The sequence below is a fragment of the Psychrobacter submarinus genome, from assembly GCF_904846685.1.
GTDB classification, from domain to species: domain Bacteria; phylum Pseudomonadota; class Gammaproteobacteria; order Pseudomonadales; family Moraxellaceae; genus Psychrobacter; species Psychrobacter submarinus.
Genome location: NZ_CAJHBQ010000002.1, coordinates 519,045 through 576,715 on the forward strand (window position 1 = coordinate 519,045; position 57,671 = coordinate 576,715).

At 44.0% G+C, this 57,671-nt stretch carries 50 protein-coding genes and 1 pseudogene (2 of these 51 cut by a window edge); 27 read left to right on the forward strand and 24 right to left on the reverse strand.

Annotated features, from left to right (window positions below; genetic code table 11):
• Positions 1–908, reverse strand: the 5' portion of a protein-coding gene (locus JMY03_RS08360; protein WP_265089632.1) for a solute carrier family 23 protein. 412 nt of this gene lie to the left of the window's left edge; the window shows 908 of its 1,320 coding nt (coding positions 1–908); its start codon is at positions 906–908; its stop codon lies off the left edge, out of view.
• A 628-nt stretch (positions 909–1,536) separates the two neighbouring features.
• Between JMY03_RS08360 and JMY03_RS08365 the strand changes: the two genes are divergently transcribed.
• Positions 1,537–2,970 carry an L-serine ammonia-lyase gene (locus tag JMY03_RS08365; protein ID WP_201602900.1) on the forward strand — a complete coding sequence of 478 codons (1,434 nt, stop codon included), beginning with the start codon at positions 1,537–1,539 and terminating at the stop codon, positions 2,968–2,970.
• A gap of 161 nt (positions 2,971–3,131) precedes the next feature.
• On the opposite strand, the gene JMY03_RS08370 is transcribed toward JMY03_RS08365, so the two are convergent.
• The 3 genes from JMY03_RS08370 to xthA form a co-directional block, all read right to left on the reverse strand.
• On the reverse strand, positions 3,132–3,530 hold the full coding sequence (locus tag JMY03_RS08370) for a DUF4377 domain-containing protein (protein WP_025646915.1): 399 nt from the start codon (positions 3,528–3,530) through the stop codon (positions 3,132–3,134).
• Positions 3,531–3,816: 286 nt separating this feature from the next.
• The gene (gene argJ, locus JMY03_RS08375; RefSeq protein ID WP_201602903.1) at positions 3,817–5,052 is read right to left on the reverse strand and encodes a bifunctional glutamate N-acetyltransferase/amino-acid acetyltransferase ArgJ; all 1,236 of its coding nucleotides are present in this window, start codon (positions 5,050–5,052) and stop codon (positions 3,817–3,819) included.
• Positions 5,053–5,133: 81 nt separating this feature from the next.
• Positions 5,134–5,955, reverse strand: coding sequence for an exodeoxyribonuclease III (xthA, locus tag JMY03_RS08380; protein WP_201602906.1), 822 nt, complete (start codon positions 5,953–5,955; stop codon positions 5,134–5,136).
• A gap of 369 nt (positions 5,956–6,324) precedes the next feature.
• Here xthA and JMY03_RS08385 point away from each other — a divergent pair, with 369 nt between their 5' ends.
• The 4 genes from JMY03_RS08385 (at position 6,325) to JMY03_RS08400 (ending at position 11,895) form a co-directional block, all read left to right on the forward strand.
• On the forward strand, positions 6,325–6,927 hold the full coding sequence (locus JMY03_RS08385; protein ID WP_201602909.1) for a hotdog domain-containing protein: 603 nt from the start codon (positions 6,325–6,327) through the stop codon (positions 6,925–6,927).
• Between the two features lie 370 nt (positions 6,928–7,297).
• The gene (locus JMY03_RS08390; RefSeq protein ID WP_201602912.1) at positions 7,298–8,995 is read left to right on the forward strand and encodes an AMP-binding protein; all 1,698 of its coding nucleotides are present in this window, start codon (positions 7,298–7,300) and stop codon (positions 8,993–8,995) included.
• A 627-nt stretch (positions 8,996–9,622) separates the two neighbouring features.
• Positions 9,623–11,320 (forward strand): AMP-binding protein, encoded by a 1,698-nt coding sequence (locus tag JMY03_RS08395; RefSeq protein WP_201602915.1) that lies wholly within the window; start codon positions 9,623–9,625, stop codon positions 11,318–11,320.
• 218 nt (positions 11,321–11,538) lie between these two features.
• The gene (locus JMY03_RS08400) at positions 11,539–11,895 is read left to right on the forward strand and encodes an AMP-binding protein (RefSeq protein ID WP_227675560.1); all 357 of its coding nucleotides are present in this window, start codon (positions 11,539–11,541) and stop codon (positions 11,893–11,895) included.
• A gap of 112 nt (positions 11,896–12,007) precedes the next feature.
• Here JMY03_RS08400 and JMY03_RS08405 read toward each other — a convergent pair whose 3' ends face one another.
• Positions 12,008–12,664: an IS1595 family transposase gene (locus JMY03_RS08405; protein ID WP_201602918.1), complete on the reverse strand. Its 657-nt coding sequence runs from the start codon at positions 12,662–12,664 to the stop codon at positions 12,008–12,010.
• Between the two features lie 45 nt (positions 12,665–12,709).
• Between JMY03_RS08405 and JMY03_RS08410 the strand changes: the two genes are divergently transcribed.
• The 5 genes and pseudogenes from JMY03_RS08410 (at position 12,710) to JMY03_RS13295 (ending at position 14,777) form a co-directional block, all read left to right on the forward strand.
• Positions 12,710–13,018: an AMP-binding enzyme gene (locus JMY03_RS08410; protein ID WP_201602921.1), complete on the forward strand. Its 309-nt coding sequence runs from the start codon at positions 12,710–12,712 to the stop codon at positions 13,016–13,018.
• A 142-nt stretch (positions 13,019–13,160) separates the two neighbouring features.
• Positions 13,161–13,775: pseudogene (locus tag JMY03_RS13430) on the forward strand (IS607 family transposase).
• 119 nt (positions 13,776–13,894) lie between these two features.
• Positions 13,895–14,107 (forward strand): hypothetical protein, encoded by a 213-nt coding sequence (locus JMY03_RS13145; protein WP_227675561.1) that lies wholly within the window; start codon positions 13,895–13,897, stop codon positions 14,105–14,107.
• Complete coding sequence (locus tag JMY03_RS13150) at positions 14,094–14,258, forward strand: hypothetical protein (RefSeq protein ID WP_227675562.1); 165 nt, start codon at positions 14,094–14,096, stop codon at positions 14,256–14,258. The genes JMY03_RS13145 and JMY03_RS13150 overlap by 14 nt, the downstream gene beginning before the upstream one ends.
• Positions 14,259–14,651: 393 nt before the next feature.
• Complete coding sequence (locus JMY03_RS13295; protein WP_265089622.1) at positions 14,652–14,777, forward strand: hypothetical protein; 126 nt, start codon at positions 14,652–14,654, stop codon at positions 14,775–14,777.
• Positions 14,778–15,209: 432 nt separating this feature from the next.
• Here JMY03_RS13295 and JMY03_RS08420 read toward each other — a convergent pair whose 3' ends face one another.
• The 5 genes from JMY03_RS08420 to sohB form a co-directional block, all read right to left on the reverse strand.
• Positions 15,210–16,079: an SDR family oxidoreductase gene (locus tag JMY03_RS08420; protein WP_201602924.1), complete on the reverse strand. Its 870-nt coding sequence runs from the start codon at positions 16,077–16,079 to the stop codon at positions 15,210–15,212.
• A 160-nt stretch (positions 16,080–16,239) separates the two neighbouring features.
• The gene (locus tag JMY03_RS08425) at positions 16,240–17,019 is read right to left on the reverse strand and encodes a histidine phosphatase family protein (RefSeq protein WP_201602927.1); all 780 of its coding nucleotides are present in this window, start codon (positions 17,017–17,019) and stop codon (positions 16,240–16,242) included.
• A gap of 63 nt (positions 17,020–17,082) precedes the next feature.
• Positions 17,083–18,363: a phosphotransferase family protein gene (locus JMY03_RS08430; RefSeq protein ID WP_201602931.1), complete on the reverse strand. Its 1,281-nt coding sequence runs from the start codon at positions 18,361–18,363 to the stop codon at positions 17,083–17,085.
• A gap of 231 nt (positions 18,364–18,594) precedes the next feature.
• Complete coding sequence (locus tag JMY03_RS08435; protein WP_201603290.1) at positions 18,595–19,842, reverse strand: acyl-CoA dehydrogenase family protein; 1,248 nt, start codon at positions 19,840–19,842, stop codon at positions 18,595–18,597.
• A 329-nt stretch (positions 19,843–20,171) separates the two neighbouring features.
• A complete protein-coding gene (gene sohB, locus JMY03_RS08440) occupies positions 20,172–21,158 on the reverse strand; it encodes a protease SohB (RefSeq protein ID WP_025646904.1) in 987 nt (328 codons plus the stop codon).
• A gap of 419 nt (positions 21,159–21,577) precedes the next feature.
• On the opposite strand from sohB, the gene aspS reads away from it, so the two are divergent.
• The 6 genes from aspS (at position 21,578) to JMY03_RS08470 (ending at position 28,547) form a co-directional block, all read left to right on the forward strand.
• Positions 21,578–23,437, forward strand: a complete 1,860-nt coding sequence (gene aspS / locus JMY03_RS08445) for an aspartate--tRNA ligase (protein ID WP_201558622.1) — start codon at positions 21,578–21,580, stop codon at positions 23,435–23,437.
• A gap of 40 nt (positions 23,438–23,477) precedes the next feature.
• Positions 23,478–24,404, forward strand: a complete 927-nt coding sequence (locus JMY03_RS08450; protein WP_201602933.1) for a lysophospholipid acyltransferase family protein — start codon at positions 23,478–23,480, stop codon at positions 24,402–24,404.
• Between the two features lie 170 nt (positions 24,405–24,574).
• Positions 24,575–25,291, forward strand: coding sequence for a glycosyltransferase (locus JMY03_RS08455; protein WP_390880195.1), 717 nt, complete (start codon positions 24,575–24,577; stop codon positions 25,289–25,291).
• A gap of 16 nt (positions 25,292–25,307) precedes the next feature.
• Complete coding sequence (locus tag JMY03_RS08460) at positions 25,308–26,306, forward strand: Stealth CR1 domain-containing protein (RefSeq protein WP_201603292.1); 999 nt, start codon at positions 25,308–25,310, stop codon at positions 26,304–26,306.
• A gap of 55 nt (positions 26,307–26,361) precedes the next feature.
• A complete protein-coding gene (locus tag JMY03_RS08465; protein ID WP_201602937.1) occupies positions 26,362–27,528 on the forward strand; it encodes a nucleotide sugar dehydrogenase in 1,167 nt (388 codons plus the stop codon).
• Complete coding sequence (locus JMY03_RS08470; RefSeq protein ID WP_201602939.1) at positions 27,528–28,547, forward strand: NAD-dependent epimerase; 1,020 nt, start codon at positions 27,528–27,530, stop codon at positions 28,545–28,547. The genes JMY03_RS08465 and JMY03_RS08470 overlap by 1 nt, the downstream gene beginning before the upstream one ends.
• A gap of 20 nt (positions 28,548–28,567) precedes the next feature.
• Here the strand turns inward: JMY03_RS08470 and JMY03_RS08475 are convergent, their stop codons facing one another.
• The 5 genes from JMY03_RS08475 to glnE all read right to left on the reverse strand — a co-directional run bounded on the left by JMY03_RS08475 (position 28,568) and on the right by glnE (position 35,981).
• Complete coding sequence (locus JMY03_RS08475) at positions 28,568–29,665, reverse strand: glycosyltransferase (RefSeq protein ID WP_227675563.1); 1,098 nt, start codon at positions 29,663–29,665, stop codon at positions 28,568–28,570.
• Between the two features lie 225 nt (positions 29,666–29,890).
• Positions 29,891–30,988, reverse strand: coding sequence for a glycosyltransferase (locus JMY03_RS08480; RefSeq protein ID WP_201602941.1), 1,098 nt, complete (start codon positions 30,986–30,988; stop codon positions 29,891–29,893).
• Between the two features lie 65 nt (positions 30,989–31,053).
• A complete protein-coding gene (locus JMY03_RS08485; protein WP_201602944.1) occupies positions 31,054–31,890 on the reverse strand; it encodes a glycosyl transferase in 837 nt (278 codons plus the stop codon).
• Between the two features lie 105 nt (positions 31,891–31,995).
• On the reverse strand, positions 31,996–32,925 hold the full coding sequence (locus tag JMY03_RS08490) for a branched-chain amino acid transaminase (RefSeq protein WP_201602947.1): 930 nt from the start codon (positions 32,923–32,925) through the stop codon (positions 31,996–31,998).
• Between the two features lie 197 nt (positions 32,926–33,122).
• Positions 33,123–35,981, reverse strand: coding sequence for a bifunctional [glutamate--ammonia ligase]-adenylyl-L-tyrosine phosphorylase/[glutamate--ammonia-ligase] adenylyltransferase (glnE, locus tag JMY03_RS08495; RefSeq protein ID WP_201603296.1), 2,859 nt, complete (start codon positions 35,979–35,981; stop codon positions 33,123–33,125).
• 202 nt (positions 35,982–36,183) lie between these two features.
• Here glnE and tusD point away from each other — a divergent pair, with 202 nt between their 5' ends.
• The 4 genes from tusD (at position 36,184) to JMY03_RS08515 (ending at position 37,726) form a co-directional block, all read left to right on the forward strand.
• The gene (gene tusD, locus JMY03_RS08500) at positions 36,184–36,585 is read left to right on the forward strand and encodes a sulfurtransferase complex subunit TusD (protein WP_201602950.1); all 402 of its coding nucleotides are present in this window, start codon (positions 36,184–36,186) and stop codon (positions 36,583–36,585) included.
• A gap of 9 nt (positions 36,586–36,594) precedes the next feature.
• A complete protein-coding gene (locus tag JMY03_RS08505) occupies positions 36,595–36,918 on the forward strand; it encodes a hypothetical protein (RefSeq protein ID WP_201602952.1) in 324 nt (107 codons plus the stop codon).
• Positions 36,919–37,055: 137 nt separating this feature from the next.
• A complete protein-coding gene (locus JMY03_RS08510; protein WP_025646892.1) occupies positions 37,056–37,385 on the forward strand; it encodes a hypothetical protein in 330 nt (109 codons plus the stop codon).
• A 32-nt stretch (positions 37,386–37,417) separates the two neighbouring features.
• Positions 37,418–37,726, forward strand: coding sequence for a TusE/DsrC/DsvC family sulfur relay protein (locus JMY03_RS08515; protein ID WP_201603298.1), 309 nt, complete (start codon positions 37,418–37,420; stop codon positions 37,724–37,726).
• Between the two features lie 65 nt (positions 37,727–37,791).
• Here JMY03_RS08515 and JMY03_RS08520 read toward each other — a convergent pair whose 3' ends face one another.
• Positions 37,792–38,340, reverse strand: a complete 549-nt coding sequence (locus JMY03_RS08520) for a tRNA (cytidine(34)-2'-O)-methyltransferase (RefSeq protein WP_201602954.1) — start codon at positions 38,338–38,340, stop codon at positions 37,792–37,794.
• A gap of 395 nt (positions 38,341–38,735) precedes the next feature.
• On the opposite strand from JMY03_RS08520, the gene JMY03_RS08525 reads away from it, so the two are divergent.
• On the forward strand, positions 38,736–38,876 hold the full coding sequence (locus tag JMY03_RS08525) for an entericidin A/B family lipoprotein (RefSeq protein ID WP_025646889.1): 141 nt from the start codon (positions 38,736–38,738) through the stop codon (positions 38,874–38,876).
• Between the two features lie 91 nt (positions 38,877–38,967).
• On the opposite strand, the gene hemW is transcribed toward JMY03_RS08525, so the two are convergent.
• Complete coding sequence (gene hemW, locus JMY03_RS08530) at positions 38,968–40,293, reverse strand: radical SAM family heme chaperone HemW (RefSeq protein WP_201603301.1); 1,326 nt, start codon at positions 40,291–40,293, stop codon at positions 38,968–38,970.
• A 582-nt stretch (positions 40,294–40,875) separates the two neighbouring features.
• On the opposite strand from hemW, the gene JMY03_RS08535 reads away from it, so the two are divergent.
• The 4 genes from JMY03_RS08535 (at position 40,876) to accC (ending at position 45,167) form a co-directional block, all read left to right on the forward strand.
• Entirely contained in the window at positions 40,876–41,349 is a 474-nt protein-coding gene (locus JMY03_RS08535) for an EVE domain-containing protein (protein ID WP_025646887.1), read from the forward strand.
• 311 nt (positions 41,350–41,660) lie between these two features.
• Positions 41,661–43,031, forward strand: a complete 1,371-nt coding sequence (locus JMY03_RS08540; protein ID WP_201602956.1) for an MATE family efflux transporter — start codon at positions 41,661–41,663, stop codon at positions 43,029–43,031.
• Positions 43,032–43,339: 308 nt separating this feature from the next.
• Complete coding sequence (gene accB, locus JMY03_RS08545; RefSeq protein ID WP_201602958.1) at positions 43,340–43,768, forward strand: acetyl-CoA carboxylase biotin carboxyl carrier protein; 429 nt, start codon at positions 43,340–43,342, stop codon at positions 43,766–43,768.
• Positions 43,769–43,814: 46 nt separating this feature from the next.
• Positions 43,815–45,167 (forward strand): acetyl-CoA carboxylase biotin carboxylase subunit, encoded by a 1,353-nt coding sequence (gene accC / locus JMY03_RS08550; protein ID WP_025646884.1) that lies wholly within the window; start codon positions 43,815–43,817, stop codon positions 45,165–45,167.
• A gap of 110 nt (positions 45,168–45,277) precedes the next feature.
• Here accC and JMY03_RS08555 read toward each other — a convergent pair whose 3' ends face one another.
• Entirely contained in the window at positions 45,278–45,895 is a 618-nt protein-coding gene (locus JMY03_RS08555; protein ID WP_201602960.1) for a hypothetical protein, read from the reverse strand.
• A gap of 394 nt (positions 45,896–46,289) precedes the next feature.
• The gene (gene leuA, locus JMY03_RS08560; RefSeq protein ID WP_201602962.1) at positions 46,290–48,038 is read right to left on the reverse strand and encodes a 2-isopropylmalate synthase; all 1,749 of its coding nucleotides are present in this window, start codon (positions 48,036–48,038) and stop codon (positions 46,290–46,292) included.
• Positions 48,039–48,352: 314 nt separating this feature from the next.
• Between leuA and JMY03_RS08565 the strand changes: the two genes are divergently transcribed.
• Complete coding sequence (locus tag JMY03_RS08565; protein ID WP_390880198.1) at positions 48,353–48,832, forward strand: Lrp/AsnC family transcriptional regulator; 480 nt, start codon at positions 48,353–48,355, stop codon at positions 48,830–48,832.
• Between the two features lie 21 nt (positions 48,833–48,853).
• Here the strand turns inward: JMY03_RS08565 and JMY03_RS08570 are convergent, their stop codons facing one another.
• The 5 genes from JMY03_RS08570 to JMY03_RS08590 all read right to left on the reverse strand — a co-directional run bounded on the left by JMY03_RS08570 (position 48,854) and on the right by JMY03_RS08590 (position 55,448).
• A complete protein-coding gene (locus JMY03_RS08570) occupies positions 48,854–50,107 on the reverse strand; it encodes a YbfB/YjiJ family MFS transporter (RefSeq protein WP_201602967.1) in 1,254 nt (417 codons plus the stop codon).
• 217 nt (positions 50,108–50,324) lie between these two features.
• The gene (locus JMY03_RS08575) at positions 50,325–51,653 is read right to left on the reverse strand and encodes an ABC1 kinase family protein (protein ID WP_201602969.1); all 1,329 of its coding nucleotides are present in this window, start codon (positions 51,651–51,653) and stop codon (positions 50,325–50,327) included.
• A 430-nt stretch (positions 51,654–52,083) separates the two neighbouring features.
• A complete protein-coding gene (locus JMY03_RS08580; protein WP_201602971.1) occupies positions 52,084–52,884 on the reverse strand; it encodes a HesA/MoeB/ThiF family protein in 801 nt (266 codons plus the stop codon).
• Between the two features lie 8 nt (positions 52,885–52,892).
• The gene (gene prmC, locus JMY03_RS08585; RefSeq protein ID WP_201602973.1) at positions 52,893–53,771 is read right to left on the reverse strand and encodes a peptide chain release factor N(5)-glutamine methyltransferase; all 879 of its coding nucleotides are present in this window, start codon (positions 53,769–53,771) and stop codon (positions 52,893–52,895) included.
• 48 nt (positions 53,772–53,819) lie between these two features.
• Positions 53,820–55,448 (reverse strand): AmpG family muropeptide MFS transporter, encoded by a 1,629-nt coding sequence (locus JMY03_RS08590; RefSeq protein ID WP_201602975.1) that lies wholly within the window; start codon positions 55,446–55,448, stop codon positions 53,820–53,822.
• A 764-nt stretch (positions 55,449–56,212) separates the two neighbouring features.
• Between JMY03_RS08590 and katG the strand changes: the two genes are divergently transcribed.
• On the forward strand, positions 56,213–57,671 hold the 5' portion of the coding sequence (katG, locus tag JMY03_RS08595; protein ID WP_201603303.1) for a catalase/peroxidase HPI. It continues 734 nt past the right edge of the window; only the first 1,459 of its 2,193 coding nucleotides appear in the window; it begins with the start codon at positions 56,213–56,215; its stop codon lies off the right edge, out of view.

Genomic DNA, 57,671 nt, shown 5'->3' on the forward strand with positions numbered 1-57,671 from the left:
GTGGTTGCTAAGCCATCAGCAAGAAATGCCCGGCCCATATAAGGCGTCACTCGCGCTTTGGTCATGCCCTCCACCGCTTTAAAATGACCCAAGTTTTCGGCGACTAAAATAAAAGCCACCGGTGCAATCAAGACAATAGCGCTCATCTCAAAGCGCGGCGTATGAATGCTAGGCAGACCAAACCATGAGGCTGCAGCGACAGTCGTAAAATCAATCGGTGTGCCGTAGCCCATCACGTTAGTAACGATGTAATAGATGACATAAGATAAAATCAGGCCAACTAGTAATAGTAGGCGGCGCAGCATACCGCGCGTAAATACCGCCACGCCACTAATGAGCAGTACTGTCAATGCTGCCATCCAAGCGTCAAACTGATTGGCCGAGACGCCTTGAATAGTGACTGGCGCTAAATTTAGACCGATAATCATCACGATAGCGCCGGTGACGATAGGCGGCATCAAGCTCTCTATCCAGCCCGTACCGGTCTTCATCACCAGTAAGCCTACGAGCGCATAAATGATACCGCAGGCCATGATACCGCCCAAGGCCACATCCAAACCGCTATTGAAACCGGTGCCTGCGTAAGCGGTTACTGCTATGACAGGACCAATAAAAGCGAAGCTTGAGCCCAAATAGCTCGGCATCCGGCCACCGGTAATCACAAAGAACATGATGGTACAGATGCCTGACATCAAGATAGCTAGATTGGCGTCAAACCCCATTAATAAAGGTGCCAATACTGTCGCGCCAAACATCGCAAAAGTATGCTGAATACCTAGCAAAATGCTCTTTGATGGTGACAAATATTCATTGATTCCTACTGGGTTACGATCTAAGTCGCCTTGGAACGGACGCCAAGTGGGAAACCATTTGCCATTATCGAAGTCTGGATGATGCGGTATCGTCATAGCATTAGTCTCAATACCTGCAGCCTCTAGTGCATTATGTTCCGATGAGGTTTGCGTCGGTTGTTCTGAAGGGGGTGTCATGCGCGTTTCCTATTTGACCCAACTGCGTTGATTTACTTAAAAAGAAAGATATGGCTTCATTATTGAAAGGTGTTAAGCCCTGTTGACTAGTCATATTAATGATAAATGACATTAATAATAATTAGTTAAACATCGATAGCGAAAGTCTTGCTTTTTTTCGTTAGTCACGTCGATTGATATATGTTCTACTGAGTTGATAATTGGACGCTTTTGGCTTAGAGTTTAGACTCTAAGCCGTTTATTTTATTACAGGATGTTACAGCTGTGTTAGTGCTCAGCATAATAACGGAATTTTATAGCAAAAAAAAGCGCTTATTAGACCCTTTGATATACTGTCTGATTTTCGAGCACTCCCTTATGAAATGGATATTCTGAGACAACAACCCTCAAGTTGTATCCTTGTCTATATTCAAGTATCTATGTTCAAGTATCTATGTTCAAAGCAGCATAATTCTTAATCCTTAAGCAACCTAATATGTGCCTGTCAAATAGACGCTGTCTACTGACAAGCTATCGGCTTTATATTTAACCTTTAGAGTATTTACTTATGATTAGTGTTTTTGATTTATTTAAAATTGGTGTCGGCCCTTCAAGCTCACATACTGTGGGCCCTATGGTAGCCGCTAATTTATTTTTATCCGCACTGCGTAAACAGACTAAGCTTGACACAATAAAAAGTATTGAAATCGATCTTTTTGGCTCTTTAGCCGCTACCGGCAAAGGACACGCGACTGATACCGCTATCTTGCTTGGGTTGCTCGGTCATGCTCCTAGCACCATAGACACCCGGCTTACCAGCCAATATCTGCTACCTATATTTTCAGATAAGACCCTTAATATCGCAGGCGAGCATGAGATTGCTTTTGATGTAGATCATCATATTCACTGGTATAGTGATACGGTGCTGCCTTATCATCCCAACGCGATGACAATTAGTGCGCGCTTAGCTGACGATAGCCGCTACCAACAAACCTACTATTCCGTCGGGGGCGGTTTTGTAATCAATGAAGAGGACGCCACCAACCCTGATGACGATCATGCGACGCCGACGATAGAAGAGCTCCCCTATCCGTTCAATAGCGCCTCAGAGTTACTTGAGCGCTGCCAAAAGAACGGCTTGAGTATCAGTGAGTTGGTGCTAGCGAACGAGTGCCATTATCGTGATAAAGAGGAGGTTCTTGCATACTTAGACTCTATATGGGACTCAATGCAAGACTGCGTAGCCAGAGGCTATCAAAGTAGTGGTATTTTGCCTGGAGGTCTCGATGTCAAACGCCGAGCCCAAGCCCTATATTTACAGCTGTGCGCTGAAAAAGACCGCCCTAGTGCCAAAACAGATAAACTCGCGGCGATGGATTGGATCGATTTATACGCTTTAGCCGTCAACGAAGAGAACGCTAATGGCGGTAATGTCGTGACCGCTCCGACTAACGGCGCAGCAGGTATTATCCCAGCTGTCATGCATTACTACCGTGATTTTCTATCTAGCTATAGCTTGGATGGCGCGCGCAAGTTTTTACTCAATGCCACAGCTATTGGAAGCCTTATTAAACAAAACGCTTCTATCTCAGGCGCTGAAGTCGGCTGCCAAGGCGAAGTTGGCTCTGCTTGCGCGATGGCGGCATCAGCTTTGGCCGAGATATTAGGCGGCGATCCTGCCAAATGCCTCAATGCTGCTGAGATCGGTATTGAGCATAACCTAGGTCTGACTTGCGACCCTATTGGCGGCCTTGTGCAAGTGCCTTGTATCGAGCGCAATGCTATGGGCGCGGTAAAGGCGGTGAATGCGGCGCGCCTTGCCTGCCGCGGCGATGGTCAGCACTTCGTCTCTTTTGACAAAGTGGTTGAGACCATGAAACAAACTGGCGCTGACATGCTTGAGAGCTATAAAGAGACTTCGCGTGCAGGGCTTGCTGTGATTGCAAATAACCGAATTCCCACAGCCAGCCACGGGGTCAGTGTTAAATACAGTCAGTGCTAATTATAGTTAATGCTAAGTATGCTTAATGCTAATGACAGCTAATGATAAAGCCTTAGCTACGCTGACAAAATAATGACCATAAAAAAGCCTCTAAATAATTAGAGGCTTTTTACATTTAATCACGATAAGTTTAGATATGAGTTTTAGTCACCTATCAAAGCTTACTCAGCGTTTTTTGAGATAACTTCGTTTAGATACCATACTGGCTTAACCACACCAGCAGCTTCGTCAGCGACCGCTTCTTGGCGGACGTCTAACATATAGCGGTATCCTGGCTCATAAGTGAAACCTTGGATGTTACCATTAAATGAAGTGAAGTTTCTTTGATGCGCTTGACGGAATTGCAAGCACTCAGACTTAATCACTTCACCTGTGTTTGCAGTGACATCACAAACCGCTTTAGTAGGGGCAATCTCAATCTTTAAGTTAGGAATATTAACTACTTTAACATTCTGCGCTTCACCTTCGACAACCATAGTACGTTCGTCATTAAGGTCCATGGTAGAACAACCGGCTAAGGCGAAAGTAGTTGCGAATGCTGCTATTGCTAATTTTTTCATGAATAAATCCTCAATTGATATAAATTATGGATAGTTAATAAGTTAACAGCTGTTGATAACACCTATCGATGATAAAAACCAATAGTCTATAAATAGCGCTTAATATAATTTAAGCTTCGTTCACAGCTTCGTTAATTTAGTAACTTATATTGATTATAGTTTTTCAAATCAAAATAATTATAGAGCGAGCACCCATTCTAGCACTATGACTCCTTTGTAACTTAACGTCAAAGTTTGCAACTTTTGTCAATGAACCATTAAACCTGTTAAAAGGTTCTAAATTAAGTTAACTGCGGTAATCAGCGTTGATCTTGACGTAATCGTACGATAAGTCGCAAGTGTAGACCGTATCACTTGCTGTTCCGCGCGCCAAATCGATACCGATAGTAATCTCTGGACGACTCATGACTTTATCCCCATCAGCCTCCTTATAGTCCGGTGCAACGCCGCCGTTTTGACAAATCATCACTTCATCTAGATACACATCGACCTGTTCAGTATCTAAATCTGGGACGCCAGCGTAGCCGACAGCCGCTAATATACGTCCCCAGTTGGCATCACTGGCAAAAAACGCGGTTTTTACCAGTGGTGAGTGCGCCACTGCATAAGCGACATCGCAGCACTCCTCAGTAGTATTACCGCCGGTTACTTTAACCGTCATAAACTTAGTCGCCCCTTCTCCGTCACGGACGATCAATTGTGCTAAGCGTACAAACACCTCAGTCAGTGCAGTAAATAGCGGCTGATAATGAGGATGCTCTGGGCTATCAATCACATCGAGACTCGCCTTGCCTGTCGCTATGAGCACGCAGCAATCATTAGTAGAAGTGTCGCCATCTACAGTGATACGATTAAAAGATTGCTCATTAATTGCGCTTAGCATCTCTTGTAATAGATCAGCACTGATATTAGCGTCAGTGGCGACATAGCCAAGCATCGTCGCCATGTTTGGTCGTATCATGCCCGAGCCTTTAGAGATACCAGTGATGTGATAAGTACTTTTTTTATCACCCTGAGCTATTTCCACTTTTTGACTGGCAAGCTTCGGCAAAGTATCAGTCGTGCGAATACCGTTGGCAGCAGCGAGCCAGCTATCAGGCGCTAGCTGAGCCAAGGCTTCATCTAAACCTTTGATGACGGCATCGCTATTTAACGGCTCACCGATGACGCCTGTAGAGAACGGCAACACGCTCTCAGTGTCGACCCCTGCCCTAGTAGCAACAGCGGCACAGATATCGCTCGCGCGGCGCTTGCCATCGCTGCCTGTTCCGGCGTTGGCATTGCCAGTATTCGTCACTAGATAACGCGGACTGGCCTGTGCAAAGTGCTCGCGAAGTACTCTGACGGGAGCGGCGCAAAAGGCGTTTTTAGTAGTGACCACCGCGACACTTGCGCCTTTGGCAATCTCAATGAGGACTAAATCATCACGGTCTTTGTAGCGCACGCCAGCTGCGGTAGCGCTAAGAGTGATGCCATCGATAGGGTATATTGTGTCAGGTACTGCCGTATCTCCAACAGCCATAATGCTTCCTCTATAAGTATGAATTAGGGATAAGTATGAATTAGGGTAAACGCGCTTACTAAAGCTGGTAAAAATCAGCCTCTATTTGCTTAAATCAAAAGCTGACCAAATTGGGGCATGATCTGAGGGCTTCTCCATCGCTCTAAGATCATAGCTGATACCAGCATCTGCGCTCTGGTCAACTAAATCAGGGGTACATAAAATATGGTCGATACGCAGACCGCGTTTGGGATCATCATTGAAGCCGCGACTACGATAGTCAAACCAGCTATAAAAGTCCTCACTATCAGGGTAATGCAAACGATAGGTATCGATTAAATCGCGAGACATCAGCGCCGCGTACCACTCACGCTCCTCTGGTAAAAAGGAGGTTTTTCTATTTTTTAGCCAGCGCTTAGCGTTTACCTCGCCAATACCCACATCGATGTCCTCTGGCGCAATATTCATATCACCCATGATAATCAGCGTCCGGCCTTCGGCGATTAACACATCAATATAAGCCGTCAAATCTGCGTAGTAAGCTCTTTTCATCGGGTACTTAATCGGATGATCTTGGCTCTCTCCTTGCGGAAAATAACCATTTAGTACATCAATCTCGCGACCTTCAAAAACATAGCGCGCGTGGATGAAGCGTTTTTGTGCTTCCTCATCCTCACCCGGGAAGCCTTTTTGAACAAATATAGGGGCAACTTTTGACAATAGTGCCACGCCGTAATGCGCTTTTTGGCCAAAATACTCGACATGATATCCTAAAGATTCGACGTTTTTTAGTGGGAACTGTTCATCATGAACTTTGGTCTCTTGCAACCCCATCACATCGGGGTCAATGATGTCGCGTACCGCCTCAAGCTGATGTTGACGCGCGCGAATACCATTAATATTGAAACTGACAAAACGGACCATACGTTACCCTCTTTATTCATTTTATTATGCTTATGCTAGTTATCATATTAAGCTATTTAGCTATTAACTATCCAAGCTTTTAAATAACTGAGCTTTTATTAATTATAACCGCTAGTTTGGTGATTAGCGTCTAATCGAGCCGTAATCATAACAGAGTTAGTGCGCTATCTGTTGCTTGCTGCCAATCCTTACGCTAAAGTGGCTTTATCAAAAAGTAGCTTTATTAAAAAATATGTCTACTAAGACGAGCCGGTGATTACTATGAGCAAGAGGATAGAGTATTAAACCTTCCTAAACCTTTAGTACTAGGCTCCGCTATTACTTTGCACCTTACTACTTGCGCCTTACTATTTATGACTGAGTAAATTTATGACTACAAAATCTGACAGCGTCCCAGCGATAACAGCAGATCCGTTATTTTCTACTAACTACTCTATATATATCAACCATACAGATGCCGGCGGCATTGTTTATCACGCCAATCATTTGGTGTTTTTTGAGAACTGTCGCCGTGATTGGTTCACCAAACTTAATATTAGCGGCTACTTTTTGCAGACCCAAGAAGGCCATATACAGCATTTTGTCGTGAGCCAAGCGCAGTTGCAATATCGTAAGGCCATCTTATTAGACGAAACCATAGAAGTACGTATCGACAAAGTCGAGCTAAAACCAGCTAGCATTATTTTTTATCAAAGCATTCATCGCCGGCAGTCAATACCAACTCAGCATCCAAAACAAGCCAGCTCAGATACTTTATTAAGCAGTGCAAAAATAGTTATCGCTTGCGTACAAAATCAGCTAAACCCTACTGCCTCTGAAAACTCAGAGCCAGCGGCTACCCTAGCAGACGGCTCATTATCTGGTCAATCGGCTGCACAAAATAATCAAACCACTACTATTAAGCCCGTTCGTGTTCCTAAAAGCCTACGCGACACTATCGAGCAAGCGATCCACGAATACAATAACAAGTGATAGAAACGGTTCGCAGGCTACTCGGCAAAGATGATTTAGGAAAAATCATGAGTAGCCGCTTAACGTGATATGAGGCCCTCGAAAAACTTCGAATCTTCGTTTATTCGCCGTACTTTTAGGCCTGAGCACTTTTTAGAGTAATTGTTACTATACTTTTGAGGTTTTTTTGCCTATTATTTAAAGTTACTAGAAAACGGATGAGCGGTAACATTTGTGACATAAAGTGTATTTAAAGCGGCTAATCACAAACACGAACGGTTAAGTCATCTAAATATTGCTCTATTATCGTCATCCATTGCTATGCTTATTAACTGTCTCATCTTTCATGGAATGATCCAATCAAGACCCTTAAACTTCAAGGACGCAGAAAATGACAATGAATAAACCTTGGCATGCTCGTTATCCCGCTGGTGTACCTAAGACCATTTATCCAGATAATTATGCCAATATCATAGAGCTTTATGAAGAGAGCTTTAGCCGTTATCGCCAGCATCCTATAAGTATCTGTATGGGTGTCACTCATACTTACGGTGACGTCGATGACGCCTCATTAGCTATCGCCGCTTGGTTACAAGGGCAAGGCTTGCCTAGAGGGAGCGTTGTGGCCTTAATGATGCCAAACGTACCGCAGTACCTGCCAACGATGATAGGCATCTTGCGTGCCGGTTATATTTGTACTCCTGTCAACCCTTTATATACTGGCCGCGAGCTGCGCCATCAGCTCAACGATTCTGGCGCAAAAGCTATCTTCTTGGTCGATAACTTCGCACAAGCGCTAGAGCAAGTCGTCGATGAGACCGCTATTAAGCATATCGTACTCTCGAAAATGGGCGATATGATGGGTCTTAAGGGTATCTTAGTCAACACCGTCATCCGGCAAGTCAAACGTTTAGTACCCAAATATAAGCTCAATGATCCAAAACATGCCGTCACTAAATTCCCAGATGTGCTCAAAAGAGGCAAAAATATGCCTTTTCAAAAGCCAAAAATGTCTTTGGATCAAAAAGCGTTTTTGCAGTACACCGGCGGTACCACAGGCCTATCAAAAGGCGCCATCTTATCGCAGCGTAATGTCGTAGCGGCCGCTCTACAGTCTGAGGCTTGGACACGCCCTATCACCGGCGAGATCAATGATGTTTATATCAATATGGTGATGGCATTGCCGCTGTATCATATTTTTGCCTTTATGCTGAGTCTGTTAGCGGTACGATCAGGATATACTTTTATTCTCGTTCCTAACCCGCGCGATATTCCTGGGTTTGTTAAGACCTTATCCAAACAGCCGTTTCATATTTTCCCTGCGGTGAATACTTTATTTAAAGGACTGCTGGATAATCCTAACTTTGAAAAATTAGATTTTAGCTCATTAAAGATATCTCAAGCCGGTGGCATGGCTGCGACTCAGCAGACAGCGACGCGCTGGCTTGAAGTGACAGGCTGCCCTATGATTGAAGGTTGGGGTATGACTGAGGGCGTTGCTGTTGGTACTTCCAACGTCGTTACTGATCGTAAGTTTAACGGTACTATAGGCGTGCCAGTTCCGGGCGTCGATGTCAGTATTATTGATGAAGACGGCAACCGCGTCGGCTACAATCAAGCTGGTGAGATGTGCATTAAAGGCCCTAATGTCACCTTAGGCTACCTCAATCGAGATAATACAGATGACTTCACCGACGATGGCTATTTCCGTACTGGCGATATCGTTAGTATGGATGAACAAGGCTATGTCAGGTTGCTTGATCGCAAAAAGGATATGATTTTGGTCTCAGGCTTTAATGTATTCCCTAATGAGCTTGAGTCGGTTATGCTCGACTATGAAGGTATCATCGATTGTGCAGTCATTGGTGTGCCTGATGAGCACCAAGGGGAATCTATCAAGATGTACGTCATCCGTAAGGATAGTAATGTCACTAAAGAGATGGTTAAAGACTTTGCCCTTGATAATTTGACTGGTTATAAATGTCCGCGTTATATCGAGTTCGTTGATGAACTGCCGAAATCCAACGTCGGAAAAGTACTCAGACAAAAACTGCGTGAAAAGCACTTAGCAGACAACCCTACTCTTTAAAACACGCTTTACAGCAATAGTTAGCTCACCATTATTTATAAGGGCTCTTTACTTGGATAAAGGGCCTTTTTTATAGGTTTGCGCTTGATAGCACTACTATATAAGCGCTGCAATATAATATTGGGTCAATATAACCGCTCGTCTATTATTATTATCCACTTATCCGCTTACCACACCACATTATGAGAGACTTATCAACTTTATATTATTACTCTAAAGTCTTTGTATGTCGTTATCATCAAAAGCTCAGGTTATGGTAGTGTGTTTCCAAATTATTTCACTATGTTACTGTTTAGCAAAATATTAAGATTATTGTGCTCTAAGATTTTAGTCAACAGTCATTTTAATGGCAGTTAAATCAGTATATTTGTATAGCGATAATACTTTAAGCAACAACAGTGCTGTATCGACAGCGCTGAAAAGCTTCTCATTTAGGTTCGTATTTATAGAGCCTCAATGAAAGACTTGTGTGAAGGCCACCATATGTTAGCAGTCAGTTAATAGATAGGATAGCACTCGACATCATATAGCCATGGACAGGATGACCACCATAGCTGTTGATGTTGACAGGGATGTGACTACTTGCCTATAGAACCTTAACTTATCTCAAATTTAAGGATGCTAAATATGACAGTGAACAAACCTTGGCTCGACCAATACCCGACTAACGTACCTAAGACAATCAACCCTGATAAATACGGCAATATAGTCGACCTCTATGAAGAGTGTTTTGATCGTTTTCGTATGCATCCGATGAGTGTCTGCATGGGTGTCACGCATACTTATGATGATATCGATAAAACCTCATTAGCTATCGCCGCTTGGCTACAGGCGCAGGGGCTACCTAAAGGCAGTATTGTAGCGCTTATGATGCCAAACGTACCGCAGTACCTGCCGACGATGATAGGTATCTTGCGTGCCGGCTATATCTGTACGCCTATCAATCCACTCTATACCGGTCGTGAGCTACGTCATCAATTGAATGACTCTGGCGCTCAAGTTATCTTTGTCGTTGACAACTTCGCTCAGGCGCTTGAGCAAGTGGTCGATGAGACCGCTATCAAACGTATCGTGCTCTCCAAAATGGGCGACATGATGGGTCTAAAAGGAATGTTGGTCAATACCATCATCCGACAAGTTAAACGCTTAGTACCCAAATATAAGCTCAATGATCCTAAGCATGAAGTGACTAAGTTCCCTGACGTTATCAAAAGAGGCAAAGAGCTGCCTTTTAATAAAACCAACATGAACTTAGATCAAAAAGCGATCTTGCAGTACACCGGTGGTACTACTGGTTTATCCAAAGGCGCTGTATTATCACAGCGTAATGTCGTCGCCGCCGCGCTTCAGTCAGAAGCTTGGTATTTGCCGGTGACCTCGGAGATTAATGAAGTCTATATCAATATGGTCATGGCGCTACCGCTGTATCATATCTTTGCTTTTATGCTCAGCTTATTGGGCATGCGTTCAGGCTACACCTTTATCCTAGTGCCCAACCCTCGCGATATGCCCGGGTTTATTAAAACCTTATCGAAGCAGCCGTTCCATATCTTCCCAGCGGTCAACACTTTGTTTAAAGGCTTATTAGATCAGCCAAACTTCAAAGACTTGGACTTTAGCTCACTACGTATCACCCAAGCCGGCGGTATGGCAGCGACAGAACAGACCGCAGCGCGCTGGTTAGAGGTCACAGGCTGCCCGATGGTCGAAGGTTGGGGTATGACCGAAGGCGTGGCCGCGGGTACCGCAAACGTCATCACCAATCGCGAGTTCAACGGTACTATTGGTGTTCCTGTGCCAAGCGTTGACGTCATCGTTATAGACGAAAATGGTGAGCGTCTGGGCGTCCATCAAGCAGGCGAGATGTGCTTTAAGGGCCCAAATGTCACTTCAGGCTATCTTAGCACCGATAGCAGTGGCGATTTCACTGAGGATGGCTACTTCCGTACTGGTGATATCGTTAGTATGGATGAAAAGGGTTACTTCACCCTACTCGATCGCAAAAAGGATATGATTTTAGTCTCAGGCTTTAACGTATTCCCGAATGAGATTGAGTCAGTGATGCTTGACTGTGAAGGCGTTATTGATTGCGCTGTCATTGGCATTCCTGATGAGCGCCAAGGCGAAGCGGTCAAACTCTACGTCGTCCCTGCCAATCAGAACGTCAGTAAGAGCGACATCAAAGAGTTTGCTTTGGATCATTTGACTGGTTATAAGTGCCCTCGTTATATTGAGTTTGTCGATGAGCTTCCTAAGTCCAACGTTGGTAAAGTGCTGCGTCAAAAGCTGCGCGAACAGCATTTATTAGACAATCCGTCTTTATAACTAACCTGCTAGTGATTGGTACTCTACAGAAGCCCTTTATATGAATAAAGGGCTTCTTGCTTTGTAAAGTGCCAAAAATAGTATAGAATTTTATCATTATGCTCACCTCTCATCAGATATAAGGATTTATCTGTTGAAAAGATGGATAAGCGATAGCGATACCTTTGTTATCAATCCACACCTTCTACTCCATTTATCACTCACTAAGGATAGTAATAATGATGAATAAACCTTGGCTTGCACAGTATCCAGCCAGCGTCCCTGCCACTATTGACCCCGATCAATACTCAAGCTTGATAGAGCTGTATGAAGAGAGTTTCGATAGCTTCGCTAATCAGCCCTTTAGCATCTGTATGGGTGTTAAACACAGCTATGATGATATCAATCAAGCTTCAAAAGCCATCGCCGCATGGCTACAATCACAAAGCTTAGCGCCCGGTAGCGTGGTGGCATTGATGATGCCAAACGTACCGCAATATTTGCCGACTATGCTTGGCATCTTGCGGGCAGGTTATGTCTGTACGCCAGTCAACCCACTATACACCGGTCGCGAGCTGCGCCATCAGCTCAAGTAAGGAGTTCACCGAAGACGGTTACTTTCGCACCAGTGACATCGGCAAAATGGATGAGCAAGGCTACTTCACTATACTCGATCGCAAAAAAGATAGGGGCTGTAGTAGATAAGGATTAAATATCACACCATTTTCTCAAGGTTTTCAGCTGATTAGATGGTGAGCCATAGTTAAATCTAAACTCGCACTCTTTTAAAAACAAATGGAAGTTCTTCTTATCGATCCCATTATATTTTCTGAGCGTTCGTTTAGACTGATTCCAAAAGTTCTCAATGCCGTTGATGTGATTGTTTTTACCACAAGTAAACTCTTTAGAGTGATTGACTCTGAAATGTTTAAACTCGCTCACATCTAATGCATTGTAACTTCGATAGCTATCCGTATAAACAAAGCTGTCAGGCTTGATGTTACGCTTAATAACAGGCATTAGGGTAGTCTGTTTGGTGTCTGCTACGACAATGGTATAAACCTTACCGTTTCGTTTTAGAATACCAAATACAGCGGTTTTACCAGCAGCCCCACGACCTCTTTTGCCTTTGCGTACGCCGCCAAAGTAACTTTCATCTAATTCGACTTCGCCATCAAAAAGTTCATCAGCTTCTAATGAGAGATGATGATCTATCACAAGTCTTATTTTATGATAAAAAAGTGCAGCAGTGTTAGGCTGAATATTGAGCAAATCTGCGGCTGTTCTAGCAGTCACTTCAGCTGTAAAAAACTCTAACAGCCTTCGCTGTACTTTTTTACTTAGTTTACAACGGGTTATCTTCATAAAAGTAGTCTAGCATAGTGCTTATCTACTACAGCCCCAAAAGATATGATACTCGTCTCAGGGTTTAACGTCTTCCCTAATGAGATCGAATCGGTTATGCTCGATTGTGAAGGTATCTCAGACTGCGCTGTTATTGGCGTTGCTGATGATAGCCAAGGTGAGTCGGTAAAGATATACGTCATACCTGACAATGATAGCGTCAGCGAAGCTATGATTAAAGACTTTGCTTATAAAAACCTAACTCGCTACAAATGCCCAAGTCATATTGAGTTCGTTGATGATCTACCTAAAAGTAATGTTGGCAAAGTCCTGCGCCAGAAGCTGCGCGAAAAACACCTAGCCGATCATGCGTAAGCGTTAATCAGCATTGTTGATAGCCATTGACTTCCTCCCCTCGCTAAACCGAGGGTTGCAAACAGTTAAATAAAATATATACAAACCTACCTATTTATTACTATAATAGATGAGATTATATCTATAATATAGAGAGCAAGTTATGGGGAAACTGGTTAGTATTGGGGAGGCTGCAAACATTTCGGGGTTGCTTCAATCCACATTAAGACAGTTGGGATGAGGATGGTACGTTAGTCGCCAAGCGAACCGAAAACGGGCATAGGCGATATGATTTAAGTGAAATCAGACCGCATTCCTTGAATACACCAACCTAAATTAGACCGAAAACCATTGCTTATGCTCGTGTGTCGAGTCGTATCCAAAAGACGACTACTTCGCCAGTCTCAAGTTTTTGGAACTTTATTGTGCCAGGCAGACTGGACTTTTGAGACGATTACCGATCTTGGTAGTGGAATGAATTATAAAAGAAAGGCTTAAAAAACCTGCTTGATGACATACTGGGCAATAAAGTTGAACGGCTGGTAATTACCCATAAAGACGAGGCTTTTTACGATTTGGTGCAGAACTGGTTTTCATGTTGTGTGAGGCTCGTGACGTTGAAGTGGTAATAATCAATCAAGGTGTGAAGAGTTGAGTTTTGAGCAAGAATTAGCCCAAGATGTAACATTGGAGATTATCAAGGTATTTTCAGCGAGAGGCTATACGGCTCTCGCAGCATTAGAAAAACCAACAATTAATAGATGGATTTCGGTTTTAAAAGCATACTATGATCCGTGACTACATTATCGAACTCAAGCCAAACAACAGTACAGGCAAATCACCTATGCTCGTGCTTGTGGCAGTGGCGAGAACAGCCTGGCCAACTGGCTTCTGTGCATGAGTGGCAGCGGCGCAGTATGCCTTGACAAAGAACCGTACCGTGATGCGTGTTTGGCCGCAGGCGTTGAGGTTGATACTAAAAATCTAAACAAGCCCCTCACAGGCGAAGCTCAGAGCGCAGAATTGAACGCCATTAAGCGTGAATTATTCCCTATATGCTGGGAAGTGACCAAATGTCGCTCCGCAGGCGGCAATCATGCAGTTGGGTGATGCTTATAACAACTTCTTTAAAGGAAGCTTAGCGAAATACCCAACCGCTCGTAAAAAAGGCCGTGACGATAGATTCAGTTTATCCAACGACCAATTTGCCATTAAAGGTAAATCCATTCGTATCCCAAACTTGGGCGCTGGTTCTGCTTAAAAGAAGCTTTACGTTTTGACGGCAAGATCATGTCAGCCACCATCTCTAAAACGTGGCGGTAAGTGGTTTGTTAGTGTGGCTGTTGAAATACGGGTTAAAAAGCTGTAATTCCTACTTTCAAAAGAGACAGGTAAAAGCGTTGGTGTTGATCTTGGTATTACTGACTTACTGAGTTTATCAGACGGCACTAAAATTAAAGCGCCAAAACCACTTCAAGCAAACCTTTAAAAAACTAAGAACGCTAAACAAAGCGCTCAGTCGCACTAAAAAAAGGGCAGTAAAAACAGAGAAAAAGCTGAAAAACCAAGCTCTCTCGTTTGCACTATAAGATCAGGTGTATTAGGCAAAGATTCTCTCCATCAAATCACAACAAGTCTGGTTAATGAGTTCGATGTGATTGCGATTGAGGATTTGAATGTCAAAGGTATGGTTAAGAACACAGGCGGCTATCAAGAGCTATCAGTGACGTTTTGGGTTTCTTTGAGTTTTAAGCGACAGCTTATCTCACAAAGCCACTGAGCAAAGGCAAGGTTGTGAAATCAGTCGACCCTTCTACCCAGGGGCTCAAAAACCTGTTCAAACTGCAATCATATATCCTTGGTAAAGATGAGCTAACATTGACAAATGCGTGAGTGGTTTGTGCTCCTAACTGGTCAGGTTCCTCATGACCGTGACCTCAACGCCAGCATCAATATTTTAAATAACGCGACTGTTATTTTAACAGCTGCATAATCCTGTTTATTGGACGGTGAGTTCCATCGCCAATTAAAAAAGTCTGTGGAGTCGTGGTCAGTCTAAATCTCAAATGAGAAATAGCGCGTGACAATGAAGCAGAAAGAAAACGTCAAACCTATCTAATAGTCAATATTGGCTAGGTTTGAGTAAGATTTTTGGAACGGCTTTCTTATTATAAAATCACCGGTATTAAGCACTTAGATAGAAAAAGTAGCTTTAGCTAATCTTACTCACAATCTGCAAAGGCAGATGCTTCATTGCTTGACCAACAATCGACCAAGGCAAACTTGGCACGCAAGCTTCCTCGGCACCAGACTCTATGGCTGCGACGATGGCTTTGGTTCCCGTATCAGCGTCCACTTCAAATGGTAATGGCTTAGCATCCTTGTTAATCTCAGTACGAATATAACCTGGATAAATCGTAGTGACCTTAATCGGTAGCTCAGTGAGCAACATATCGGCGCGAATCCCTTCGGCAAGATGCGCAATACCAGCTTTTGCTGCGCCATAGGTTGTCATATGACCTGGCAGACCGCGCATCGCTGACATGCTCGAGATTACCACTAAATGACCCGCGTTTTGCTCGCGAAATATTTTCATGGCAGCTTCACACTGCGCGAGTGCTGAGATGAAGTTGATCTCAGCGGTACGGCGGTTGATTTTAAACCGGCCTTTACCGATACGGCGGCTATCTCCGACACCAGCATTGACAACGATACGATCTAAATGTCCAAAGTCTGCGGCAAACTCATCAAATACTTTGAATATTGACTCATAGTCGCTGACGTCTAAGATTTTATATTCCACTCGGATATTGGGATGGCTCTGCAACAAATCGACTTTAAGCTGCTCTAGACGCTCACCGCGGCGCGCGCAAATCGCTAGATTATAGCCAAGTTTGGCAAATAATCGTGCCATGACCTCACCAAGACCTGAGCTTGCGCCAGTGACCAGCACAGTTTTGCCTTGTCCGACTTGTGATTTGGTCAGACCATTCAGATAGCGCGCAGGTTGTATCGCACTGGTCGCTTGCGCCCTGCCTTGTTTGACAGTTTTTGTTACTAAGCTCATTAGTTTATTTTGCATAGCATTCTCTTCTCATCAATACCGTACGTTTGCACCGCTTTATGGCTTTAAATAACCAGATATAAAGATATCATAGTATAGTGGCCATGCTTTAGATACTAGATGTAATCTTTTCTTAAGTGCGGATAATCACTATACCTTATACCCTAAACATTCACCATTAGCGCCAAGTAACAAAGCGCTCGCCTTCGGCAAATAAATGGCTGTATTCATTCAAGGACAATAACCGTGCCGTCTCTCCTCGTAAGGTAAGAGCGGTCACCCCCGTATTGATTAACCGCTTATTGAGCTGATAGGCCGTTTGACTGTCCTGCTCAAGTAACTGCGCGGTAATCGCAGCGATTACCCCGCCCGAGGTAAATACCAACACTGTCGTATCCTCAGCGGCTCTATTATCTTTAGCAGCTGTATTTAATGAGTTGGCTTTATCGCGTATTTGCGCGAGCGCGCGCTGTGTACGCTCATTGAACTGTGTCCAGCTCTCAATATAGTCATCATCATACTCGCTGCCATGCCAGCGCTGCATCGCTTGATCAAATAGCTCAGCCAAACGCAGCTTAGGCACGTCAGCTTTTGCGATCTCCATGGCTATAGCCGCTTGGTTTGCAAAGGCTGGGTTAGACTTGGTCAATACGTCTTGATGATTAAACTCGTTGAATTCAGCAATCAAACGATCATCAGATAAGTCAGCCGGAGCATTGGCAGGTGAATGACTCTGTTTTTGTTCAGCTACAGTCTCTTGATAGCTCGCTAAAAAATGGCGGGCAGAGTCCTGCTGACGCATCAAGTGACCACTGAAGACTGCATCGATACGGCGCTGCGTATGAGCATAATGAGCGCCAAGCATACGCGCCTGCGTAATCCCTAACTCTGATAACTCATCGTAGTTTTTTTTGCCAAAAGAGGCCTGACCGTGCCGAGCCAAAAGTATGGTAATCATAATCCTACTACCTAATAGTTATATTATTTTAAGAGTGTATTAACGAAAGACTTCTTAGCTAAATTACTCATCAACTGACTTTGACGTCGATTCAAAATAACCTTTAGGTAAGATGCTTTTGACTAGCTTTTGTACCGGCTCTGGCAATTGCTCTATCGCGGCTTTATCCACTCCTTTTTCCTCTAAGCGCGGCTGCACGTGAGTCATAAATAGTGTCTCGCCTTCATACTGCGCGATAAGCTTCAGGCACTTTGCGTTTAACACATGAACGATGAGCCAAAAGTTCTTAAAGGCGGGGTTTTTGGTTTGTTTATTATAGTAGCGATAGTAGATTTGCTGCACGATACCGGCTAAGCGAAATAATCCAAACACCTCATAAAAGGTCCAGTTATCAATCTCAAGGCCCGTTTTATTTAAGTAGTATTCGACGACTTCATCGCGAGTCATCATCCCTTTTAGATGAGTTGGCTGACGGCGCGACTGCTGCATAATGATGTTATCATCAGCTTCAATCCAGTACGCCAAAGCGCTGCCTAAGTCCATTAAGGGGTCACCCAGGGTCGCCATCTCCCAATCAAGCACTCCAATGACTTCGGTGGGATTGTCAGCCGCCAAAATTACATTATCAAAACGCCAGTCATTATGAATAATGCAGGTCTTGCTATCTTTTGGTGTGTGCTTATTGAGCCATTGACGCACGATACCAAAGCTCGGTACGTTTGGCGTTTTTGCTTTCACATAGCGCTTATCCCAGCCGGTCACTTGGCGTTCACAGTAGCCCTCACCGCGGCCTAAATTAACTAGATCAGCATGCTCGGTATAGTCGACCTGATGCAGCTCGATTAACGCATCTATTACGTTAGTACACAGCTCACGGGTTTGCGCGGGATCAAAATCTATCTCTTTTGGCAAATTGGCACGCGGAATAATGCCTTCCATGCGCTCCATCACATAGAAGTCTGCCCCGATAATGTTGTCGTCAGTACATAACGCAACCATTTTGGGGACATAAGGATAAGCGTCTTTTAGCGCTTTTTGTACCGTGTATTCGCGTACCATATCATGAGCGGACTTGGCTTTGGTGCCTTTAGGCGGGCGGCGCAGAATCAGATCTTGATTGTCATACTCTAAACGATAAGTCCAGTTCGACGCGCCCCCTGAAAATTGAGTAACGGTAGGTTCGCCTTGAATGTCGACGCCTTGGTCTCGTAACCAGCTGCTAATCGCTTGCGCATCCAGCTCCTCGCCTTCTCGCACTTCGCCGCCTTTGTCTAGTACCGCGTTTAGTTCTGGCTGCTGGTTGCTCTTAGCACTATCTTCGGTATTTGGTTTATCGGTTGCCATACAATGTTCCTTATTGTTTGTGTACTGCTTGTTTGTGTGTTGCCATTTTTGAATATTCAACAGACCTTAGTGAAAAATTCACTACCAAAAGCTTGATAGTGAATCTTAAGGGATAATATTCGCTAAAGTAAGGGGCATTAGGGTCAATGCTATGGCCTAAATGACCCATTAGCACTTAGACCCTATTTGTAGCTCGCCTCTTGTTTAGCAGACTATCATTTCGCGAGCTTCTTATTTAGACGATTTTGCAGGACGGCGAAAGCCTTGACGCTTTAGCTCTAATTTTGCAATCATTGTTTTATGTACCTCGTCCGGACCGTCCGCTAAACGCAACACCCGAGCTTGAGCATAGAACCCTGGCAACATAGTATCTTGGCAAACGCCCATACCACCATGGATCTGAATCGCCATATCAGCCACTTCTTGTAATACAGTAGGCGCGACCACTTTAATCGCTGAGATTTCAGTTAACGCCGCTTTGGTACCTTGGCTGTCCATTTTTTGCGCGGCATATAACGTCAATAACCGCGCTTGATCGATCTTGATACGCGCCTCGGCGACACGCTCTAAGTTACCCCCTAGCTGTAAGATTGGCTTACCAAAACCAACACGACTCATACCGCGGTGAATCGCAAGCTCTAACGACTTCTCGGCGGCACCAATACAGCGCATGCAGTGATGAATACGCCCAGGTCCTAAGCGGCCTTGCGCAATCTCAAAACCCATACCAGGTCCACCGATAAAATTAGCAACTGGCACCCGTACATTATCGAAGCTGATTTCACCATGACCATGCGGCGCGTCATAATCACCGAATACTTTAAGCATTCGCTTGATGTTAACCCCTTTAGTGTCTACAGGAACTAGCACCATAGAATGCTGCTGGTGGCGATCTTTATTTTCATCAGGCGTGTATGCCATGACAATCAGTAAATCGACGGCTGGATCGCCAAGACCGGATGACCACCATTTGCTACCATTAATGACGATCTCATCACCATCGACGACAGCGGTCGCCTCCATGTTGGTTGCATCACTAGAAGCAACATCAGGCTCAGTCATACAAAACACGGAACGCGTCTTACCTTCTAGTAAAGGGGTCAGCCACTTATCCTGCTGATCAGTACTACCATAGCGCCATAGCAGCTCCATATTACCGCTATCAGGAGCATTACAGTTAAAGATATGCGGCGCTAATAAACTACGGCCCGTAAGCTCTGCAATTGGAGCATAATCAGTCACTGACAAGCCTGCGCCAAGCTCATCATCGGGTAGAAACAAGTTCCAAAGACCGGCCTCACGAGCTTGCTTACGTAAATCATCGTACGCGGCTGGCCACTGCCAGTTCTTCCAATTACCATCTGGGTTCATCTTATGGCACTCTTGCCAAAACTCATCCTCAATCGGCTCAATCTTAGTGGCAATAAAATCTTTGACTTTGGCATGCATGTCTTGACCGTGCTCAGTAGCGGTAAACATCAATGTATCATTGGACATAACTGACTTCCTTCTCATTATTAATGATTAACCTCTCATGGCTAATCTCTTACGGTGTACGTACGTGTACTGTTTTTCACTTCCCCTATTTATAACATAGCTCCAAATTTTAAACAGCAAAAAAGGCGCGACTGTTTAGGCACGCCTTTTACAAAACATCAACAGTGAAATAGTATATACCTAAATTTATTAGGGATTTCTAAAGTTCTTTCTATACTAACTAATGAATAACACTAAAAAATATTATTCCACTATCAATTAGCTTATCTCAACTCATTCAGCTTTTACTCATTTATATTAAAAGAATACACTTACTTTAGAATATTCAAGCGGCTATTGAGATCAAAACGGGCAAGAGCGTCTGGTAGTTTATCCACTGCCATAGTGATCGTCGCCTCAGCGGCTTGTGATAAGCCTAACTTCTCTGCTAGAGTTGGCTTTTGACGCGAATGTAGCGCATAAACCTCATTATCTTCCATAAGCTGTAAGATATAGCTATCTGAGGTTTGCAGCTTATCGACGAGGTTGAGCTTTACTGCATCTTCGCCATACCAATGCTCACCATTAGCGACTTTATTCAGATCAAGCTCAGAGCGATAAGTACTGACGAAATGCTTAAACAGATCATGCGTTTGCTCAAGCTCTTGCTGGTATTTAGCGCGATCTTCATCATCGTTTTCACCGAATACTGTCACCGTGCGCTTGTAGTCACCAGCGGTAAACATCTCATAATCGACGTCATTTTTTTTCAGTAGTTTATTGAAGTTCGGTAATTGTGAGACGACACCGATAGAGCCGATCACCGCAAAAGGCGCTGCAATAATCTTATCAGCGACACAAGCCATCATATAGCCGCCACTGGCTGCGATTTTATCGACACAAACGGTGAGCTTAAGACCCGCGTCTTTGAGACGCACTAACTGCGCCGCTGCAAGGCCATAACTATGCACCATACCACCACCTGACTCTAAACGGATGATAACTTCATCACCCTTATTAGCAGTACTGATCAGGGTGCTAATCTCTTCGCGCAGATGCTTAACGGCCGAGGCTTTAATGTCACCGTCAAAATCTAGGACAAATACTTGCTGACTGGTCTCTTTGTTTTTATCTTTCTTCTTGCTTTTAGATTTCACTTTTAGCGCTTGCTTGGCTTTTTTCGCCATGCTCTTTTTGAGCTGCTTAAGCGCAGCTTTGCCTTGAGTCGCTTCCATCAAGTCTTCGCGGCGCTGCTGCTGAGTCTTATTTAAATGCATGACTTTAAGCTCGACAGGGTTTTTTGGCGGGTGAAATAGCATATCAAGTCTTCCTTAGGGTTACATTCAGAGGTTTAGGGTAATAATTCTAGTTGCGATAGCTTAAATTATTTTAAGATGCAGCTAATATGCGCTCGCTGCGCGCTATTTTCAAGCGTCATGGTTATAAATCATAAGAGATAAACCAATTATTACACTCGTAAGCTTGTCATGCCTTTATGAGCGAGCGCAGTTAATAAGCATAGTTGTATAACACCCGTACTTTAGGCATAATATGCGTTTAAAATAAATTTTATACAGCCGACGCGCAGACTATCCGTCTTTATAGCGCTGACTGGCTGTTTTTTGTAATTGACTATCTTAATAATAAATATCGTTTAAGAGCCTCACTGGTATTTTTAAACGGCTATTCTTTGAATCGGGCACATAACTGGATAACCTTGACTATGACTGACAGCACTATGAAACCTAGTACTATTACGCAAAAAGACCTCGCCGTACACAGTGGCTATCGCGACGAATACTGCGGTGCTGTGACCGAAGACTTATTAGAGCAGACGATCACTATCGTCGGCTGGATACATCGCCGCCGCGATCATGGTGGGGTGATCTTCTTAGATATGCGTGATCGTGCTGGCATCTTGCAGGTGGTAGTCGATCCAGATACGCCTGAAGCTTTCGCTACCGCTGATGCTGCGCGCCCTGAGTATGTGCTAAAAATTACCGGCCGCGTCCGTCGTCGTTACGAAGGCACTGAAAATAAAAATATGACTAGCGGTCAAGTCGAGTTATTAGGCAAAGAGATTGAAGTCTTAGCCAAGTCAGAAACTCCGCCTTTCCCGCTTAATGACGAGAACATGACCGTCTCTGAAGACTTACGCCTCAAGTACCGCTACCTCGATATGCGTCGCCCTGAGATGCAAGAGCGTATGGTGTTCCGTGCCAAAGCCACCTCAGCGATTCGCCGTTACCTTGATGATCATGGCTTCTTAGACGTTGAGACGCCTATCTTGACTCGCGCAACGCCAGAGGGCGCACGCGACTATCTAGTGCCTTCGCGTACTCGTCCGGGTAACTTTTTTGCCCTGCCGCAGTCGCCGCAGCTCTTTAAGCAGCTATTGATGGTGTCAGGTTTTGATCGTTATTATCAAATCGCTAAGTGCTTTCGTGACGAAGATCTGCGCGCTGATCGTCAGCCTGAATTTACCCAAGTCGATATTGAGACTTCTTTTTTAAATGAAGAAGAGATCATGAACATCAATGAAGGTTTGATCAAAAACCTATTCAAAACGATGATGGATGTTGAGCTTGCTGACTTCCCGCGTATGACTTATGCAGAGGCTATGCGTGACTACGCTTCTGATAAGCCTGATCTGCGTATTCCGCTAAAGCTCATCGATGTCGCTGACTTAATGAAAGACGTTGACTTCAAGGTCTTTGCTGGTCCCGCCAACGATCCAAAAGGTCGCGTTGCCGCGCTGCGTATTCCTAATGGCGCCTCCTTAAGCCGTAAGCAAATCGATGAATATACTAAGTTTGTCGGTATTTATGGCGCGCGCGGTTTGGCTTATATTAAGGTCAATGACGCAAGCAACATTAACAACGGTGTGGATAAAGAGTCAGGTCTACAATCACCTATCATCAAAAACATGACTGACGATGTGCTAGCTCGCCTTGTTGAGCGCACTGAGGCCGAAGATGGCGATATCATCTTCTTCGGTGCCGATAAAGCCAGTATCGTCAACGATGCTATGGGCGCGCTACGCCAGAAAATTGGCCTTGATATGGATATGACCACTTGCGAGTGGGCACCGCTTTGGGTCACTGACTTCCCAATGTTTGAAGAGACGGATGACGGGCAATGGACCTCTATGCACCATCCGTTTACGAAACCTAAAGGCTCAGTAGAAGAGCTCAAAAACAACCCAGAGTCTGCGCTCTCTATCGCTTATGACATGGTACTAAACGGTACTGAGATTGGCGGTGGTAGCCTACGTATCAACACCCTTGAGATGCAGCAAGCGGTCTTTGAAGCGCTAGGTATCGACGCGATTGAGGCTGAAGAGAAATTCAGCTTCCTACTTGACGCACTAAAATTCGGTGCGCCGCCGCATGGTGGTCTTGCCTTTGGTTTGGATCGGTTGATCATGCTAATGGTCGGTGCAAGCTCTATCCGTGATGTCATCGCCTTCCCAAAAACCAAGACTGCTGAAGATCCATTGACTCAAGCTCCAGCTCCTGTTGAGGGTAAGCAATTGCGTGATCTTGGTATCCGTCTGCGTGAAAAAGCTCAAGCAGATACCACTAAGCCTGCTCAGTAGCTGATCTGGTAATGAGTATCTCTTATTACTGCGATTCATTATGAATCCGTATCAGATCTTCAAATACGTGCCTTTATCTGTATTGCAGATGCTGGCACGTATTACTGCTAGGATAATGATGCGCCTGCCAAACTTGAGTATCGTTCGTACGATCAAGATCAATATGGCACTCATCGAACCTGCCCTAACGTCTAAGCAAAAAAAGACCGTTATCAAAGATATCGTCCGTCATCAGTGTCTAAGTAGCGTCGAGTCTATCAAGAGTTGGGCGATGCCGCCTGAATGGAGCATTGAGCAGATACGAGAGGTGCATAACCAAGAGATCTTAATAGAAGGCTTAGCCAATCCCAACGGCATGCTTGCTATCGTTCCTCATCTTGGTACTTGGGAGATGATGAACGCTTGGCTCAATCAATTCGGCTCGCCGACGATTATGTACAAGCCGGTCAAAGACAAACTTACTGGTGATTTTATTCTAAAGGGTCGTGCTCGCCTTAACGCTACCTTAGTGCCTACTGATAGTAGCGGTGTCAAAGCAGTGTTTAAAACGCTTAAACGAGGCGGTTTTAGTATTATCTTACCCGACCATGTTCCTGAGCCTTCAGGCGGCGTGGTTGTGCCTTTTTTTGGCGTTAAGACTTTGACTAGTACCCTCGCCCCTAAACTTGCTAGCAAAACCAAGTGCGCCCTAGTCGGTCTGTCTTGTATTCGCCGTGATGATAATCGCGGGTTTGATATTTACTGCTATAAGCTCGATGATCCAGCGCTTTATGATCGCAACACAGAAGTCGCGACTCATGCTCTGAATATTGCCATGCAAGAGATGATTGAAGATCAATGTAGCCATTATATGTGGGGCTATCGCCGCTTTAAACGCATCCCTAATCTTGGCAATCCTTATCGCGCTGATAGTAGCAAGCTACAAGCCTTTCTAAAATCGGCTAAGGATAAAAGATATAAGACTTAATTGCGCTATCTTTTATAGTAGACTCAATATAGCGGTATCAAATATAGCATCTTCTAAGCTTCATGTTTTCATCTTATTAAAAAGAGTCAATTATGACATCTGACTTCGTTAACCATACTCTAAAAGACCAAGACTCTGCCCACCTAGCAGAGTCACGCTATATCATCTGTATGAAATGGGGCGATAAGTACGGTCCTGAGTATGTCAATCGTCTCTATAATATGGTCAGTCGCCATCTGACACTGGACTTTCAGATGGTTTGCTTGACGGATGATAGTACAGGTATTAATGAGGCGGTACAGTGCTACCCGATACCTGAGCTGGATCTACCTGCGGGACCTGAACGCGGCTGGAAAAAACTCACCACCTTCAAGCCTGAGCTGTACGATCTAAAAGGCGTGGCGCTATTTTTAGATATCGACATCGTTATTGTCGATAATATCGACAGCTTTTTTACTTATAAGGCGGAGTTTGATGACAGTGTGGTTATCATTCGTGACTGGAAAAAACCATGGCGCATGATTGGTAACAGCTCCGTCTATCGCTTTAATATTGGCATGGGTACTTATTCTGACTTGCTTAGTAATTTTGAGCGTAATTTTGCCACCATTCGCACGCAAGTACGCCATGAGCAGGCTTATCTATCCAACTATTTGCGCGAGCATCATCATTTAGAGTATTGGCCTAAAGACTGGTGCGTCAGCTTTAAATACCAATGTATGGCAAAGCCGCCCTTTAACTTTATCAAAGCACCTACTCTGCCTAATGGTGCTAAAATCGTTATCTTCCATGGCGAAATCAATCCGCCAGATGCCATTAAAGGCGGCGGCGGCAAATGGTATCGGCGTGTCTTGCCGAGTCCTTGGCTGCAAGAGCATTGGCAGTGAATCTATGAGAAAAGCCATGAGAGCAGAGAATAAAAAGCAAATAGACGTTGTTATCGCTTGGGTGGACGGTGATGATGCACAGCTCAAAGCAAAAAGAGCGCGCTATCAAAAAACCTCTAGCGCTGCCTCTGACGCTACTAGCTCAACCCGCTTTGCCAGTAATGATGAAATCTATTACAACCTTGCTTCTATTTTGAAGTATGTACCTTTTTGTCGTCATATTTATATTGTTAGTGACGGGCAGCAGCCTGAGTTTATAGATGAGTTCGCTAAGCAAGGAATTTGTGCAGGTGATAAGATAAAAATCATCGATCATACAGAGCTTTTTGAGGGTTACGAGCAGTTTTTGCCAACGTTCAATACTCGCTCAATTGAAACAATGCTTTGGCATATAGCGGATGTGTCTGATTATTTTATTTATATGAACGATGATTTTTTCTTTAACCAGTCTGCAACTCTAGAGGATTTTATAGAGGAAGATAAGCTTATCTTGCACGGTCATTGGCGCAACACGGCAGCTTTAAATGCCAAACTTAACTTTCGTAAAGCTAAATCTAAACTATTAGGTACGCCTATTCAGCCAAGACATACCATCGCGCAGATGCTCAGTGCAAAAGTGCTTGATATGGATCAGTTTTTTGAGATTCATCATTTTCCTCATATTGTTGATAAAACGATCTTAAAAAACTATCTGCTACAGCACCCACAGCTTTTAGAGACACAAATAAAGTATAAATTTAGAGATGTTGCTCAGGTGAACCCTATTACTCTGATGAACCATCTCAAAATACAGAAGAGCCAAGCCCATTTACGAGCTGATATAGCGGTTAATTACTTGAAGAACGAAGATAGCGTTGAGAGTTTTTTGTCTAACTTAGATAATAGTGATTATAAGTATGGCTGCATTCAAAGCTTAGACCGTCTTAACTCTGACTCTTATCAGAAGGTTACAGCCGCTATGACAAATAAATTTTCGGCATATTTACCCTCATCGCTACTAACGAGTGCAAACTAACGTTTAGAGCAACCATATATTGCATCAACTTTAACTTAGAGACCTTGGATACTTTATGAAAATAGCAGTAGTAGGTACCGGCTATGTAGGCTTATCAAATGCTATGCTACTAGCGCAGCATCATGACGTTATCGCTGTCGACATTGTCGCTGAAAAGGTAGAATTGCTAAATAATAAGCAATCCCCTATCGAAGACAAAGATATCGAACACTTCTTGGCAAATAAAAAACTAAATTTCAGTGCAACTCTTGATGCAAAGCAAGCCTATGAAGATGCTGATTTTATTATTATAGCAACGCCTACTGATTATGACCCCAAAACTAACTATTTTAATACCTCAAGCGTCGAAACTGTAATTGAGCAGATACTCACCGTTAATCAAAACGCCCTCATCATTATCAAATCGACCGTACCCGTCGGCTTTACGCTCTGTATTAGAGCGCGCTATGGCACTGAGCGTATTATATTTTCTCCTGAATTTCTAAGAGAAGGCCAAGCTTTGCATGACAACCTTTTCCCTTCTAGAATCATAGTCGGAGAGCAGTCCAAACATGCCCAGCAGTTTGCAGACCTACTCATCGAAGGCGCGCAAAAAAAGGATGTTCCATTACTATTTACTAAGCCCACTGAAGCTGAGGCAATCAAGCTATTTTCTAACACTTATCTAGCGATGCGCGTGGCCTACTTTAATGAGCTTGACACTTATGCACAGACTTTTGACTTATCTACTAGGCAAATCATCGAAGGGGTGGGCTTAGATCCACGTATCGGCGATCACTATAACAACCCCTCATTTGGCTACGGCGGCTATTGTCTGCCCAAAGATACTAAGCAGTTATTAGCAAATTACGATGAAGTGCCAAGCAACCTGATAAAAGCAATTGTTGATTCTAATCGCACGCGCAAAGATTTTATTGCGGATAAGATCATTCAAAGAAACCCTAAAATCGTTGGTGTTTACCGATTGGTTATGAAAAGTGGGTCTGATAATTTTCGTGCCTCGGCTATTCAAGGCATTATGAAACGTATTAAAGCCAAAGGTATAGAAGTCGTTGTTTATGAGCCAGTACTAGAAGAAAAAGAATTTTTTAATTCGCGCGTCATTAAAGATTTGAGTGAGTTTAAAGCGATGAGCGATGTAATCGTTGCTAATCGTTTATCAACTGATATACAGGACGTAGCGGATAAAGTGTTTACTCGAGATCTATTTGGGAGCGACTGATGAAAATACTGGTCACTGGTGCGGCAGGTTTTATTGGTTTTCATTTAATCAAGACGATACTAGAAACAGATCTATCTGCTAGGGATTACTGTATCGTTGGTATTGATAATATCAATGATTATTATGATGTAGATCTAAAAGAAGCGCGGTTGAAAATATTAAGTGAGATATCAGATTCGGAAGTTTTTACGTTTATTAAGTTAGATCTGGCTGATCGTGAAGCCATGTCTGAGCTTTTTGCAACCTATCAATTTGATACGGTTGTTAATTTAGGTGCCCAAGCAGGTGTGCGCTACTCCATAGAAAACCCTAATGCTTATATCGACTCTAACATCGTTGGCTTCGCTAATGTTTTAGAAGGCTGTCGTCATACTAAAGTTAAGCATCTCATTTATGCCAGCTCCAGCTCAGTTTACGGCATGAATATAAAGCAGCCATTTACCACTGCTGATTGTGTTGATTTTCCTATTAGTCTATATGCCGCTACCAAAAAATCGAACGAGCTTATGGCACATAGCTATAGCCATTTATATAATATCCCTACGACAGGGTTAAGGTTCTTCACTGTTTATGGTCCTTACGGTCGACCTGATATGGCATATTTTTCGTTCACAAAGAAAATTCTAGCTGGTGAGCCAATTAATGTATTTAATAATGGTGATATGCAGCGTGACTTTACCTACATTGATGATATCGTCAATGGCATTATTCGTATAATTAATAAAGCGCCTTCGCCCCAGCATTCTACTATTACGACTGCAGCTGCTCCCTACAAGATTTACAACATTGGCAACAATCAGCCTGTCACTTTGCGCCGTTTTATTACTGCCATTGAAGACGCTTGTGGCAAAAAAGCGCAAGAAAATTTACTGCCCATGCAAGCAGGCGACGTACCGATTACTTACGCCGACATAGATGAATTGATAGAGGATACTGGCTTTAAACCGGAGACTAGTATAGAAGATGGTATTAAGCAATTTGTCGATTGGTACAAAGTGTATTATTCAGGTTCAGTATAGTATATATTCATAGGACTCTATCACTTCTGTTTAATACTTTGTACAAAATGAAGATATTTTTCAGCGATTTTAGCAGGTAAAAGCGCCTCATCAAAAGGCGCTTGAAATTGTTCTGGATTTTCCATAGCTTGACTGAGTGTGTCAGCAATAGCATCAACATCACCCATTGGCATCAGATTTTTTTGAGGCAATAATTCACTGGGACCTGATGGACAGTCGGTACTGATGACGGGTGTATTTAGCACCAAAGCTTCGGCAATGACTAACGCAAAACCTTCCCAATCAGAGGTTAGCACTTTAAATTGTGCATGCTTAATATAGGGAAAAGGATTTTCTTGAAAACCTAAAAATATCACTTTGTCCTCTATATTTAAATTTTTAACCAATTGTTCTATATCATCTTTGTATTTGCCTTGACCCAAAAGCAACAGTGGCATAGATTGATCAGTTTTTGCGTAAGCCTTTACCAATACATCATGCCGCTTTGCATCTTTGAAACTACCCACATGAATGATATAGTTTTGATATTCAGGAATGAAGGCTTTAGCTTGTTCTTGAATACTGTCTTTATCAATTGGATTATAGATTGCAGTGGTTGGCGTAATTTGACCAAAGCTCTTTATAAAATCCTTCTCAGCACCTTGACTAACACATATACAAGGATGTTTTGAATAAATTTTACTAAACTTTATTTTTTTATCATGATTATCTTTTATATTAAAGCCATACAATAACGAAACAGTATTGTGAATAACATAAGTAATATTCGACAAACGACTGTAACTTAAAATACTATCAGCACGATCAAGATTTGATATGATAAGTTCTGGCTTTCCAATTTTCTTCGATATGTACCGATCGACTACATATGCAAACACTCTATCACGACGGTCTAATTTTGGTATAAGTTTGAAATTCTTAAATTTTAGCATGTGATAGTTTAAATTTGGGTTAAGGCTGAACTCTACTTGAGGTTTGAACGTCAAAACATGAACTTCGTACCCTAAATCATGGAAACCTTGCCCTAAGGTCAATACTACTCGTTCGGCACCACCGCCTTTCAAAGAATTAATAACCAATAAGATTTTACTTTTTTTTTCGATAAAAGCTTTTCCCATATTGTTATTATAACCTCTCACTTTTACTTTCTTATTAATTGGGTATTCAAAAAATATAGTTTTAAAAATAGGTTGTTCCGCTACAATTATAACGTTTTGAATAATTTCTCATAACATCAATGAAAACAAGCGCGATTTTTTCTAAATAACGCTCAAACCTAAATATACTTATTTCTTTTGATTGTATTTACACTCATTCATTTATCAATATGTTATAACCATCTATTAAGACGTTGAATAATCAATATACTGCTGAGCAATATTCTTAGGCAGAAAACTTTCATCTAAACCCACTCTGAAAAATTGTGGATCAGCCATTAATTCTGTTATTTTGATTGCTAAAGCATCGATATCGTCTACAGGCACCAGACTACTTGCAGGTAGCATCTCACTTGGCCCTGATGGACAATCAGTACTTACTACTGGCGTATCTAAAGTTAATGCTTCTGGTACGACTCTCACAAATCCTTCAAAACGTGATGACAGCACAAGCCCTCTTGCGTTTTTCATATATGGGTAGGGATTTTTATTGAATCCTAAAAAGATTACTTTATCATTTATTCCTAAGCTTTTAGCCAATGCTTTAGTTTCATCAAACATTTTACCTTTACCTAACAATACTAAAGGATAAACCATAGATGATTGAGCATAAGCTTTTAACAAAACATCATGAGCTTTTTGGTATGTAAAGCTACCCACATGAACTATATATTGATTTGGCTTAAGTACACTATGAGGCGTACTATACGACTCATTGCTCATCTGTTTAATCAGCTGCTTATCAAAAGGATTGTAAATCGTTGTACTAGTGATATGCGGGCCTAGCCTTGCCTGCAAGTCATTTTCCACACCCTTCGAAACACATACGCAAGGATGCTTCCTATAAATATGCTGTAGCTTGCTAATTTTATTTTCTAATTTATTGCTATCAGTTAGTTTGAACTTATTAGAAATATTATTTCTAATAATGTACATGATATTGGGTAGTCTACTATAAACCATGACTCTATCTGATGGTTCTAAATTAGATAATACAATGTCTGGCTTTCCGATTTTTTTCTCAATAAAGTTATCGATAGCACGCGCAAACAGCTTATGTCGAAAGCGCTCATTAGGAATTAACTTATAGGGTTTAAATTTAAGCAGATGATAAACAAGGTTAGGATTTAAATCATACTCTGTAAGAGACTTGAACCTTAAAATATGCACTTTATAGCCCAATTCATGAAAGCCTTGCCCCAAAGTTAATACAGAGCGCTCAGCTCCACCTCCTTTTATGGCGCTAATAATCAATACTACTATTTTATCAGTGCTCTGCTTCATGATATATGACCTACTACTGTATTAGATATTGTTATGGTTCTAGAGTAAAAATTTAAGGTTCAAACTTATTCTTTCCAATATTTCTCAACCCACCCTACTGGCAAGATAAAATGGCGCAAGTGACGTAGCGGTCTTTTTAGATTTTTGGGCTCAGTTAATCTTTTTAAGTGATCTTTGGCATTGTTAGCAGCATTTTTATTGTATCTACCTTCGATCGCATGTGTCGGATATAAGTCGCCAGGGAAAATAACAATTCGAGCACCTTTAGGAATCTTTGGCTCTTTGATATAGTTAAATGGGAACGGTTGACGACATTTGCGTCTAAAATGCGCAACCCACTTTTTCGGAAATAACTTAACCCCGCCTGGGGCGTTACGCGTCACAAAGCGCTGCTCAAAACGATATTTGTCCGCGATGCCTTGCGGATCGGCTTTGAATTTTTCTTGTAGTGAGACAAGCGACCCTACCTGAAAGCGGAAGCAAGAAGTCTGGCCGAGGCGCTCTAGCGGGTTACTCGGGTTATAAGACAAAATAACATCGTCCGGCTCGCCATACTCAAAGAAAGGATCGAGGCTATCTACTATAATCACATCCAAATCTACAAATAATACTGTCCCTGTCAAATCACCTAACTTCTCACCCCACAAACGTGATTTTGGCCACTTGCCAAGTGTGTTGGTTGGCATGGTGACATCTAATGGTGGCAATTCTTGACATTCGATTTCTGGACGTACATCGGTGGTATCATCGGTAAAACAGACGAAACGAAACGGTGGCGTAATATTGCGAGATACCATGCCATACAATTTATTGGCATAATCAGCCCCGTACTTTGTACCCCATTTAATACAAATAATTTGTTTGATATTATTGTTATCTGCTGTACTAGAATCTATTGGCATGGACTGCTCACTTTAATCTTAAGAATAAATATGATGGCTATATTAGCATAAAAAAAGACTGAACAATTATGTTCAGCCTTTTTGGTCTTTAAACTAACGACTTTATTAGTCAATAAAGCTGAGCCAGTCCATATATTTCTCATTACGACCATGTACCACATCAAAATACAAGGTTTGTAGTTTTTCGGTCAATGGTCCGCGGCCACCATTACCGATGGTACGATCATCATATTCACGAATCGGAGTCACTTCGGCAGCGGTGCCAGTCATAAAGATCTCGTCTGCTAAGTAGAACTCATCACGAGTGATGCGGCGCTCGACGACTTTGATACCGAGATCAGCGGCAAACTGAATGATCGTACGACGGGTGATACCGTCAAGTGCTCCGCCGCCTAAATCTGGTGTATGTAGCACGCCGTCTTTCACTAAGAATAAGTTTTCGCCAGCGCCTTGGCAGACATAACCTTGTGGGTCCATTAGGATGGCTTCATCATAACCGTTACGAGTGACTTCTTGGTTGGCCATGATAGAGACGGGATAGTTGCTCGAAGCTTTGGCCTTACACATAGTGACATTTGGTAGATGATGCGTGAATGAAGAGGTTTTTACGCGGATACCGTTTTTGATACCGTCTTCTCCGAGATATGCGCCCCAGTGCCAAGCAGCAACCATGGCATTAATGCTACTGTCACGTGAAGACAGGCCAAGCTTTTCTGCACCGACCCAAATAAGCGGACGAATATAAGCTTCTGCTAAGTTATTTTGCTTGACCACATCTTTATGTGCTTGCTCTAGCGTGGTCGCATCAAAAGGCACATCCATTTGGAAGATTTTGGCAGAGCCTAATAGACGTTCAGTATGCTCTTTTAGACGAAATATAGCAGTACGATTGTCAGCGGTTTGATAAGCGCGTACGCCTTCAAACACTGCCATGCCATAGTGCAAGCTATGGGTAAGCACATGAACGTTGGCATCTGGTTGTTCAATTATTGTGCCATTCATCCAAAGCTTACCGTCTTGTGTTGCCATATTCATTTTATAGTCCTTATGCTAGCGCTAACGTCTAACTTTTTTGTAGAAGTAAATGTTTTAAGTACAAATTGAGCTGATTATATCACCGGCAGCCTTGGCGAATAAAACTTTTTATTTTAGCAGCCGATAGCTTTTGTTTATGGGACATTATAGCCCCATACAGCCTTTGTAACGCTACTGCTTGTAGTCTGTACTTATGGTTATGAGTTATCTTCGTTTTCAGTGACTCCCATCAAGCGCTGCCACTGGTCTTGTACGAGCGCTCTTGTTTCAAGCCATAACGATTCATCCACTAGCAAAGACTGTTCAGCAAGCGCTAATTGATGAGTGGAGGCGCGGATGCGTAAATAGGCGTCTGTCAAGTCCTGACAGACGGAGTGCTCCCAAATGCCAAGCTTCGCCATCTCCTCAAAGATACGCACATTGTCGCTCCATTTAGTCAAGCTTGGGTAGTCATGCGCATAGGCCAGCACAGCAAACTGAGCTAAAAACTCAATATCAACAATGCCGCCTGCGTCCTGCTTTAGATCAAATTTACCGGCTTTCTTTTTTTGACGACTCGTCCCAAGATGACGCTGCATTTTTAGGCGCATTCGCGTCACCTCCAAGCGCACTTCATCAAGGGTACGCGGCAGCGATAACACTTCGCGGCGTATCTCAACAAACCGCGCGGTCACGCGCTTATCCCCGCAGATAGCACGCGCACGCACTAGCGCTTGATGCTCCCATGCCCAAGCTTTGTCGCGCTGATAGGTTTCAAACGCATGACAAGAAACGATCATCATGCCCGCATTGCCCGAAGGACGCAAGCGCATATCAATCTCATAAGCACGCCCATCACGGGTTTGGGTATTGAGATAGGTCATAAGCTTTTGCGCAAGCCTTGCGGCAAATTTCATGCCGCTGACTGACTTCTCGCCGGTCGTCATGCCTTGCTCTTTTATCTTATGCAAGAACACCAAGTCCAAATCAGAAGAATAAGACAATTCAAGCCCGCCAAGCTTACCATAGCCAATAATAGCAAAACCGCAATCGGCCTCCGTTACCGGATCGCCATTTTGAGCGATTGGATAACCATAGCGCTTAACCAGCTCAGCAAAAGCGCGCTCAAGTGCCGCTTCTAATACCACCTCTGCAATATAAGTCAGCGAGTCTGAGACTTTCATAATCGGTCTTTCGGCCAACACGTCGCTTGCCGCTACTGCTAATACTTGATTCTTTTTAAATAAGCGCAGGACACTAAGTAACTCCTCTTCATCACTTGGCTCAACGCGAAGCAAACGCTGACGCAAGATATCTCGTAGCTCAAGCTTGTCTGGCAGGTGACGATAGCGCTGCTGCAAAAAAGTATCTAGTAGCACCGGATAGCGCGCCAACTCACCGGCTATCCAAGGACTAGCTGATAGCATTGGTATTAGCTCAACAGTCGCATTGGGGTTCTCTGCAATCATAACCAAGTAAATAGAGCGCCGACAAATCGCCTCTAGCAAGGTAATCAGTCGCGGTAAGGCGCTATTCGCCAACTGCTGCTGTTCATGATGGGCAAGCAAAGCGTGAATAATCACCGGATAAGCGTCGTCTAACCTCTCACGCGCCTCATCGCTTAGATTCGCTATCATTTTAGAATCCCAAAACGCTTGCAACTGTGCGCGGTTTTCTTCGCTGAGTATCGTATCTAGCTGGATGAGTTGTTCGTCAAGATCGGTTGGCGGCGGCAGGCTGTCATCTTGCGTAGGCATTTGCCGTTCGGTCACCATCCGCTCAAAAGGGAGATTGACCGTTTCTCGATGGGCGTTTAGCGTCGTGAGTAACGCTGACCAATCTGCAAACCCTAAAGTAATAGCTAGGTTGTGTTGCCACTGCTCATCATGAGGCAAGCGCTGTGTTTGCTGATCATTAATGGCCTGCAGACCATGCTCAAGGCGCCGCAAAAAGCGGTAGGCGGCTTGCAACTGCTTATAGGTGTCCGGCTCTAAATACTCAAGCTCGCACAGAGCCTGCATTGCCTGTAAACAAGACTTGACTTGTAACTGCGGATGGCGACCACCGTAAATCAACTGAAACGCCTGTACGATAAACTCAATATCTCGAATACCGCCAGCACCGAGTTTGATGTTATCTAAATCCTCACGCTGCGCGACTTGGTTCTTAATCAAGGACTTCATTTCACGCAGCGCTGAGAAGGCACTATAATCTACGTAATAGCGAAACACAAAAGGCTTAATCAGCGCTTGTAGCTCATTATAAAATTCTGGTGATACTTCTCCGATTACCCGCGCTTTGAGCCAAGCAAAACGCTCCCAAGCGCGGCCATGATTGGCAAAGTATTTTTGCAGTGCAGACAAATGAATCGCCAGATCACTACCATCACCCCAAGGGCGCAGGCGCATATCTACCCGAAAGACAAAACCATCAGCAGTATTATTATCCAGCAGTTTGATAATCCCTTGTCCTAAGCGCGTCATAAAGCGCTTGTTATCGATGCTGCGCGTGCCCTTAGACTTATCACCATCAGTCATGCCGCGGGCTTGATGCACAAAGACAAGGTCGATATCACTAGACAAATTAAGCTCATGAGCGCCTAACTTCCCCATAGCCATAATAGCCATGTCATCCGTTTTTAGCTCGCCTTGCTCATTAATAAAGGTAGGCTTGCCATATTTAACAATCAATTGCTCATAGGTGTAGTCTTTAGCAAATAAGATACAGCCATCAGCAAACTCAGAGAGCTCATCGGTGAGCTGTTCAAGTGAGATAATACTCAGCGCATCTTGCCAGATCCAGCGCATCATCAGCAGCATACGTAGATGGCGCAGACCGCTCATGACTTTGGGCTCATCAGCGGTTTGATAGTTCTCATCTAAGGTATAATCTTGAATAAGATCGTCGATTTGTTGACGCGTTAAGGTTTGCTCTAGAGGATAGCTACGTAGAAAGGTTTGGCAGGATATCGTCCTACTCTCCCACACCTGATAAGCAAACTCACTCGCGGTTTGCAAGACTTGCAGCTGCTCAGCAGTGGGTTGATAACTTGCCACGCTCGGTGTAGTGGAGGACATCTCTGTTGACACAGATAGCATATAACTCGTTTCCTAGTAACATAGGTAGTAGTGAATTTTCAGCTTTATGTTAGCATAAACAAACTGACTTTAAAGACTCTCATCACTAAGCCTATCTTGAAAAAGAGATAAAATACTAGCGTCTATTGAACTGAAAGTCGACCATACCTTATACTTTGCAAAACTTTGTGATACTACATTTATGACTACCAAGACTACCCTGCTGGTTACTAAAGACCCTAGCCATCCGCTAGCTCATGTAGCGCTGCGTTACGCCAAAGCTTTACTTAACGAGACCGATGAAAATAAAAAGCCGACCTTGCAGTTGTTTTTTTATGCAGATAGCGCTCATCTAGCCAATCGTTTGCGCTGGCAATCTGCCGATCAGCTTGATTTGACTCAACAGTGGCAAGCGCTCGCCCGTAAGCATGAGTTAGCTTTGCCGGTTTGTGTTAGTACGGCGCTGAGTCGCGGCGTCAGTGATAGTGAAAACAGTGCCCGTCATCAGCTAACCGGTGATAATTTAGCTGACGGCTTTACGCTAGTTGGACTTAGCGAGCTGGCTATGATGCTACAAGATGACAATCGCCTAATTGCGTTTTAAGGACTAATGATGAAGTTATTAATTCAACTGCGTACAGCGACTGAGATGGCAAGCTATGAAGGCTGCGCTTTGGCATTAACCTTGGCAACTTTTGGCCATGAGGTACAGCTGTATTTGGATGCGCCAGTGTTTGGCTTATTGATGCAGCCCAAAGCACGCTTACATGGCATGATCCAGTCGCTCGAATTATACGATATGCCGCCGGCTTGGTTGCCAGAAGATGTATTTAGTGGTTGGCTGACAGGTGTACTGCCTGATGACTTAGCCGGTCAGTTAACCTTAGTGCCTGAGGTGATTAATATTAACGACTTTCAGCAGGTTTTAAGTTTTTAAAATATTCAAAACATTTTCTCTTTTTGAGTAAATTCTAGACACTTCAAGCTTAAATCAGAGACTTCAAGCTTAAAGACCTTATTGATTACATACCTATTAAGCTAACTGCTAACGCCCTATTTTTGGACTCTTTTATTATGGCGACTTTATACCAATTACATAGCACGATGGACAACCTTAGACGCAGTACCGATCAGCTCGCCCTCACTTGGCGCCATGGTGACAGCCTGATGTTATTAGGTAGCACTGCCGCCTTTATCGATTGGCTTACCGCTTATCTAAAAGAAAATGAGATAACAGGCATTGCTAATATTTACGCCTTGAGCGCAGACCTCTCGCAGCTTGATGAGGCTACTACTACAAAGCTCAAGCTGAACAATAAAGTCGACGCCGTATTGAGCGATACAGAGTGGGTCAAACTTACCCAAGACAGCACATTTGATAACGTGGTGACCATTGCCTTATGACTCAGACTGACAGCACCTCCTCAATCACCACTATGTCGCTAGACCAAGACGGTCATCTTTGCGATCACACCCTTTGGACGCCAGAGGTCGCCCAGCAGCTCGCCGACACTTTAGACGTCAGCCTAAACGCTGAGCACTTGCAAATCTTGCAACAAGTACGCGCGTTTTTTGATAAATTTAATCACGCGCCGGCCACTCGCCCTTTAATCAAATGGCTACAAAAGACCTTGCCTGAACATGATATTAGCAATCAAAAGTTGCAACAGATTTTTAATACCGGCTTAGTCGCTCGTCATGTTAATCGGCTAGCAGGTTTACCTAAGCCGCCGAATTGTCTGTAATAGCGGTTATAACAGCTGACTTATTCTGTCTTAATATACTGGGCGCTTAATGAGTTTAACGACTGCTATTCTTTAGGGTCATAAGCGCTTAGAATCTCATAGCCTGTACTGCGGCCAGTGTCTCCAAAAAACCCCTGCTGTCGCCATACCTCATACAGACATATCGCCACACTGTTGGCTAGATTTAAGCTGCGCGAGTCCGGCAGCATCGGTAGTCGCAGCCAATTATCTGCACCTATATCTTCTCGTATATCATCCGCTAGCCCTGAGGTCTCAGAGCCAAAAACCAGGGCAACATTAGGTGTCTTTGCGCTATTATCTCCTTGACCAAAATCATACTCATAAAGTGGATGACTTAGCTTCGTGGTCAATGCAGTGATAATATGGCACTCTGCCGTTGTTAACGCTTTTTTGGTAGCTGCCCAATCTGCGTGTACTTGTAGATGAGCATACTCATGATAATCAAGTCCTGCGCGGCGAAGTTTCTTATCTTCAAGCTCAAACCCTAAAGGTTGGACTAGGTGCAACTGTGCGCCGCTATTGGCACATAAGCGAATGATATTACCGGTATTGCTCGGCATCTTTGGGGCGACAAGCACAATATGAATGGTCATAAGCGTTCCATAGGCAAGTAATTAAATATTTTAGACTCTAATTTAAGTCATACATGAAAAGCCATGCAAAGTAAGACACGATAATTGTTTATAACTAGTGGCGATGTAACCCTATTTAACGTCATCGTAATTACAAGTTACAGATTATGGCTAATACTTACACTTTGATACTTTGCATGCATTTCAACTTTTATTATGATGGCTCTATCGGATGACAAGGCGATAGATAGAACTTCTTAAAGAGTTCCGCTTTTAGAAGAAGTTGTTTTTTTACGAGGTTTATTCACCGTTTTGTCCAATCTTGATAGGTGATTATAAAGCACCGTGTTTATAGCATTTAAGTGTTTAAAACCATTTATATTATCCAAAAACCAAATTATCTTGAGGAAATTACTATGAAAAAATTAGTTATCGCATCTTTGACAGCTATGTTTGTACTAACTGGTTGCAACACTTTTAAAGGTCTTGGCCAAGACGTTAAAAGCGCAGGCAACGCTGTAACTGACAGCGCACAAGACGTTCAAAACAAAATCTAAGCTCAATAAGTAGATTTTGCATTAAAAAGGCTTATCATTTAGTTGATAAGTCTTTTTTTATGTCTACAGCTTTGATCATAGCTATCAGACGCTATAAAAACGCGCGCAATATTTGATTAAGATAGCGCCGACCTAATGCAGTCGTTTGCAGTTTTTCAGTCGACTCAGTTAACAAGCCTTTAGCTACTAACCTCTCTACCGAATCAGCGATGTCCTTATAACTCATTCCTGTACGCGCCTCAAATAACTGCCATGTTACCCCATCATGTAGTCTGAGCGCATTGAGCATAAACTCGCTCACCAATTCATCGCTAGCAATAGCGCTCCAACCGACCATCTTCGGTGCCGGCATCGTTGCAATGTTGTTCTGTCTATTTGAATTTTCGTTATTTGCATGATTGTCATTTGGCTGGTTTTTATAATTCAGATAATCCTTAGGTAAGCGTGATTTGCTGTAGCGATAGATGGGAGCCGTGTCGTTCTCCGGTTCTAGTGAAGTATTATCTATTGACGATACCAAAGTACTTATCTTCTTTTTAGTATCATTCTCGGCTGTAAGCAGATCAATACTGACCTTACCATGTGCCCCTGCCCCAATCGCAAGATAGTCGCCAAACTGCCAATAGTTGAGATTATGACGACAAGGCGTATCTAGCCTGCCAGCCCAAGCAGACACTTCATAGTTGCTATAGCCTAGACTTTGTAATAACGCGCCTCCCGCCTCTTCAATATCAGCTAAATTATCCTCATCCGGTAAAACAGGCTGATTACGATAAAACACTGTATTAGGCTCAATGGTGAGCTGATACCAAGAGATATGAGTAGCGCCCGTGTCATGAGCCAACTGGATATCATGGAGCGCTTCAACTAAGCTTTGCTGCGGCAGTCCATGCATCAGATCGACATTGACTCGTCTGAATCCCGCTTCGCGCGCCGCCTTAATAGCCGTAACGGCTTGCTGCGGATCATGAATACGGCCAAGCGTTGTGAGCTTATCGGCACTGAAGCTTTGTACGCCGATAGAGAGGCGGTTAATACCGACTTGTAGATACTCAGTAAAAGGCGCGTGCTCAAGTGTTCCTGGGTTGGCCTCCATAGTGATTTCGATATCATCGGCAAAATCAAAGTAATGACGTAACCCTTCAAAAAGACGCTGATACTGAGGAATAGGCAATAGTGATGGCGTACCACCACCGATAAAAATGGAGCTCAGCTTGCGCCCTTGCGCTAATGGCTGCTGCAGTAGTGCATCGGCGAGCAGTGCATCGACATAGTCCTCGTAGGTCTCAGACATTGATAGCGGGCTATCTGTTGGCAGCTCATGCGAATTAAAATCGCAATAAGGGCATTTTTTGACGCACCAAGGGATATGAATGTAGAGCGCAAGCGGAATAGCCTTGACTGCGATATTCGTCATTTTGGCACTACTAGCCTCTTTTGAGCTATTCGTCTTTTGGGCGTTATCGGCCGTATGTAATCTCTGTAATTTATCAGTCAAAAAGATATCCGTTTTAAATGCTGGCCTGGTTAGGCTTAAGAGTATAAATGCAGAGTATAAATACAAATATAAAGGTCGCTAGGATAACCACTCTAATGGTTAAAGAAAAGGGGGTTGATAACAAAACCCTCAATAAATATGCCTACTAATAGCTCAGTATGTTAGGCACAGTTAAGCTCTATATTTATTAAACTAGGGCGTGTTGAACATTCACAAATTCGCACTGCTGATAGCTAAAATAGTTCTAGTCTAAGTGAAAATTGAAGGTAATGCTTATTGCATTGGCTAGATTTTCGCAACGACTAGGGCGATTTTAGCATCAGCCTGCAGGGACAGGACTATTTTTTGCCACTTTATTGATAAAAATAGACGCTTAGAACGACTAAACTTACCATTTTTATCTGCAAATCGCCTAAAAAATAGTCTCTGTCAGTGCCAAGGTCGAATGTTCAACACGCCCTAATATCGAACTTGAAAACTCAATAAAAATTAGGATGATGTATGGCTTATTGGCTTATGAAATCGAACCCCAAATATTTCGGTATTGCTGACTTACAGCGTTTAGGCACAGAATGCTGGGACGGAGTACGCAACTACCGCGCCCGCAACTTTATGCGTGATGACATGCGCGTCGGCGATCAAGTGATTTTTTATCATTCAAGCGCTAAGCCCTCTGGTGCCGCGGGTATTATGAGCGTGGTCAGAGCCGGTTATCCAGATCCAAGTCAGTTTCATCCAGAGCATCGCCATTACGACCCGCTAGCGACCGAAGAGCAGCCGCGTTGGTATATGGTTGATCTAAGATTTGAGCAAGCGTTTACAGAGATACTTCCGCTATCAGAGCTGAAGTTCATTCCGGCACTTGATGACTCCTTATTACTCAAAAAAGGCTGCGAGCAATTGACAGTCATACCCCTTGAGCCTAAGCATTGGCAGGCGATTATGAATACGGCTGAGAGTTTAGATATCTTATAACAATTGGCAGTTTGCCTCTATTATACTAAGCGCTTCGACGCGCTTCGACTAACTATGCTTTTGTGATAAAGCCTTTGACGATAATAATAGGTCATTTGGCGATTAAGCTCTAAGTTTTAGATTTGCCTGAAAGCTTATCATTTATGTCCGTTAGCGCTATAATGTAGGTACACTAATATAAGTCCAGTAATTATCAGTACTTGCTCGCGTTGAGATGATACTTTGACTTCAGCGCCAGTTTATCCTTTTTTTTGACCCATCAATTCATCGTTTGGATTGATGGGTTATTTTATTCCAATCAGTTGCGAACTATGCCATCTCTAATATCCTTTAAAGACTTCAAAAGCTATAGCCTACGTTTAGGCGTACTAGCACTCCCTATTTTGATCACTCAGTTTTGCCAAGCGTCGCTAGGAGTAATCGATGCCATCATGGCAGGCCAAGTGTCTGCGCTTGACTTGGCAGCCGTAGCAGTAGGCTCTGGCATTTGGCTGCCTCTGTTCTTACTCGCTACTGGTATCTTGATTGCCACCACACCACTCATAGGTGAAGCGGTCGGTCAAAATAAGCATAGCGACGTACCAAACATCACGCAGCAGTCTTTATGGACAGCGGCAGCAATTGGTATTATTGGGTTTATTATCGTTAATTTAGCGCCCAATATTCTGCCGATAATGGGCGTTCCTGAGAATATTCAGCCGATAGCGTCGCAATATCTATTTGGCGTCTCTTTTGGCTTTCCGGCGCTCGCTGTCTATGCCGTACTTCGTAGCTATTGCGAAGCCTTAGGACGGCCTGAACCGGTGACTATTATTAGTATCATCGGCCTGCTTGCTGATATTCCGCTTAACTACATCTTCATCCATGGTCTCTATGGTATGCCGCAGATGGGCGGTGCAGGCTGCGGGGTCGCGACGGCTATGGTCCTTTGGATCAATGTGTTGTTGCTTGCGGTGTATACCGCATTTACTAAGCGAGCACAATTCGCTAATACTCGCTTTTTTTATGCTTTTAGTGCGCCTAGCCGTGCTCAGATCGCAATACTCTTAAAGCTGGGTATACCTATTGGGGTTTCTATATTTTTTGAGGCCAGTTTGTTCAGCTTAGGGGCGCTGGTTATTAGTCCGCTTGGCGAGTTGGCAACCGCCTCGCATCAGGTCGCTTTGGCCGTTACTTCTCAGTTATTTATGATTCCTATTTCAGTCGCTATGGCGCTGACTATCATGATCTCTAACCGCTTTGGCGAAAAAAACTTGCTGGCCCTGCGCCATGTACAGGTGACGGGCCTCATTTGGACAGTACTGATTGCATTGACGTCTATGCTTGGCGTTTGGCTATTCCGGCCTCAGTTGGCCGCGGCCTTCACTGACAATCCAGCCGTGCGCGCTCAAGCCATGCATTTATTAATATTTGCCTTAGCTTATCAGCTATTTGATGGCTGGCAGGTCAACGTCGCGGGTATCCTGCGCGGTATGCAAGATACGACTGTGCCGATGTGGGTGACGCTGTTTTGCTATTGGATAGTAGCGTTACCGCTTGGTATTTATTTAGTGCGCTATACCGATACTGGCGCGCAAGGGTTTTGGATGGCGTTGATTACGGGTTTATTTTTAGCTTCTATCTTATTGACGATTCGTTTGCGCTATCAGCAAAGACGCTTAACTATAGCTTGGTCGCCATAAGCGTGATGAGTTATCTGTTTTTTGATGAGTGGCGACTTTTATGGCTGATATTAAGGTATAACACTTAGGCTATATTGCTATCGCTACTCATTACGTCAATAATATGTAAAAATTTTCAGTTAACAACTGTACATTGATTGCTCATTGCGGCGAAGATAGGTATCATGAGTCATTCTTATTAAATACTTTGTTACACTGTCATTCGATAAGTTTGGATAAACTGAACATTATACTTATTGACTGTCAGCCCCATAAATACAAAATTTCAAACCCGATTCTTTGAACTTAAGCATAAGGCCTTGATAACAATGGATATTGAAAAAATACGCACGCTAATCGCCCTCATGGAAGAAAATGAGCTCGTCAACTTAGAGGTCAGTTCTGATGATGAACATATCAGCTTAACTCGTCACTATGATGCGCCAGCACCAACCATGATGGCTGCCCCAGCCGCTAGCGTAGCCCCTGCAGCTGCTAGTGAAAAACCTGTAGCCAAAGCCGGTAGCGTTGAGACCTCTCCTATGGTTGGGGTGTTCTATGCTGCTCCTAGCCCCAACGATCCACCGTTTGTCAAAGTGGGTCAGCAGGTTCAAGCCGGTGATACTTTAGGTATTATCGAAGCTATGAAAATTATGAACCCTTTAGAAGCCACTCAAAGCGGCGTTATCGCTGAGATTTTGGTCGATAATTCTGAAGTCGTGCAGTTCGGTCAACCCGTTATCCGCTACAAAGCTTAAAACGGCACTAACCCTACTCTAGAACGTCTTCGACAAGGATGACCTCATGATAAAAAAACTGCTCATCGCCAATAGAGGCGAGATTGCCCTACGTATCGTCCGTGCCTGTAAAGCTCTAGGTATCGAGACCGTTGGTGTCTACTCGACCGCTGATGCTAACTTAATGCATTTACGCTTTGTAGATGAGGCCATATGTATCGGCAAACCGAACGCCAACCAGAGCTATCTTGATATCAATACAATATTGACAGCAGCAGAGATCTCAGGCGCTGATGCTATCCATCCAGGCTATGGATTTTTGGCCGAGAGTGCTGAGTTTGCTGAGCGAATAGAAGAAGCAGGTCTTACTTTTGTGGGCCCTAACGCCGATCATATTCGCTTAATGGGCAATAAAGTCTCTGCCATTAATGCGATGAAAAAAGCCGGTGTGCCAACCGTGCCAGGCTCTGTTGGCGCTGTCACGATGCACAATGCTGAAGAGCAAGCGCGCAATATTGGCTTTCCGTTATTGATTAAGGCGGCTGCTGGCGGCGGTGGCCGCGGCATGCGCGTCGTTGAACGCTTCGACGAGTTGGTCGGTCAAGTCCAAGCTGCAAGGCAAGAGGCTGAGCTGTGGTTCGGTGATGACACGGTCTATATGGAGCGCTATTTACAAAACCCGCGTCACGTAGAGGTACAAGTACTGGGCGATGGTAACGGTAATGCTATTCATCTCTATGATCGCGACTGCTCGCTACAGCGCCGTCATCAAAAAGTACTAGAAGAAGCGCCAGCTCCTGATATTCCAGATGATGTCCGTGCGCCTATCCTCCAAGCCTGCGTAAAAGCTTGTGAGCTTGTAAAATACCGCGGCGCCGGTACGTTTGAGTTTTTATTTGAGAATAATGAGTTTTTCTTCATTGAGATGAACACGCGGGTACAAGTTGAGCATCCGGTGACCGAGATGATTACTGGTATCGACGTGGTGGTCGAACAGCTTAAGATTGCAGCAGGCTATGGTCTCTCCTATCGTCAAAGCGAGATTGAGATTCAAGGGAATGCGATTGAGTGCCGCATCAATGCTGAAGATGCTAGAACCTTTGCGCCCTCACCTGGCACCATAACGCAGCTGTACAGCCCTAGCGGCGCTGGCGTGCGCTTTGATTCGCACCTATATCCCGGTTACGAGATTCCAAGCTATTATGACTCCTTAATCGGTAAACTCATCTGCCATGGTCAAACCCGTCAACAAGCCATAGCAAAAACCTTGCACGCGCTAGATGAGCTGATCATCGAGGGGATCAAAACTAACATTCCACTGCATCGTGACGTTATTTTGGCAGATGACAACTTTGTGGAAGAAGCACAAAACATTCACTATTTAGAAAATGAGCTATTACAGTCAGCTGAGAAGTCTTAACCTTCTTTGCAACCTTATAGCTATTGAAAAAAAAGCCGCTATTGATAAAAATAGCGGCTTTTTTTGGTAATGACTAACCCTAAGGTTTATTAGCGACTGTCATTAACCTCTTAGGGCAATACTTTTTTAAAGTTCATAAAGCACTCTTGGCCCTCAGGATCTGCGCACCACTGCATCTGATTGCCATCATGATTTAAAAAAGCGATAAACGCTTCATTGCTTTGATCCACTTGGTTACCTGAGCAGTCTACTTCATTATTATCATAAATCGTCTTTAGCGCAATGATAGGAAGTCCTGTGTCCATATGCGTGACGATATAACGGCCGTACGTCCATTCATCACCACTCACCGCCCACATCTCATTGTCTTCCCCAAAATGATATATCTCACGGCACTGCTTGGCGTTAGCCGCCGATAGATTCATAGCCAGATCAGCGCCTTGTTTATCGACTGTAGGATTAGGCGTTACGATACGCCGCTCATCTTGCGCTACAATGCCGCCAAGCCTACTATCAGACGTTATATTAGCCTTTTCGCTTTGTTGTACATTGGACATAGTGCGCTCAAAAGTCGCGTCATTACTGCTATCAAGCTCGATCTCCCATTGACCTGCTATAGCTGGACTAATATGAGTGGTAATCATCGCCTGGCTAACTTGCTGACCAGGAGCCGGAAATGTGGACAAGATACCTGCTAGAGTAAATGAAGCAAATGAGAGGGGTTCCATAATTAGCCTTTACTTATTTATTTTCATTGGCGTTTTAATTAAATTGACGTCGTAATGAGCCCCGTTGTTAAACGGTGATTAGCCCTATGGTTAAAACGGTAATGAGTGTTTTAACCTTCAGCGTAAATCTTTAGCGTTAAAAAGACAAGTAACTTTATGCGTCTCACCTTTTTCTAGCCCATCAAACGACATCTCATGACGCATAGATATCGATATGCTCAGTAACCAGATGATTAGTGCTCGACTAGTACTCGAATAGCGAGTATTTAAACACTCAAGTGCATCAAGTGTCCTTTAACATAAAAAGCGCCACCGCTTACTGGGTGACGCAATAAGTAGTGACGCTGTGAGCTAAGAGCTTTGCAGCTCAGTCTATTCTAGCTGCTAATACAACCTATGCTGCGCTCGTTACTGACGCTTGAGCAAAAGCAGACAAAGCGCCTTTTAGCATGGCAGAGACGGTGCTGCTACAAGTGCCAATTCCTGAATAGACCTCACCATCAACATTGAGCTGGATATAAGCGGCCGCATTGGCATTGGTTTTATTATCGTTACCATCATCAATATGCTGGGTACTAATGGCATGCTCGGCATAGTTGATAATGTGTAATGACTTGCCGGTATGATGAGCTAAGCCATCAATGAAAGAGGACAGCGGCCCGTTACCATTGCCTTTGATAGTTACAGTTTCGCCATTCATCTGTACTTGACCATCGAAGAAGACCTCACCGCCTGTGTTGCTGACATTATAGTCGAGTAGATCAAAACCCCCTTGCTGCAGATAAGTGCTCTCAAAGGTCTGCAAGATCTCATCATTTTGCAATTCACGAGCCTTCTGTTCTGCTTGGTTTTGTACGACTTTACTAAAGTCAATTTGCATCCAGCGCGGTAAGTTAAAGCCATAATCGCGCTGTAAAATGTATGCCACGCCGCCCTTACCAGACTGGCTATTGATACGCACCACATCTTGATAGCTACGGCCAATGTGAGCAGGATCTATCGGTAAATAAGCCACATCCCAGAAGTTTTCGGTTTCATCAGCATGGTTTTCGTTATAATCGAGCGACTTCTTAATCGCGTCCTGATGCGAGCCACTAAAGGCAGTAAAGACAAGCTCGCCTACATACGGATGCCGCGGATGTACTGGCAAGTTCGTACTTTCGGTCGCCACCTGCACAATCTCACTCATGTTACTAAAATCAAGCTCAGGATCTATCCCTTGGCTAAACAGATTCATTGCCATGACCATGACGTCCATATTACCGGTGCGCTCGCCATTGCCAAGTAACGTGCCTTCGATACGATCGGCGCCCGCTAGTACGCCAAGCTCAGCTGCCGCTACCGCGCAGCCCCTATCATTATGCGTATGTAGGCTGACAATCACATGCTCGCGCTGGGCCAAATTGCGGCAGAAGTACTCTACCTGATCGGCAAATACATTAGGCATAGACGCCTCAACGGTCGCCGGCAAGTTAAAGATAACCTCCTGCCCTTTTTGTGGCTGCCATACTTCGCAAACCGCGTCACAGACTTCTACTGCAAACTCAGTCTCGGTTTGACTGAAACTCTCAGGTGAGTACTGAAACACCCATTCTGTCTCCGGATACTTAGCAGCATAGTCCACTAGTAACTGCGCGCCTGCGACGGCAATCTCTTTGATCTCAGCTCGCGATTTGCCATAGACTTTTTCGCGCTGAATACGGCTAGTGGAGTTATAAACGTGAACGATAGCGCGCTTAGCGCCTTTTAACGACTCAAAGGTACGTGCAATTAAGTGCTCTCGCGCTTGTACCAATACTTGTAGCGTGACGTCTTCTGGTACGTGATTTTCTTCAATCAACTGACGAGCAAAATCAAACTCAACTTGCGCAGCAGAAGGAAAGCCGATCTCTATATCTTTAAAACCAACCTCGACTAAGGTCTTAAAAAAACGCATTTTTTGTTCAATCGTCATCGGATCAATCAAGGCTTGGTTACCATCACGCAGATCGACACTGGCCCACATTGGCGCTTTTTCAATCGTTTTACTTGGCCAAGTACGATCCGATAATAGCGGCGCAAAGGCAAAGGGACGATACTTGCGAAAGTCAAAAGCGGCATGCTTAGGTGTAATCTTAGCGGTGCGAGTGCTGGTTGCAGACATAACAGATCCTTAACGGTATAAAAGGTGTCCCTAAAATGAATAGAGTTCGATCGATAGATAAATCATCTGGATAAAGTGTTGACTCAATGAAGAGCAGTTACCCTTATCCTTAATGTTTAGTTGCTTTAACCTTAGCTTTATCATAAAACAAAACCAAAAGTGATGCCATTATAATAACAAGGTTTGTGAAGTGAAATACGGCTTAATTTGATAAATTAATTGTCTATATTAGTGATTAACCTTAATCATTTATTTATAATTGGCTAAAACCTCTAATTTTAAGGTAAATAATGTCTAATACGAATAATAATCCTATGACGCAAAATCATCCACTCAGCTTTCCTCTCGATGAGATTGATAGACGTCTATTGCAGTTATTACAGACGGACGCGCGTATCAGCATCACTGAACTGGCTGAGCGTGTCAACCTTTCGGCTACCCCGTGTGCTCGCCGAGTCAAACGCCTAGAAGATAACGGCATCATTACCGGCTACCATACTCAAACTGATGCATACAAATTAGGCTATCCACTGGCGGTGTTTATTGCGATTAGCATGGATCGCCATACCGCTGAGCGCTTTGAGCAATTCGAGCGTAAAATACGAAGCTTTGAGGAGGTGATGAGCTGCAGCATTGTCACCGGCCGTACTGAGGACTACTTAATTAAAGTACGCGTACGGGACATGGCGCATTATGAAGAGTTTTTATTACATAGGCTGAATCGCATCGAAGGCGTAGCGCAAGTTCATACTAGCTTTGAGCTGCGAGAGGTCTTTTGTCGCAGTATTGTATAGCTTGCACGCTCTGGCTTTGGCTTACGAGCCTTGGCGTACTTGCTTCATCTGCCGACTAAAGCTTAAGATCAATACCAGTCCAAGCAGCAATCCGGCTCCCGCTACTAGTAATCCAGCATCGAAGTTGTCTTTTGCACCAGCCAAAGCGACAGTCACTAACGGCCCTAAGAACTGCCCTACTGCATACGCCAAAGTTGCTAATCCTATTAACAAATTAGAGTAAGCGGGGTTTATATTTTTTATAATATTTAAGGTCATGGAGACGATACCGACAAAGGTCGCACCCAAAATAGCCGCATTGATATATAAGCCAAACGCACCGGCAAACCATAGCGGCACGAACATCCCTAAAGCCTGCAAGAGCGTCAAACCGATCAAGGTTTTGGTCTCGCCGATACGCTTAGCTAGCGCGCCCCATAGCGGGTTAGAGAGCATAGCAAACACCCCAACCACTAACCAAATCAGTAGTCCTGCATGAGTCTGCGTCGGTAGCTGTTTTGCCGCCATTACCGGCAGAAAAGTCGCTGAGGTGATATAACCAAACCCTGCCAACACATAGCTCAATGACAATAGCAGAACCGCTTTGGCTTGACCCACCATCGCCTCGTAGAGCGAACGCTTAAAATTGATATACGTCTGTTTTATAGAGGGCTTTTTGTTTAGCGCGTTACCTTGCAAAACACCATCCGGGCGAATAGCGTAGAGCAAAACCAGCAAAGGTAAGCTTGTCAGTCCGGCCACTAGCCAAATACTATAAAAATGCAGATCAAGGCTAAGTAGCCACCAAGTCAAGATGGCTGAGGCGCTAATGCCGACACCGATACCGGCATAATGCACCGTCGATAGTAAGGAGCGTTTATGAGTACTAAAGCTTTGGATAACAAAAGAGGAGCCTAGTATCATGCCGATGCCGCTGGCAATTCCAGCTAATAAACGGATGACATACCAAAGGCTTAAAGGCAAGTTTGGCAAAAACAACAGTAAAGTGGTGATGATACTCAATAAAGTACCGAGTATTAGGGCGCGCCACGTTAAGCGATGGGGCACAAACATCGCTATCAATGAACCAATAAAATAGCCCATATAATTCACCGATGCCAACCATCCAGCGATCGTTGTGCTCAGTGAAAGCTCGCTCATGATATCAGGCAAGGTTGCGGTAAATAAAAAACGCCCATAACCCATGACCACGGCTAGGCAATAAAGACCTATCCACGCGATAACGGTTTCGTTGGTAATCGAAGGAATCAGGCGGCGCGTTGAGGCCTTTAACATAGCTGGACCAACATTGTACCCAAACGCTTGAAACAAACCTGCGTCATAGCAATCCTCGTTGCCATGACCGCTGCGCTCGTTTATTGCAGTTTTTGCTCATAACCCATCGTCCTTGGTTGGTGTCCATACCCTGCTATATTTATATCATTTCAGAGGTCTAGATATAATAGATTCCATATAAAAATGTCGTGGCGCTTTAACTCGTCGCTATCTGCTTTTATTCGCTTATGCTATCAGGTCGACCTAACATAGCAACTCTATGATCGCTAAACATATCCATATCTGGAGCTAAAGTGCGCATAAAGCGATCAAAATATAATAACTGCTTGGTCAACAATGCAAAATCACGCGGGAAGTGAATACCGTGGCGCTTACCGACTTCGACGATCTCTAGCATCATCTTATTGAGCTTATCCGCTTGCTCTTTGGTATTAAAAGGGACACCGCTGGTAAAGGCAATATCTTCTGCCATAATCGTCTGCATCATGCGCTGTAAGTCCGCTGCTAACGAAGAGACATCAACATGATTCTCGCCTTTGGTCATCTCCATATCGATCATACACTGCGCCATCGCCCGATAATTATTATCCTGCAGCGCCTGCATCATACCCATGCAAGCGCGCCAGCTCTGCGCTTTTAATTTACCGACGATACCAAAGTCTAAAAAGCCAATACGACCATCAGTCAGTAGCATCAGATTGCCCGCGTGCAAATCAGCATGGAAGCTGTTGCAGAGCATTAAGCTTGCAAACCAAGTATTCAAAGTATCTGCCATCACTTGCGCCGGGTCATTACAATACTGGCTCATCGCGCGCTCATCAATCATAGAGACGCCGTGTAATCGGCTCATCGTTAATACGCGCTTAGTAGTCAGCTCATCATAGACGGTTGGCGCAACCACCCGAGTATTACCTGAAACGCTCAAAAACTGCTGAAAATCACGAATGTTTTTGGCTTCCGCGATAAAGTCCGTTTCGGCGAGCATGCGCAAGCGGATCTCATCAATAATAGGCGCGATGCTAGCAAACTTCATTGAGGGCATCAGCAGCTCAAGCAGCTTAGTGACGCCATGTAGCACGCCCAAATCGGTCTGCATGATCGTCTCAACTCCAGGCTTTTGTACCTTGAGCACCACTTCATCACCGTTATGGAGGCGGGCGACATGCACTTGCGCAATGGAGGCGGAGGCTAATGGCTGCTCTTCAATATCGGCAAAACGCTCCTCTAGTGTTAAGCCATCAACCGCTAGCTCTTCGCGTAATACTTGTGCAATATAACGATAAGGCAACGGCGTTGTCTGATCCAAAAACCCTTGGAAAGCCTCGACGTATTCACGCGGAAACAAGGATGGCGTACTAGCAATAAACTGTCCAATTTTGATATAAGTGGTGCCCAATTGCTCGAAGGTTTCTTTGAGTAGATACGCATCAGGTTTTTCACCTTTCGCCACACGCAGCGCCGATAATCCAGCGACACTTGCGGTCTGACGGATACGGTTGGCGACGTTCAGACTGTGCTTCAATAAATGCGGTCGATATAATTTCATAACGGCTAACTGTCTTAATAAATGATTAAAGAAGGAGTAGATAATAGGGCGTGTTGAACATTCACAAATGCGCACTGCTGATCGCTACTAGTTTATCAAAGCTGTGTTCTAGTCGTCGTTAAAATTGCAGATAATGCTTATTGCATTGGATAGCTGATTTTATTTAAACAGTCGCAACGACTAGGGCGATTTTAGCATCAACCCTCACGACAACAACAGGGACAGGACTATTTTTTGCCGCTTTATTGATAAAAATAGACGCTTAGAACAACTAAACTTACCATTTTTATCTGCAAATCGCCTAAAAAATAGTCTCTGTCAGTGCCACGGTCGAATGTTCAACACGCCCTAACAACTATAGTCAGGTGTAAAAGTATTGATTTATAACCCAATGATCTAAAATAGCTGTGATGGCGCTAGCGGTACACAATCATAACGCGCATATCGGGCAGCTGGTATCTTGCCGATAGCCCATCATGCGCTGCTGCATACGGCTACCGTCCCACAATAAAAGCTTGCCTGTCAGCGGATTGGTGTTCAGCCCGAGGTAATGCAATGCCGCATTGGCTTGCAAATTACCGATGATAGCAGTAGTACTAGCAAGGACGCCTGAGTTGGCACAAGTGCGCTCATCTACTGCCTCATCCGTACTAACATCGCCAAAAACACAATGATAGCAGCCGCTCTTTAACTGCGGTTCATACAATGCCAATTGTCCTTGCATAGCAATCGCCGAAGCGCTAAGTAATGGAATCTGATAGCGCACGCTAATCCGGTTGATAATATCGCGAGTGGCGAAATTATCAGTACAGTCTAGTAATAGATCAGGCTTGCCAGCGGCTAGCTCTAATAGCTCATAAGCATTATCTAATGTCAGACGTGCGACCGTACCTTTCGCGCTAATCAAAGGGTTGATTTGCTTGAGCATCTGCGCTGCGGTCAGCGCTTTAGCTGCACCGATATCACTTGGTAAAAATAAGCTTTGGCGCTGTAAGTTGCTCATCTCAATCACATCATCATCGATGAGATGCACCTCACCAAGCCCTGCGCGCACTAGCGTCTCTGATGCTGGGCAACCAAGACCCCCTGCGCCTATCATTACAATCCGAGCAGACTTCAGACGCAGCTGTGCGTCAATATCCCAGCCTGTTAATAACACTTGCCGAGCATAGCGCAGTAACTCAGCGTCCGTGAGACTCCGGTTATCTGTAGAAGGCGTTTTAGTTGTCATTTTAATTGTCACTTTATTTGTCCTAGGGTCACTCTCTCATTACCCCCATAATCCTTAGCGGTTTTTATCGCCTCAAAGCCGTTAGCATTAAATAACGCTCTAACCGTCTCGCCTTGATCGTAACCATGTTCTATGGCTAATAAGCCACCTTGCTGTAAGTAATTCGGCGCTTGCTCTACGATATGCTCAATATCAGCCAAACCTTTATTAGGCGCACTTAAGGCGCTGATAGGTTCAGCTTTTAACCCTTGTAGATGCTCATCCGCTTCATCGATATAAGGCGGATTGGAGACAATGACCTCAAAGCGCTGAATGGCATCAGAAGGTAGCGCTTCATACCATCTGCTTTGCATAAATTTGACATTATCTACCTGATTATCAGTGGCGTTTTGCTGAGCGACGCTTAATGCTTCTGCAGATAAATCAACAGCTATAACTTGCCAGCTTGATCGTGCTAATTCATGAGCCAAACTAATAGCAATACAACCAGAGCCCGTACCTAAATCTAGCAAACGCTTAGAGGTGTTATTATTGGCAATCGGATTACTCTCAATCCATTCCAGCACTTGCTCAACCAATACTTCGGTATCAGGCCGCGGTATCAGGGTATGCGCGTTTACTTTAAAGTCAAGCGACCAGAACGCCTGATGTCCCGTTAAATAAGCTAAGGGTATGCCCTGCTGCATCTTTTTAATACCTGCTTTAAACTTTGCAGATTCGCTATCGGTTAACTGATAGCGCTCATCGGTCATCAAAAATAGTGAAGGTTTATCAATAACATATAATAGCCAATCCGTTGGCCAAAACGATGGTATCTGACGATTTGTTTCACCATTTATCAGTTGGCCAATTTGCTGCTTTATTTGACGAATGGTCAATGCGGTCATAAGTCACTCTTAAAGATATCGTAAATAAAGATAAAAGTACTGCCAATGCTACTCTGAAGCGCGCGGCGGCTCACTAGTATCGGTCAGGTTTGGATTTGCCTTTGTTAATTTGTCATTATCACCGTATATATCGTCATTATCACCAATCACAATGTGTTTATCGACCAAGTAGATTAAGATCAAAATTGGCATACCAATCGCAAAGGTGAAAATAAAGAAAAACGGATAGCCCATATTGTCAACGATAGCCCCAGAGTAGCCACCCATCACCTTAGGTAGCAACGTCATTAATGAGGAGAAAATAGCATACTGTACCGCAGTAAAACGAATCGAGGTCAAGGCAGACAAGAACGCAATGAATACAGCACTGGCAAGGCCTGCCGCCAGATTATCAAAAATCACAGCCACATACATATGCGGCAAGCTACCAGGATGATAAGTGAGCAGGACGAATAATAAATTCGTCACACAAGCCAAGATGGCACCGACCATCATCGCCTGCATCATACGCAGTTTTTGAGCCAAAATACCACCCAAAAAGCCACCCGCAATAACCATGATGACACCAACCAGTTTCACTGCATTGGCAATATCCGTTTTACTGAACCCCATATCTTGATAAAAGACGTTCGAGATGACCCCTGCGACGATATCAGAAATCCGGTATAACCCAATCAAGGCCAGTAGCAATAATGCTTTTTTGCCATAACGACGGAAAAAATCAACGACTGGTTCAACCCAAGTCGTATAGGCCATTTCTTGTTTGACCACGCCTACTTTGACAGACAGGTAACCCACAACTGATGCCACCAGTAAGCTGGCTAACAGGTGAACCACTTCGAGTACAAAGGCAAACATCACACTGTCTGTCTCTGGCAGTAACGCACCAACATTGACAAAAGCGATGATAAAAGCGGCGACCGACAATACAAATACCAATACCAAACGGGCATAGTCAGAGGCGGGACGATCAATACGTATCTGCTTGCTCACAGGCTCCCGAATTATCAACGTGGTTACCACACCTACGCCCATCACCGCTGCCATGATCCAGTAGGTGTTACGCCATGCTTCGTAACTATAAAGCTCTTCGGTCGAACCGAAATAATCTGCTAAATAGAGCGCACCTGCGCCTGCAAAAATCATCCCTAAACGGTAGCCTGCGGTATACATCGCTGACAATACTGACTGAAAACTCGCAGGGGCAAGCTCAATACGATAGGCATCGACCACAATATCTTGCGTGGCGGATGAAAAGCCCAATAGCACGGCTGCCATGGCCATATAGTGCAAACTGCTCTCATCGGTCGGATTGATGCTGGCCATCATATAAATCGCCAAAATAATTAAGAGCTGTGCAATCAAAATCCAGCTACGACGGCGGCCCAGTAATCTAGTCAATATCGGTAGCGGCACCGCATCTACTAGGGGCGCCCAAATGAACTTGAACGAATATCCCAATGCCGCCCAACTAAAGGTCGTCACTACACTGCGATCAAATCCCGCCTCACGAAGCCATAACGACAAGCTGGAGAAAATAAGCAAAATAGGAATACCAGCTGCAAAACCCAAAAACAGCATGATCATAGCACGCCGATCAAGATAGGCTTTCGCCGCCTCGCCCCATGATTTTTTGGCGATGGGATGTTTGGGTGGTACAGATTTGACAGCAGACATAATAACTCACCAACAATTGAGACAAATAACACAACTGCGCACAATTTTTATTAATCTTTAGAATCAGTTATCCATCAAGAGATCGATAAAAATTGCTTTACGTTGCACCAATGCGTTTATTACAACAAAATTCAGTTATGGTACTTGAGAACCGCTACCTTGACTAGATGTTTTTGCACTAGCCTAGTATTGTCACATCTGCATAGAAGCTTATATTGCCCAAAGGTAACGCAGATTATTATGAGGTTTCTATTAGGTTAAATCAGTCTGTGTTTATCTTACTATCTCCTCTCAATAAAGAGATCTGACAGCGCTTTTATTTATCATTAATATATAGGTAGAGATAGCGTCAGTATTAGTTTGATTGGCTCATCACTATCTCTCCTCGTGATAAAGCAAGGTCGTTAATAGCAAGCTCAGCGAAGTAACACACCAAGATTTAATGATTAATAATTTAAAACTTATAATTCTTATATATTAGTTTTATAAATGCAAAGCGCTTCGTTATGCTCTCTATATCAACAATGATTAACTTGATTGATGGTTTGTTCTTTCTATTATCATAGCCTAGGAGTTTTGCCATGTCCGATTCAACCAACACCCCAACCGAAAAAAACACCACGCAAGATACCGCTGGTTGCCCGATAAACCACCAAGGTAACAGCGACACCGCAACCAATACAACTTATGATCAAGGTGATGATAAGGGACCGACGATTCATAGTGAAAACGTTGATCAAACACACGCACCGCAGTGTCCTAGCATGGGCGGCTGTCCCGTCATGCATCAAGCGCATACTACCACCGCCTCTGCTGCGACTGACTGGTGGCCGAATAGCTTGAACCTAGACATATTGCATCAGCAAGACAAAAAGACTGACCCAATGGGAGCAGACTTTGATTATGCTAAAGCTTTCAAACAACTTGATTTAGAAGCGGTCAAAACCGATTTGAAAAACCTCATGACCGAATCACAAGAGTGGTGGCCAGCAGATTGGGGTCATTATGGTGGCTTGATGATTCGTATGGCGTGGCATTCAGCGGGTACATATCGCGGTGCCGATGGTCGCGGCGGCTCTAATACTGGCAACCAACGCTTTGCGCCACTAAATAGCTGGCCGGACAACGCCAACCTAGACAAAGCGCGCCGCCTACTATGGCCCATCAAGAAAAAGTACGGCAACAAACTGTCATGGGCGGATTTGATGATTTTGGCAGGCAACATGGCTTACGAGTCTATGGGCTTTAAAACGCTAGGCTTTGCTGGTGGTCGTGCTGATATTTGGCATCCAGAAAAGGACATCTACTGGGGTTCTGAACGCGAATGGCTGGCATCGACCGAAAACCGTTACGATAGCGATAAAGACCGTGCATCCCTCGAAAACCCACTAGCAGCGGTACAAATGGGCTTAATCTATGTCAACCCTGAGGGCGTCGACGGCAACCCTGACCCATTGAAAACCGCTCAAGATATGCGTACGACGTTTGCGCGTATGTCAATGAATGATGAAGAAACGGTTGCCTTGACCGCGGGTGGTCATACCGTTGGTAAGTGTCACGGTAATGGCGATGCGACCACACTAGAAGACGAGCCAGAAGCGGCGGATGTCAAAGAGCAAGGTCTAGGATGGCGCAATCCTAAAGGTAATGGCAATGCAGGTGATACTGTTTCAAGTGGTATTGAAGGCGCGTGGACAACCAATCCAACCCAATGGGATCATGGCTATTTTGAGCTACTCTTGAATCACAACTGGGCATTAACCAAAAGTCCAGCAGGTGCATGGCAGTGGGAGCCGACTGATATTAAAGAAGAAGACCGTCCATTAGACGCTCATGATCCCAGTGTCCGCCGTAATCCGATCATGACTGATGCTGACATGGCACTGATTAAAGATCCTGTTTATCGTGAGATTTCAGAGAAATTCCATAACGACCCAGCGTATTTTGATGAAGTATTTGCAAGAGCATGGTTTAAATTAACTCACCGCGATCTAGGGCCTAAATCTCGTTACTTAGGGGCAGATGTACCGAGCGAAGACTTTATCTGGCAGGACCCTATTCCAGCAGGCAATGCAGACTTGAATGCTGATGATATTGCAGCGCTAAAATCGCAAATATTGGACAGTGATTTGAGCCGCCGTGAATTAATCATTACCGCATGGGACAGCGCACGTACATTCCGCGCATCAGACTATCGCGGCGGTGCAAATGGCGCACGTATCC

What these genes read in the sequence shown, in the direction of transcription:
- JMY03_RS08365 (WP_201602900.1), top strand. Translation starts at nt 1,537, where the DNA reads ATGATTAGTGTTTTTGATTTATTTAAAATTGGTGTCGGCCCTTCAAGC.
- JMY03_RS08370 (WP_025646915.1), bottom strand. Translation starts at nt 3,530, where the DNA reads ATGAAAAAATTAGCAATAGCAGCATTCGCAACTACTTTCGCCTTAGCC.
- argJ (WP_201602903.1), bottom strand. Translation starts at nt 5,052, where the DNA reads ATGGCTGTTGGAGATACGGCAGTACCTGACACAATATACCCTATCGAT.
- xthA (WP_201602906.1), bottom strand. Translation starts at nt 5,955, where the DNA reads ATGGTCCGTTTTGTCAGTTTCAATATTAATGGTATTCGCGCGCGTCAA.
- JMY03_RS08385 (WP_201602909.1), top strand. Translation starts at nt 6,325, where the DNA reads ATGACTACAAAATCTGACAGCGTCCCAGCGATAACAGCAGATCCGTTA.
- JMY03_RS08390 (WP_201602912.1), top strand. Translation starts at nt 7,298, where the DNA reads ATGACAATGAATAAACCTTGGCATGCTCGTTATCCCGCTGGTGTACCT.
- JMY03_RS08395 (WP_201602915.1), top strand. Translation starts at nt 9,623, where the DNA reads ATGACAGTGAACAAACCTTGGCTCGACCAATACCCGACTAACGTACCT.
- JMY03_RS08400 (WP_227675560.1), top strand. Translation starts at nt 11,539, where the DNA reads ATGATGAATAAACCTTGGCTTGCACAGTATCCAGCCAGCGTCCCTGCC.
- JMY03_RS08405 (WP_201602918.1), bottom strand. Translation starts at nt 12,664, where the DNA reads ATGAAGATAACCCGTTGTAAACTAAGTAAAAAAGTACAGCGAAGGCTG.
- JMY03_RS08410 (WP_201602921.1), top strand. Translation starts at nt 12,710, where the DNA reads ATGATACTCGTCTCAGGGTTTAACGTCTTCCCTAATGAGATCGAATCG.
- JMY03_RS13145 (WP_227675561.1), top strand. Translation starts at nt 13,895, where the DNA reads ATGAGTGGCAGCGGCGCAGTATGCCTTGACAAAGAACCGTACCGTGAT.
- JMY03_RS13150 (WP_227675562.1), top strand. Translation starts at nt 14,094, where the DNA reads ATGCAGTTGGGTGATGCTTATAACAACTTCTTTAAAGGAAGCTTAGCG.
- JMY03_RS08420 (WP_201602924.1), bottom strand. Translation starts at nt 16,079, where the DNA reads ATGCAAAATAAACTAATGAGCTTAGTAACAAAAACTGTCAAACAAGGC.
- JMY03_RS08425 (WP_201602927.1), bottom strand. Translation starts at nt 17,019, where the DNA reads ATGATTACCATACTTTTGGCTCGGCACGGTCAGGCCTCTTTTGGCAAA.
- JMY03_RS08430 (WP_201602931.1), bottom strand. Translation starts at nt 18,363, where the DNA reads ATGGCAACCGATAAACCAAATACCGAAGATAGTGCTAAGAGCAACCAG.
- JMY03_RS08435 (WP_201603290.1), bottom strand. Translation starts at nt 19,842, where the DNA reads ATGTTTACCGCTACTGAGCACGGTCAAGACATGCATGCCAAAGTCAAA.
- sohB (WP_025646904.1), bottom strand. Translation starts at nt 21,158, where the DNA reads ATGCTATTTCACCCGCCAAAAAACCCTGTCGAGCTTAAAGTCATGCAT.
- aspS (WP_201558622.1), top strand. Translation starts at nt 21,578, where the DNA reads ATGAAACCTAGTACTATTACGCAAAAAGACCTCGCCGTACACAGTGGC.
- JMY03_RS08450 (WP_201602933.1), top strand. Translation starts at nt 23,478, where the DNA reads ATGAATCCGTATCAGATCTTCAAATACGTGCCTTTATCTGTATTGCAG.
- JMY03_RS08455 (WP_390880195.1), top strand. Translation starts at nt 24,575, where the DNA reads ATGAAATGGGGCGATAAGTACGGTCCTGAGTATGTCAATCGTCTCTAT.
- JMY03_RS08460 (WP_201603292.1), top strand. Translation starts at nt 25,308, where the DNA reads ATGAGAGCAGAGAATAAAAAGCAAATAGACGTTGTTATCGCTTGGGTG.
- JMY03_RS08465 (WP_201602937.1), top strand. Translation starts at nt 26,362, where the DNA reads ATGAAAATAGCAGTAGTAGGTACCGGCTATGTAGGCTTATCAAATGCT.
- JMY03_RS08470 (WP_201602939.1), top strand. Translation starts at nt 27,528, where the DNA reads ATGAAAATACTGGTCACTGGTGCGGCAGGTTTTATTGGTTTTCATTTA.
- JMY03_RS08475 (WP_227675563.1), bottom strand. Translation starts at nt 29,665, where the DNA reads ATGGGAAAAGCTTTTATCGAAAAAAAAAGTAAAATCTTATTGGTTATT.
- JMY03_RS08480 (WP_201602941.1), bottom strand. Translation starts at nt 30,988, where the DNA reads ATGAAGCAGAGCACTGATAAAATAGTAGTATTGATTATTAGCGCCATA.
- JMY03_RS08485 (WP_201602944.1), bottom strand. Translation starts at nt 31,890, where the DNA reads ATGCCAATAGATTCTAGTACAGCAGATAACAATAATATCAAACAAATT.
- JMY03_RS08490 (WP_201602947.1), bottom strand. Translation starts at nt 32,925, where the DNA reads ATGAATATGGCAACACAAGACGGTAAGCTTTGGATGAATGGCACAATA.
- glnE (WP_201603296.1), bottom strand. Translation starts at nt 35,981, where the DNA reads ATGTCCTCCACTACACCGAGCGTGGCAAGTTATCAACCCACTGCTGAG.
- tusD (WP_201602950.1), top strand. Translation starts at nt 36,184, where the DNA reads ATGACTACCAAGACTACCCTGCTGGTTACTAAAGACCCTAGCCATCCG.
- JMY03_RS08505 (WP_201602952.1), top strand. Translation starts at nt 36,595, where the DNA reads ATGAAGTTATTAATTCAACTGCGTACAGCGACTGAGATGGCAAGCTAT.
- JMY03_RS08510 (WP_025646892.1), top strand. Translation starts at nt 37,056, where the DNA reads ATGGCGACTTTATACCAATTACATAGCACGATGGACAACCTTAGACGC.
- JMY03_RS08515 (WP_201603298.1), top strand. Translation starts at nt 37,418, where the DNA reads ATGTCGCTAGACCAAGACGGTCATCTTTGCGATCACACCCTTTGGACG.
- JMY03_RS08520 (WP_201602954.1), bottom strand. Translation starts at nt 38,340, where the DNA reads ATGACCATTCATATTGTGCTTGTCGCCCCAAAGATGCCGAGCAATACC.
- JMY03_RS08525 (WP_025646889.1), top strand. Translation starts at nt 38,736, where the DNA reads ATGAAAAAATTAGTTATCGCATCTTTGACAGCTATGTTTGTACTAACT.
- hemW (WP_201603301.1), bottom strand. Translation starts at nt 40,293, where the DNA reads ATGACGAATATCGCAGTCAAGGCTATTCCGCTTGCGCTCTACATTCAT.
- JMY03_RS08535 (WP_025646887.1), top strand. Translation starts at nt 40,876, where the DNA reads ATGGCTTATTGGCTTATGAAATCGAACCCCAAATATTTCGGTATTGCT.
- JMY03_RS08540 (WP_201602956.1), top strand. Translation starts at nt 41,661, where the DNA reads ATGCCATCTCTAATATCCTTTAAAGACTTCAAAAGCTATAGCCTACGT.
- accB (WP_201602958.1), top strand. Translation starts at nt 43,340, where the DNA reads ATGGATATTGAAAAAATACGCACGCTAATCGCCCTCATGGAAGAAAAT.
- accC (WP_025646884.1), top strand. Translation starts at nt 43,815, where the DNA reads ATGATAAAAAAACTGCTCATCGCCAATAGAGGCGAGATTGCCCTACGT.
- JMY03_RS08555 (WP_201602960.1), bottom strand. Translation starts at nt 45,895, where the DNA reads ATGGAACCCCTCTCATTTGCTTCATTTACTCTAGCAGGTATCTTGTCC.
- leuA (WP_201602962.1), bottom strand. Translation starts at nt 48,038, where the DNA reads ATGTCTGCAACCAGCACTCGCACCGCTAAGATTACACCTAAGCATGCC.
- JMY03_RS08565 (WP_390880198.1), top strand. Translation starts at nt 48,353, where the DNA reads ATGACGCAAAATCATCCACTCAGCTTTCCTCTCGATGAGATTGATAGA.
- JMY03_RS08570 (WP_201602967.1), bottom strand. Translation starts at nt 50,107, where the DNA reads ATGTTAAAGGCCTCAACGCGCCGCCTGATTCCTTCGATTACCAACGAA.
- JMY03_RS08575 (WP_201602969.1), bottom strand. Translation starts at nt 51,653, where the DNA reads ATGAAATTATATCGACCGCATTTATTGAAGCACAGTCTGAACGTCGCC.
- JMY03_RS08580 (WP_201602971.1), bottom strand. Translation starts at nt 52,884, where the DNA reads ATGACAACTAAAACGCCTTCTACAGATAACCGGAGTCTCACGGACGCT.
- prmC (WP_201602973.1), bottom strand. Translation starts at nt 53,771, where the DNA reads ATGACCGCATTGACCATTCGTCAAATAAAGCAGCAAATTGGCCAACTG.
- JMY03_RS08590 (WP_201602975.1), bottom strand. Translation starts at nt 55,448, where the DNA reads ATGTCTGCTGTCAAATCTGTACCACCCAAACATCCCATCGCCAAAAAA.